This is a genomic window from Sphingomonas baiyangensis, from assembly GCF_005144715.1.
GTDB lineage: Bacteria > Pseudomonadota > Alphaproteobacteria > Sphingomonadales > Sphingomonadaceae > Sphingomonas > Sphingomonas baiyangensis.
In genome coordinates, this window is record NZ_SWKR01000002.1 from 2,055,372 (window position 1) to 2,110,905 (window position 55,534).

General features: G+C 69.9%; 57 protein-coding genes (1 of these 57 running past the window's edge). 11 read left to right on the forward strand and 46 right to left on the reverse strand.

All coding sequences use genetic code 11. The features are described 5' to 3' along the window. The 6 genes from FBR43_RS13260 to FBR43_RS13285 all read right to left on the reverse strand — a co-directional run. Window positions 1–1,750 carry the 5' portion of a xanthine dehydrogenase family protein molybdopterin-binding subunit gene (locus FBR43_RS13260; protein ID WP_136943551.1) on the reverse strand. The gene continues 407 nt to the left of window position 1, outside the view, so the window shows 1,750 of its 2,157 coding nt (coding positions 1–1,750); the start codon lies at window positions 1,748–1,750; its stop codon lies beyond the left edge, outside the window. Next, window positions 1,747–2,766, reverse strand: a complete 1,020-nt coding sequence (locus tag FBR43_RS13265) for an FAD binding domain-containing protein (RefSeq protein WP_136943552.1) — start codon at window positions 2,764–2,766, stop codon at window positions 1,747–1,749. Before FBR43_RS13265 ends, FBR43_RS13260 begins: the two co-directional genes overlap by 4 nt. Beyond that, on the reverse strand, window positions 2,766–3,386 hold the full coding sequence (locus FBR43_RS13270) for a (2Fe-2S)-binding protein (RefSeq protein ID WP_136943553.1): 621 nt from the start codon (window positions 3,384–3,386) through the stop codon (window positions 2,766–2,768). The genes FBR43_RS13265 and FBR43_RS13270 overlap by 1 nt, the downstream gene beginning before the upstream one ends. A gap of 133 nt (window positions 3,387–3,519) precedes the next feature. Then, the gene (locus FBR43_RS13275) at window positions 3,520–4,149 is read right to left on the reverse strand and encodes a glutathione S-transferase (RefSeq protein WP_136943554.1); all 630 of its coding nucleotides are present in this window, start codon (window positions 4,147–4,149) and stop codon (window positions 3,520–3,522) included. A 51-nt stretch (window positions 4,150–4,200) separates the two neighbouring features. Then, window positions 4,201–4,788 (reverse strand): hemerythrin domain-containing protein, encoded by a 588-nt coding sequence (locus FBR43_RS13280; protein ID WP_136943555.1) that lies wholly within the window; start codon window positions 4,786–4,788, stop codon window positions 4,201–4,203. A gap of 66 nt (window positions 4,789–4,854) precedes the next feature. After that, window positions 4,855–5,616 carry an SIMPL domain-containing protein gene (locus FBR43_RS13285; RefSeq protein ID WP_136943556.1) on the reverse strand — a complete coding sequence of 254 codons (762 nt, stop codon included), beginning with the start codon at window positions 5,614–5,616 and terminating at the stop codon, window positions 4,855–4,857. Between the two features lie 139 nt (window positions 5,617–5,755). On the opposite strand from FBR43_RS13285, the gene FBR43_RS13290 reads away from it, so the two are divergent. Next, window positions 5,756–7,132: an FAD/NAD(P)-binding protein gene (locus FBR43_RS13290; protein ID WP_136943557.1), complete on the forward strand. Its 1,377-nt coding sequence runs from the start codon at window positions 5,756–5,758 to the stop codon at window positions 7,130–7,132. A gap of 25 nt (window positions 7,133–7,157) precedes the next feature. Here the strand turns inward: FBR43_RS13290 and FBR43_RS13295 are convergent, their stop codons facing one another. From FBR43_RS13295 to FBR43_RS13325, 6 genes are all read right to left on the reverse strand, one after another. Continuing rightward, on the reverse strand, window positions 7,158–7,355 hold the full coding sequence (locus FBR43_RS13295; protein WP_136943558.1) for a hypothetical protein: 198 nt from the start codon (window positions 7,353–7,355) through the stop codon (window positions 7,158–7,160). An 85-nt stretch (window positions 7,356–7,440) separates the two neighbouring features. Then, the gene (locus tag FBR43_RS13305) at window positions 7,441–8,832 is read right to left on the reverse strand and encodes a TolC family protein (RefSeq protein WP_136943559.1); all 1,392 of its coding nucleotides are present in this window, start codon (window positions 8,830–8,832) and stop codon (window positions 7,441–7,443) included. Then, window positions 8,829–9,887 carry an HlyD family secretion protein gene (locus FBR43_RS13310; RefSeq protein WP_136943560.1) on the reverse strand — a complete coding sequence of 353 codons (1,059 nt, stop codon included), beginning with the start codon at window positions 9,885–9,887 and terminating at the stop codon, window positions 8,829–8,831. Before FBR43_RS13310 ends, FBR43_RS13305 begins: the two co-directional genes overlap by 4 nt. Beyond that, window positions 9,871–11,553, reverse strand: a complete 1,683-nt coding sequence (locus FBR43_RS13315) for an ABC transporter transmembrane domain-containing protein (RefSeq protein WP_136943561.1) — start codon at window positions 11,551–11,553, stop codon at window positions 9,871–9,873. Before FBR43_RS13315 ends, FBR43_RS13310 begins: the two co-directional genes overlap by 17 nt. 85 nt (window positions 11,554–11,638) lie before the next feature. Then, entirely contained in the window at window positions 11,639–12,532 is an 894-nt protein-coding gene (locus FBR43_RS13320) for a hydrogen peroxide-inducible genes activator (RefSeq protein WP_136943562.1), read from the reverse strand. Window positions 12,533–12,579: 47 nt separating this feature from the next. Then, complete coding sequence (locus tag FBR43_RS13325) at window positions 12,580–14,856, reverse strand: DPP IV N-terminal domain-containing protein (protein WP_136943563.1); 2,277 nt, start codon at window positions 14,854–14,856, stop codon at window positions 12,580–12,582. 268 nt (window positions 14,857–15,124) lie between these two features. Here FBR43_RS13325 and FBR43_RS13330 point away from each other — a divergent pair, with 268 nt between their 5' ends. Then, window positions 15,125–16,969, forward strand: coding sequence for a DUF885 domain-containing protein (locus FBR43_RS13330; RefSeq protein WP_136943564.1), 1,845 nt, complete (start codon window positions 15,125–15,127; stop codon window positions 16,967–16,969). Between the two features lie 33 nt (window positions 16,970–17,002). On the opposite strand, the gene grpE is transcribed toward FBR43_RS13330, so the two are convergent. Both grpE and hrcA read right to left on the reverse strand, forming a co-directional pair. Then, window positions 17,003–17,569, reverse strand: a complete 567-nt coding sequence (grpE, locus tag FBR43_RS13335; protein ID WP_136943565.1) for a nucleotide exchange factor GrpE — start codon at window positions 17,567–17,569, stop codon at window positions 17,003–17,005. Window positions 17,570–17,585: 16 nt separating this feature from the next. Further along, on the reverse strand, window positions 17,586–18,626 hold the full coding sequence (gene hrcA, locus FBR43_RS13340) for a heat-inducible transcriptional repressor HrcA (RefSeq protein WP_136943566.1): 1,041 nt from the start codon (window positions 18,624–18,626) through the stop codon (window positions 17,586–17,588). Between the two features lie 134 nt (window positions 18,627–18,760). On the opposite strand from hrcA, the gene rph reads away from it, so the two are divergent. From rph to hemW, 3 genes are read left to right on the forward strand one after another with little or no spacing between them, the layout of a single operon-like run. Next, entirely contained in the window at window positions 18,761–19,477 is a 717-nt protein-coding gene (gene rph, locus FBR43_RS13345; RefSeq protein WP_136943567.1) for a ribonuclease PH, read from the forward strand. Continuing rightward, window positions 19,474–20,103, forward strand: coding sequence for an RdgB/HAM1 family non-canonical purine NTP pyrophosphatase (gene rdgB, locus FBR43_RS13350; RefSeq protein WP_136943568.1), 630 nt, complete (start codon window positions 19,474–19,476; stop codon window positions 20,101–20,103). Before rph ends, rdgB begins: the two co-directional genes overlap by 4 nt. Window positions 20,104–20,112: 9 nt before the next feature. Continuing rightward, a complete protein-coding gene (hemW, locus tag FBR43_RS13355; RefSeq protein WP_136943569.1) occupies window positions 20,113–21,228 on the forward strand; it encodes a radical SAM family heme chaperone HemW in 1,116 nt (371 codons plus the stop codon). Between the two features lie 122 nt (window positions 21,229–21,350). Here the strand turns inward: hemW and FBR43_RS13360 are convergent, their stop codons facing one another. Next, the gene (locus tag FBR43_RS13360; protein WP_136943570.1) at window positions 21,351–22,556 is read right to left on the reverse strand and encodes a penicillin-binding protein activator; all 1,206 of its coding nucleotides are present in this window, start codon (window positions 22,554–22,556) and stop codon (window positions 21,351–21,353) included. Between the two features lie 12 nt (window positions 22,557–22,568). On the opposite strand from FBR43_RS13360, the gene rsmI reads away from it, so the two are divergent. The 4 genes from rsmI to FBR43_RS13380 are packed head-to-tail and all read left to right on the forward strand — an operon-like array spanning window position 22,569 to window position 25,443. After that, the gene (gene rsmI / locus FBR43_RS13365) at window positions 22,569–23,423 is read left to right on the forward strand and encodes a 16S rRNA (cytidine(1402)-2'-O)-methyltransferase (protein ID WP_136943571.1); all 855 of its coding nucleotides are present in this window, start codon (window positions 22,569–22,571) and stop codon (window positions 23,421–23,423) included. Beyond that, window positions 23,420–23,773, forward strand: a complete 354-nt coding sequence (locus tag FBR43_RS13370; RefSeq protein ID WP_136943572.1) for a YraN family protein — start codon at window positions 23,420–23,422, stop codon at window positions 23,771–23,773. The genes rsmI and FBR43_RS13370 overlap by 4 nt, the downstream gene beginning before the upstream one ends. Window positions 23,774–23,825: 52 nt before the next feature. Continuing rightward, window positions 23,826–24,785, forward strand: coding sequence for a glutathione synthase (gene gshB, locus FBR43_RS13375; protein WP_136943573.1), 960 nt, complete (start codon window positions 23,826–23,828; stop codon window positions 24,783–24,785). Between the two features lie 58 nt (window positions 24,786–24,843). Then, window positions 24,844–25,443: a DedA family protein gene (locus FBR43_RS13380; protein ID WP_136943574.1), complete on the forward strand. Its 600-nt coding sequence runs from the start codon at window positions 24,844–24,846 to the stop codon at window positions 25,441–25,443. A 7-nt stretch (window positions 25,444–25,450) separates the two neighbouring features. Here FBR43_RS13380 and FBR43_RS13385 read toward each other — a convergent pair whose 3' ends face one another. Together FBR43_RS13385 and fsa are read right to left on the reverse strand one after the other, a co-directional pair. Next, on the reverse strand, window positions 25,451–26,362 hold the full coding sequence (locus FBR43_RS13385; RefSeq protein WP_136943575.1) for a tyrosine recombinase XerC: 912 nt from the start codon (window positions 26,360–26,362) through the stop codon (window positions 25,451–25,453). A gap of 4 nt (window positions 26,363–26,366) precedes the next feature. Further along, on the reverse strand, window positions 26,367–27,020 hold the full coding sequence (gene fsa / locus FBR43_RS13390; RefSeq protein ID WP_136943576.1) for a fructose-6-phosphate aldolase: 654 nt from the start codon (window positions 27,018–27,020) through the stop codon (window positions 26,367–26,369). A gap of 116 nt (window positions 27,021–27,136) precedes the next feature. Here fsa and FBR43_RS13395 point away from each other — a divergent pair, with 116 nt between their 5' ends. Next, window positions 27,137–27,808, forward strand: a complete 672-nt coding sequence (locus FBR43_RS13395; protein WP_136943577.1) for a DUF2490 domain-containing protein — start codon at window positions 27,137–27,139, stop codon at window positions 27,806–27,808. Between the two features lie 226 nt (window positions 27,809–28,034). Here the strand turns inward: FBR43_RS13395 and FBR43_RS13400 are convergent, their stop codons facing one another. From FBR43_RS13400 to FBR43_RS13535, 28 genes are all read right to left on the reverse strand, one after another. After that, window positions 28,035–29,546, reverse strand: a complete 1,512-nt coding sequence (locus FBR43_RS13400) for a S1C family serine protease (RefSeq protein WP_249276597.1) — start codon at window positions 29,544–29,546, stop codon at window positions 28,035–28,037. A gap of 25 nt (window positions 29,547–29,571) precedes the next feature. Then, complete coding sequence (gene vapC, locus FBR43_RS13405) at window positions 29,572–29,973, reverse strand: type II toxin-antitoxin system VapC family toxin (RefSeq protein WP_136943579.1); 402 nt, start codon at window positions 29,971–29,973, stop codon at window positions 29,572–29,574. Beyond that, the gene (locus FBR43_RS13410) at window positions 29,970–30,167 is read right to left on the reverse strand and encodes a type II toxin-antitoxin system VapB family antitoxin (RefSeq protein WP_136943580.1); all 198 of its coding nucleotides are present in this window, start codon (window positions 30,165–30,167) and stop codon (window positions 29,970–29,972) included. The genes vapC and FBR43_RS13410 overlap by 4 nt, the downstream gene beginning before the upstream one ends. A 43-nt stretch (window positions 30,168–30,210) precedes the next feature. Further along, a complete protein-coding gene (locus FBR43_RS13415) occupies window positions 30,211–32,391 on the reverse strand; it encodes a primosomal protein N' (RefSeq protein ID WP_136943581.1) in 2,181 nt (726 codons plus the stop codon). Window positions 32,392–32,575: 184 nt separating this feature from the next. Then, a complete protein-coding gene (locus FBR43_RS13420; RefSeq protein WP_136943582.1) occupies window positions 32,576–34,069 on the reverse strand; it encodes a PH domain-containing protein in 1,494 nt (497 codons plus the stop codon). After that, a complete protein-coding gene (locus FBR43_RS13425; RefSeq protein ID WP_136943583.1) occupies window positions 34,066–34,545 on the reverse strand; it encodes a PH domain-containing protein in 480 nt (159 codons plus the stop codon). Before FBR43_RS13425 ends, FBR43_RS13420 begins: the two co-directional genes overlap by 4 nt. A 103-nt stretch (window positions 34,546–34,648) precedes the next feature. Beyond that, window positions 34,649–36,799 carry a TonB-dependent receptor gene (locus tag FBR43_RS13430; RefSeq protein WP_136944224.1) on the reverse strand — a complete coding sequence of 717 codons (2,151 nt, stop codon included), beginning with the start codon at window positions 36,797–36,799 and terminating at the stop codon, window positions 34,649–34,651. A 212-nt stretch (window positions 36,800–37,011) separates the two neighbouring features. After that, on the reverse strand, window positions 37,012–38,142 hold the full coding sequence (locus tag FBR43_RS13435) for an OmpA family protein (protein ID WP_136943584.1): 1,131 nt from the start codon (window positions 38,140–38,142) through the stop codon (window positions 37,012–37,014). A gap of 128 nt (window positions 38,143–38,270) precedes the next feature. Beyond that, window positions 38,271–38,780 (reverse strand): DUF2793 domain-containing protein, encoded by a 510-nt coding sequence (locus FBR43_RS13440; protein WP_136943585.1) that lies wholly within the window; start codon window positions 38,778–38,780, stop codon window positions 38,271–38,273. A 10-nt stretch (window positions 38,781–38,790) separates the two neighbouring features. Continuing rightward, window positions 38,791–40,956: a phage tail protein gene (locus FBR43_RS13445; protein WP_136943586.1), complete on the reverse strand. Its 2,166-nt coding sequence runs from the start codon at window positions 40,954–40,956 to the stop codon at window positions 38,791–38,793. A 1-nt stretch (window position 40,957) separates the two neighbouring features. Beyond that, complete coding sequence (locus tag FBR43_RS13450; protein ID WP_136943587.1) at window positions 40,958–41,362, reverse strand: peptidoglycan endopeptidase; 405 nt, start codon at window positions 41,360–41,362, stop codon at window positions 40,958–40,960. Continuing rightward, window positions 41,359–42,183, reverse strand: a complete 825-nt coding sequence (locus FBR43_RS13455) for a DUF2163 domain-containing protein (RefSeq protein WP_136943588.1) — start codon at window positions 42,181–42,183, stop codon at window positions 41,359–41,361. The genes FBR43_RS13450 and FBR43_RS13455 overlap by 4 nt, the downstream gene beginning before the upstream one ends. Then, the gene (locus FBR43_RS13460; RefSeq protein ID WP_136943589.1) at window positions 42,180–44,480 is read right to left on the reverse strand and encodes a DUF2460 domain-containing protein; all 2,301 of its coding nucleotides are present in this window, start codon (window positions 44,478–44,480) and stop codon (window positions 42,180–42,182) included. Before FBR43_RS13460 ends, FBR43_RS13455 begins: the two co-directional genes overlap by 4 nt. Before the next feature lie 78 nt (window positions 44,481–44,558). Next, on the reverse strand, window positions 44,559–45,308 hold the full coding sequence (locus tag FBR43_RS16585) for a tail tape measure protein (RefSeq protein ID WP_136943590.1): 750 nt from the start codon (window positions 45,306–45,308) through the stop codon (window positions 44,559–44,561). Then, window positions 45,301–45,510 (reverse strand): phage tail assembly chaperone, encoded by a 210-nt coding sequence (locus tag FBR43_RS13470; protein WP_136943591.1) that lies wholly within the window; start codon window positions 45,508–45,510, stop codon window positions 45,301–45,303. The genes FBR43_RS16585 and FBR43_RS13470 overlap by 8 nt, the downstream gene beginning before the upstream one ends. Before the next feature lie 14 nt (window positions 45,511–45,524). Further along, window positions 45,525–45,818 (reverse strand): GTA-gp10 family protein, encoded by a 294-nt coding sequence (locus tag FBR43_RS13475; RefSeq protein WP_136943592.1) that lies wholly within the window; start codon window positions 45,816–45,818, stop codon window positions 45,525–45,527. Then, complete coding sequence (locus tag FBR43_RS13480) at window positions 45,815–46,222, reverse strand: phage major tail protein, TP901-1 family (RefSeq protein WP_136943593.1); 408 nt, start codon at window positions 46,220–46,222, stop codon at window positions 45,815–45,817. The genes FBR43_RS13475 and FBR43_RS13480 overlap by 4 nt, the downstream gene beginning before the upstream one ends. A 59-nt stretch (window positions 46,223–46,281) precedes the next feature. Beyond that, window positions 46,282–46,677 carry a tail completion protein gp17 gene (gene gp17, locus FBR43_RS13485; protein WP_136943594.1) on the reverse strand — a complete coding sequence of 132 codons (396 nt, stop codon included), beginning with the start codon at window positions 46,675–46,677 and terminating at the stop codon, window positions 46,282–46,284. After that, a complete protein-coding gene (locus tag FBR43_RS13490; protein ID WP_169542613.1) occupies window positions 46,674–46,883 on the reverse strand; it encodes a hypothetical protein in 210 nt (69 codons plus the stop codon). Before FBR43_RS13490 ends, gp17 begins: the two co-directional genes overlap by 4 nt. Next, entirely contained in the window at window positions 46,880–47,413 is a 534-nt protein-coding gene (locus tag FBR43_RS13495; RefSeq protein ID WP_249276598.1) for a head-tail connector protein, read from the reverse strand. Before FBR43_RS13495 ends, FBR43_RS13490 begins: the two co-directional genes overlap by 4 nt. A 37-nt stretch (window positions 47,414–47,450) precedes the next feature. Continuing rightward, on the reverse strand, window positions 47,451–48,389 hold the full coding sequence (locus tag FBR43_RS13500; RefSeq protein ID WP_136943596.1) for a phage head spike fiber domain-containing protein: 939 nt from the start codon (window positions 48,387–48,389) through the stop codon (window positions 47,451–47,453). Continuing rightward, window positions 48,389–48,655 (reverse strand): spike base protein, RCAP_Rcc01079 family, encoded by a 267-nt coding sequence (locus tag FBR43_RS13505; protein WP_136943597.1) that lies wholly within the window; start codon window positions 48,653–48,655, stop codon window positions 48,389–48,391. The genes FBR43_RS13500 and FBR43_RS13505 overlap by 1 nt, the downstream gene beginning before the upstream one ends. Window positions 48,656–48,716: 61 nt before the next feature. Then, a complete protein-coding gene (locus tag FBR43_RS13510) occupies window positions 48,717–49,739 on the reverse strand; it encodes a phage major capsid protein (RefSeq protein WP_136943598.1) in 1,023 nt (340 codons plus the stop codon). Continuing rightward, a complete protein-coding gene (locus FBR43_RS13515; protein WP_169542614.1) occupies window positions 49,736–50,125 on the reverse strand; it encodes an HK97 family phage prohead protease in 390 nt (129 codons plus the stop codon). The genes FBR43_RS13510 and FBR43_RS13515 overlap by 4 nt, the downstream gene beginning before the upstream one ends. Continuing rightward, window positions 50,113–50,394 carry a DUF6127 family protein gene (locus tag FBR43_RS13520; protein WP_136944227.1) on the reverse strand — a complete coding sequence of 94 codons (282 nt, stop codon included), beginning with the start codon at window positions 50,392–50,394 and terminating at the stop codon, window positions 50,113–50,115. Before FBR43_RS13520 ends, FBR43_RS13515 begins: the two co-directional genes overlap by 13 nt. Window positions 50,395–50,402: 8 nt before the next feature. Then, entirely contained in the window at window positions 50,403–51,533 is a 1,131-nt protein-coding gene (locus FBR43_RS13525; RefSeq protein ID WP_136943599.1) for a phage portal protein, read from the reverse strand. Window positions 51,534–51,561: 28 nt separating this feature from the next. Next, window positions 51,562–52,896 (reverse strand): DNA-packaging protein, encoded by a 1,335-nt coding sequence (locus FBR43_RS13530; RefSeq protein WP_394344037.1) that lies wholly within the window; start codon window positions 52,894–52,896, stop codon window positions 51,562–51,564. Then, the gene (locus FBR43_RS13535) at window positions 52,883–53,422 is read right to left on the reverse strand and encodes a hypothetical protein (protein ID WP_136943600.1); all 540 of its coding nucleotides are present in this window, start codon (window positions 53,420–53,422) and stop codon (window positions 52,883–52,885) included. Before FBR43_RS13535 ends, FBR43_RS13530 begins: the two co-directional genes overlap by 14 nt. Window positions 53,423–53,631: 209 nt before the next feature. On the opposite strand from FBR43_RS13535, the gene FBR43_RS13540 reads away from it, so the two are divergent. Continuing rightward, window positions 53,632–54,393 (forward strand): SDR family NAD(P)-dependent oxidoreductase, encoded by a 762-nt coding sequence (locus tag FBR43_RS13540; RefSeq protein WP_136943601.1) that lies wholly within the window; start codon window positions 53,632–53,634, stop codon window positions 54,391–54,393. Between the two features lie 10 nt (window positions 54,394–54,403). Here FBR43_RS13540 and dinB read toward each other — a convergent pair whose 3' ends face one another. Continuing rightward, window positions 54,404–55,489, reverse strand: coding sequence for a DNA polymerase IV (gene dinB, locus FBR43_RS13545; protein WP_136943602.1), 1,086 nt, complete (start codon window positions 55,487–55,489; stop codon window positions 54,404–54,406). Window positions 55,490–55,534: the final 45 nt, after the last annotated feature.

The following is a 55,534-nucleotide window of genomic DNA, read 5'->3' on the forward strand; positions in this document are numbered from 1 at the left end:
CGAAATGCGCGATGTAGCTGAAGCTGGTGAACTGCGGATAGACCGGGCCGGATACGGCCATCCCGCCCTGCCGCAGCCGTTCGACCTCCTTCGCGCCCTGCCCCGGCCCCGTCGTCGTCACCTCGACCTGGATCGAGGGGCGGCGCACCGTCGCAAGCTGGCGGTGCAGATTGCCCGCTGGCGGCGTGCGACCCGCCAGCAGATCGGCCATCGCCGCCTTGGCGCTGGCGGCTGCGCGCTCGGCGGCGATCACCGCGCTCGCGGTGCCCCAAGAGCCGGCAGTGACATGCTGCGGCGCGACCGAGGTATCACCGATCGCGATCTCGAGCCCCGCCGGATCGATCGCGAGTTCGCGCACCAGCACCTGCTCGATCGTCGAGCGGATGCCCTGCCCCATCTCGTGCCCGGCAGCGGCGAACCGCGTCGTGCCGTCGGCGCCAATGCGCAGCGTCGCGATCGTCGGATGGACGTTGGCGGGATAGGCGCCGCAGCCAACGCCCCAGCCGACTTGCGTACCGTCGGGCCGCACCGTCGCGCCCGCCGCGAGCGGTCGCTTGTCCCAACCGAAACGGCGCGCACCCTCGGTGAGGCACTCGTGGAGGAAATGCGTCGAAAAGGGCTTGTCGTCGATCGGATCGCGCGTCGCGCGATGCTTCAGGCGAAAGGCCAGCGGGTCGATACCCAGCTTCACCGCCATCTCGTCGACCGCGCTGTCGAACGCGAACGACGAGGGGTGCGGCGTCGGCGCGCGCATATAGCCGGGCGCCTGCGTATCGATGCGAAGGTTCGCCGCCGTCCCGTGATAGTCGGCAATGCCGTACATCATCGGCGGCGATTCATGATAGGCGGGCGGGAACTGGCCCTGGCGCGACTGCTGCTGGTCGGCATCGTAGCGCACCGCGATCATGCGGCCTTCGGCGTCGGCGCCGATCTCGATGCGGTGGCGGTTCTTGGGCCGAAAGGTCGCATTGTGGAAGATCTGCCCGCGCGGCACCACGAGCTTGACCGGGCGACCGAGCAGCATCGCCGCGCGCGCGACGATCGCCGTCTGGCGCTGTGCGCCGCCCTTCTGGCCGAAGCCGCCGCCGATCTGCGGGCTCTTTACCACGACCTGATCGGCCGAAAGGCGCAGCGTGCGCATCAGCGCGCCCTTGGCCATGTTGCTGCCCTGCGTACCTTCGTACACCGTCAGCACGCCGCCTTCCCACACCGCCGTGGTCGAGAGCATCTCGATCGGGTTGTGGTGCTGCGCGGGGCTGACATATTCGGCCTCGTGGCGCGTGACGGCGCGCGCCATCGCCGCATCGGCATCGCCGCCCGTCGACGGCTCGACCGGCTGCGGCTCGACACCGTCGCCCTCGATCGTCGCCACGAAGGCCATTGCCGCATAGGTCGGGCGGATCGCCTCGGCGCCCTCGATCGCGGCCTCGAGCGTCTCGGCGACCACGAGCGCGACGGGCTGGCCGCGATAGGCGATCTGGTCGGTGATCGTCGGCGGTGGCGGCGGTCCGCCGGCCCCACCCGCGGGCGGTGGCGGAAAGTCGCTGGCGGTCAGCACGCGCACCACGCCCGCAACGCGCATCGCCGCATCGACCGGCACTGATCGCACGCTGCCCTTGGCGATCGTCGCAGGCACCAGCATCGCGTACAACAGGCCCGGCACCGCCACGTCGGCGGCGTACTGCGCCTGACCGAGCACTTTTTCGCGCGCGTCGACGCGCGGGCGATCGGGGAAAGGCGCGCTGGTCATGCGGTGGTCCTCTTCGCGGCGATCAGCAACGCGTCGGCGACGGTGCGCTGGGCCAGATCGATCTTGAAGCCGTTATGCCTGCCCGGCACCGCGCCGGTAAGCGCCGCGCGGCCGGCGGCTGCGGCGGTATCGGGCGTGAGGCGCTGGCCGGCGAGCGCGGCTTCGGCCGCCGTTGCGCGCCATGGCCGCGTCGCGACCCCACCGAGCGCAATGCGTGCCTGCCGCACGGTATCGTTGTCCATGTCGAGCGCGACCGCCGCCGAGGCGAGCGCGAACGCATAGCTCTCACGGTCGCGGATCTTGTGATAGGCCGATCGGCGCCCCGCGCGCGTCTTGGGCACGACGATCGCGGTCACGATCTCGTCGGGCGCGAGCGTGAATTCGAGGTGCGGCGTGTTGCCGGGCAGGCGGTAGAGTTCGGCAACGGGCAGCGAGCGCGTGCCGGCGGCGCCCAGTATCTCGACATAGGCATCGAGCGCGACCAGCGCGATCGGCCAGTCGCCGGGCGATACCGCGGTGCACGAAGCGCTCTGGCCCAGCACCGCCTGACCCCGATCGAGCCCGCCGATCGCCGCGCAGCCCGATCCCGGCTCGCGCTTGTTGCACGGATAGGTCGTTCCTGCCGACGTGCCGCCAGCACCATTGCGGAAATACAGGCAGCGCGTGCGCTGGAACAGATTGCCACCCACCGTCGCCATGTTGCGCAACTGCTGCGACGCGGCCTTCGCCAGCGATTCGGCCAGCACGGGATAGTCGCGCAGCACCGTTCGGTTGGTCGCGACCTCGCTCATCGGCGCCAGCGCGCCGAAGCGCAGCCGATCGCCGCCGGTCTCGATCGCGTCGAGCCCGCGGATCGCGGTCACGTCGATCAGATGTGCCGGCCGCTCGATGTCGAGCTTCATCAGATCGTAGAGCGTGGTGCCCCCGGCGATATAGCGCGCGCCTTCGCCGGCAGCGGCGAAGGCCGCGACGGCAGCTTGCGCGCTGTCGGGGCGGGTATAGCCGAAGCTGCGCATCAGACCCGCCTTCCCTTCTTCGCCACGTCCTCGATCGCCGCGACGATCCCGGCATAGGCGCCGCAGCGACAGATGTTGCCGCTCATATATTCGCGGATCGTCGGACGATCGGTGGCGTTGCCCTCGCGCACGCAGGCGACCGCCGCCATGATCTGGCCGGGCGTGCAATAGCCGCATTGCAGCGCGTCGTGATCGATGAACGCCTGCTGCATCGGGTGCAGTGCGTCGCCCTCGGCCAATCCCTCGATCGTGGTCACTTCACGACCGTCGGTTTTCGCCGCCAGCGTCAGGCATGAAGCGACGCGCCGCCCGTCTACATGCACCGTACAGGCACCGCACTGGCCATGATCGCAGCCTTTCTTGGCGCCGGTGAGCCCCAGCCGCTCGCGCAGCAGATCGAGCAGCGAGGTGCGCGGATCGATCGTGACCGGCGCCGCACGCCCGTTGACGATCGGCCGGATGGCCAGCGTCGCGCCCGCTCGCGGTGGCGGCGAAGACTGCACGGTGGCTTCGACCCTCTCGGCATCGAGCAGCAACAGCGCCGATCCCACTGCCACTGTCCCGCCGATCGCCGTGCGCCGCGTGACGCCTGCGGGTGCGCCACCTTCTTCTTCGTTCATCGTGCCGGTTCCCGGTCGTCGTGCCGATTCAGAATGGATCGGCTCGTATGCGCTGCAAGTTCGCGTGCGATCATCGTTCCCCATCGCCGGCGCGATAGCAAGGGCGCGGATGCTGCCGCGAAGATCATGCGCGTCATTGCGGGGGAAAGCGGGTTTCGGAATCGCCCATTTGCCAGGGCGGCAGCCGCACCATCGCGGCATCGAAGCGATCGGAGGCCGTCAGCCGGTCGAGCCAGTCGCGCAGATGCGGCAGATGTTGCGCGTCGAACCAGGCGCGGTCGATGGCGGCGAACTGTCTAACGAAGGGCATGATGGCGGCGTCGGGCAGGCGCATCGCGGCGCCGCACAGATAAGGGGCCTGTGCCAGACTGGCGTCGAGCGGGCGCAGCAGGTCGATGCAGGCCGCCCGATCGACGGCAGGGTCGCTGCCGTGGCGATCGGGATATTTGGTCCGGTCGAGGTGATATTTGAACCGCGTGTCGTTGACTTCGATCAGCCGATCGCCGTCATGATCGAGCCAGTGTTCGGGATCGCTCAGCGCAAGCGACCAGCGCACGATGTCGAGGCTCTCGTCGATCACGCGGCCGTCGGGGAGCACCAGCACCGGCACTGTCGCCTTGGGCGATGCCGCAAGCAGTTCGGCGGGTTTCGCCGCAAGCTTTACTTCGCGGATGACGCTGACCGTTCCGCTCGACAGGAGCGCCAGCCGCGCGCGGATCGCATAAGGGCAGCGGCGGAACGAGTAGAGGACGGGAAGGCGCATCGCAGCACGATAGGCCCGCGGGCGAGCCAGTGCCACCGCCGGTCCTGAACCCTAGAGCAGCGGTCGCTCACCATGATGCAGCAGCGCCGGGATGACCAGATCCTCCTCGTCGTCCAGATGGCGCTGGAGCAGATCGATCAGCGTCCCCGCCGCGCCGACATAGCCATCGACCGCGCCGCGACAGTCGACGCCGGGCGCCGCCGTCGCTTCGAGCAGCTTTCGCGCGTGATCGACGGTGGCGACGAGCCGCTCCTGGATCAGCGCATGGTCCGCCTCGAGCAGATCGAAGCCCGCGACGAGCTTCGGGTCGAGCTGCCGGAACTTGGGGAAATAGGCGTGGTCCTCGATGCGGTGATGCTGGTCGAGATGCTGGAGGAACCCGTTGAGCCGTGGGACGAAGGCGCGGCGGAACGCGGCGGCATCGATGCGGCGCTCACGAAACGCATCGACTACTCGCGACACCTCGTCGCCTTCGTGACGAAGGGCGGCGTGTACGCCCAGCCAGAAATCGGCGAGCTGACCGAAGCTCGCATGCGTGCGCCACCCGTCACGCGGATACTGGCGGCGCAGGACGGCGATATCGTCGGAGACGCCCACGCGTTCGCCCAGAAGATCGGATGCCGGCACTGCTTGCTTCATCGGCCACGGTATAACAGGCGGCTCGCGGCGCGCGTATCGCAAATGCAGCCGCTGACCGGCCCGGCGCTATTTGCCGCGAAGCGCGAAATCGACCTGGATATAGACGTCCGAGCGTGACGTGCCGACCATCATGCCCGGCGCGGCCACGGGCGGCGGGGCTGCGACCGGCGCGGCCTGCGCGGTGACACGCGCGTCGCCCCCGCCCTGCTCGATCCTCTCGGCACCGCGCAGATAGGTCTGTCCCTGCATCCCGCCTGCGTCGCGGATATAGAGCACGCGGCCGACCTCCATGCCCGCCGCCTCGGCATAGGCCTCCGCCCGCGCGCGCGCCGCCCTGTAGGCATCGGCATAAGCGAGATTGGCGGTCGCCTCGGGATCGGTCATCGACAGATTGGGCCCGCTGACGATGTTGGCTCCCGCCTCGGTCACGGCGGCGACCGCGTCGCCTGCCTTTGCGGGTTGGCGCATGGTGACCTCGACGACGTTGGCGGCCTGGAACTGGCCGCGCTGCGGCCCATAGTCGATGCGCTGGACGTTCACCGTCCGCGTCTGGATATCGCGCTCGTCGACACCGAGTGTCCGCAGCGCGGCGACGATCTCGGCGATCTTCTCCCCGTTGGCGACGCTCGCCCCGCGCGCCGTGCCGGCGCGGGTTTCGATGCCGGCCTGAAACTGGGCGCGATCGGGCCGCGCTTCGGCCTGGCCGCTCGCGCTCACCGACAGCAACGTCTCGCTCCTGTCGATCCCGCGCGGATCGGCAGCGCCCTCGCCGCACGCGGCAAGCGCGAGCGGAGCCAACAACACTGGCAGGCGATGCAATACAGCCATGAAAGACCTCCTCGAACCGGGTCCGCTCGTGATGACATTTGCGTTGTTTATGCGCAACTTGGCCGCGCCATCCGCCAAACCGCGCTGCTAACCATCCCGGCGCTATCTTTATCGCCGCAAACGCCTATCGGTATTTCCGATGCACAGAAACGCTTCGCTGCCTGCCGAGCATCTCCTCATCGTCGGTGCCGGGTTCTCGGGAACGCTGCTTGCCATCAACCTGCTGCGGCACGGCGGCCCGCGCGTGACGCTGGTCGAGCGGCGGCGTGCGCAGGTTGCCCGCGGCGTTGCGTACAGCGCAGCCGATGACAGCCATCTGCTCAATGTTCGCGCCGGCAACATGAGCGCGTTCCCCGACGACCGCGACCATTTCGTCCGCTGGCTCGCACTGCATGACCTTGGCGATGCGCGCAGCTTCGTCCGGCGCACGACCTATGGCCGCTATCTGCGCGAACTGCTCGAGACGGCGCGACGGTCGGCGGGCGATCGTCTCACGCTGGTCGACGGCGAAGTGGTAGCGCTGGAATACGCCGCCGGCACGATCGAGGCGCGCCTCGCCGACGGTAGCGCCGCCGTCTTCGATCGTGCCGTGCTTGCCCTCGGCAACCTGCCGCCGCACGCGCCGCCGGGCATCGACGTCGACGCATTGCCGGACGACCTCTATTGCGACGACCCCTGGTCCGCCGACATCGCCGAACGGCTGACGGCGGACGACGAGGTGCTCCTCCTCGGCACTGGACTGACCGCGATCGACGCAGCGCTGTTGCTTGAGCGGCGCGGTTTTGCGGGGAGGATCACCGCCATGTCGCGGCGGGGCTTGCGGCCGCGCGCGCATGACGATGCGCAGCCCCCCATCGATCCGCTCTCCGAGAAGCCCGCGCGCCGGCTTTCGCGGCTGGTCGCAGCAGTGCGCGCGCGAACCGAGGCAAGCGGATGGCGCGGCGCGGTCGATGCGTTGCGGCCCGTGACGCAGCTGATGTGGTCGGGCGCCGATATCGCGACGCGCCAGCGCTTCCTGCGGCACCTGCGGCCCTATTGGGACGTCCATCGCCACCGCCTCGCCCCGTCGATCGCGCAACGGCTCGACGCGCTGGTCGCGGAGCGCCGCCTTGCCTTCGTCGCCGGCAAGCTGGTGTCGGCTTCGCCCGAGGGGCGGAGCTTGCGCGTCGCATACCGGCCGCGCGGCGGCAACGCGCTGGTCGAGCGAACCTATCGCCGCGTCGTCAACTGCACCGGGCCGCAGGGCGATCTGCTGCGTTCGCGCGAACCGCTGCTCGGGCAGTTGCTTGCATCAGGCCTCATCCGCCCCGATGCGCTGCGGCTCGGGATCGATGTGGACGCCGCGACGCACGTCATCACGCGCGATGGCGAGCCACATCCCACGATCCACGCGATCGGGCCGATGACGCGCGGCGCGCATTGGGAAGTCGTCGCCGTCCCCGACATCCGCGTGCAATGCTGGTCGCTCGCCCGGCTGCTCGCCAATGCGCACTGGGTGGGCGGCGAGGGCCTTTGACGCCGCCGCCACCCGCTCCGAACGGTCAGAACTTCACCCGCGCACGCACACCATGGGTCTGCGCGTCGTTGAGGAAGCGGATGTTGAGCGACGAGCCCACCAGCGCCTTGAGCGAGGCCTGCTGATCGGTGAAGTTCGCCGCCCACGCCTCAAGCCGGTAGCGTCCTCGACTGCGGGCAAGCGTAAGCGGTCGCGATATCAGGACGCTCGCCGAACCCCTCATAGGCGCTTCCCCAGCGATCGTCGCGCTCCACCGCCAACGCCGGCGCGGAGGTCCGTTTAAGCCCGATCACGGGAATCTCGCGAGCCTAAAGCCCAAGCTGCTCGCGGTCTACGGTGGCCGCAACCAGTTCGGCGCGCGCGGCCGAGCGGCGGAACTCGGCGTCGAGCTGCCGCAGGCGCGCGTCAGCGGCGCTTTCCTCGCGCAGGTTGACGACGATGAAGTCGCTCGCGCCGAGCTCGAAGCGGCGGCGCTCGGCCGCTGCCATGCGGTCGGCAAGCGCGGTTTCGTCGGCGGCGAGCGCCACCAATCGATCGGCGGCCGATGCCTGGATGGCGAGGCCGTTGACCTCGACGAGAATCTGATCTTCGACGAGCTTGCGGCGCAGGCGCAGCCCGTCGGCCTCGGCTGCCGCCTCGACGATGCGCCCGCGCGCCTGGCGCCGTTCGAGCGGCAGCGAGAAGCGCAGGCCGACAATGCCCTCGGCTGGATCGCGCGAGACGCCGCCGAGGCCGATCGGGCCAATATCCTTCGCCGCCTCGGCACGCACGTCGAGCCTCGGGCGCAAATCATTCTCGGCGAGCAGCCGCCGCACTTCGACTTGATCGAGCCGGACGAGGATCGCCTCGAGATCGGGCCGCTCGATCCGTCGCGCGAGATCGGGCCCGAGCGCGGGCAGGCGCAAGGCGGGGAAGCCCGCAGGCAGCCGGCTGGCGGGCGGCTGTACGGGCTCGCCATCGGCACCGCGCAGGAAGAACGACAGCGCGTTCGCCGCGCTCGCGAGTTCCTGCTCGGCACGCACGAGCAGCGTCTGCCGCCGCACGATGTTCTGGCGGTTCTCGACGCCCAGAATCTGCGGGCGCGCGCCAAGCGCAATGAGCCGCTCGATCGACTGCTGCCGTTCGGCAGCCAGCGTCAGCAGGTCACGATAGACGCCGACGCGCATGCCGGCGGCGACCCAGTTCTGATAGGCCTCGATCGCGCGGCGCTGCACGCCGATCGCCACCATCTCGCGGTCGAGCCGCGCGATCGCGATATCGCCGCTGGTCAGCCCCAGCCGCGCGCGCCGCTCGTCGATCAGCCGGTCGCGCATCAGCGCGAAAACGGCGCCGACCTTCACCTCGCCCAGCCGGTTGGTGAACGCCTTGTCCTCGTAGATCGGAAAATCGCCGCGTGACACGCGGTAGCCACCATAGAGGTAGCCGCCATTGGTGGTGAGCGGGCGCGTCGCCCTCCCCTCGACGATCGTACCGTCGTAATAACCGAGCAGCCGCGACTGCGCATCACCCTCGAACAGCAGGTCGAAGGCGCCTTCGGCCGACAGCCGGCGCCCATCGGCCTGGCGTTCGCGCGTGATCGCCTCGAGGATCGCCGGCGCGTGCGTCGCCGACGAACGCAGCACCTCGTCGAGCGACAGCGGCTGTGCTGCGGCAGGCACCGCCACGGCCAGCGCGACAAGCGCGACGAGCAGGCGGATCATTTCTTCACCTTGACGACGGGATCGGGGCCCGGCCCCTTGGCGTCGTCGGCAGGGCGACGGAACTCGAGCGGGAAATCGTTGAGCTGGCGCCACAATTCATAGCCGATGCTGACCGTCTCGCCCTGGATCCAGCCGCGCACCTTGCCGCCCAGACGGACGAAATCGGCGTCGGGCCAGCCGGGCTTGCCGGGCATCGGTTCGACCAGCACGCGAAACAGGCCGGTGGTCTGGGCCGAGGGGTCGATCGAACGGACGCGGCCGTCGAACATGCCCTGCGCGATCGAGGGCCAACCGCTGAACTGGATTGCGGGCCAGCCCTCGAACGCCAGCCGAACCGGCCGGCCGGGGCCGATGATCGCGATATCGCGGCCATCGACCATCAACTCGACCACGCGCACCGGCGTTTCGGGCGCCAGCGTCGCGAGCGGATCGCCCGCCGCGACGAGCGTGGCACCCGCCGCGGCGTTGATCGACTGGATGCGCCCGTCGCGTGGCGCGCGCACGACCTGCGCCGACTGGCGGTTGAGTGCCACGTCGACGCGCGTCAGCTTCGCGCGCGCCTCGGCCACCTTGGCACGCTGATCGGCAACCTTGATCTGCGTGGCTTCGTAATCGCGGCGCGCGGCCAGCCCCTCAGCGAGCAGTTGCGCCGAGCGGCCGACATCAAGCTGCGACACCGCCATCGCCCGCTCGGCGGCGTCGATCTCGGCGACCACCTGCGCGCGCTCGGCGGCGAGGCGCGCGAGCAGATTGGGATCATTGTCGACGATGCGCGCGATCGGCTCGCCGCGCTTCACGAGGTCGCCGTCGCGCACATACCAGCGCTCGACGCGGCCGGGGACGAGCGCGGTCACGTCCTGCACGCGATCCTCGGGGTTGAGCGCCGCCACCTGCCCCGCCCCCGCCGAGGTCTGCACCCAGGGCACGAGGAAGAGGATCGCCGTGACGACCGCAATGCCCGCCACCACGATCCATGCGAACACGCGCGTGGTGCGTGGCGGCCGGATGCTCGCCAGCGTCGGGAAATGGCCGATATGGTCAGGCCGGAAGGGCATCGAGGCCTCCTTGCGCGGCGAGGGTCACGAGCTCGGCGGGGTCGTCGCAGCGTTGCTGTTCGCGCTCGCCGATCCACAGCGCACCGTCGCGCGTGAGCCCTTCGGGCCGGCGCGTGAACTGCAACACCGTCGTCTCGCCACGCAGCATCGCCAGCGCCCCTTCGATCCGTGCGGGCGGCAGCAGGTCGTAGAGCGGTGAAAGCAGCAGCACCTTGGGGCGCGCGAGTAGCGCCGAGGCCAGCTTGAGTGCCATCAGCTCGCCCGCCGAAAGCGGCCAGCCCGAGCTCGACAGCACGGTATCTAGGCCATCGGGCAATCGCCCGACGCGTTCGGCAAGCCCCACCGTCTCGAGCACGTCGACCATGCGCGCACCCTCGCCCGACGCGGCGAGCGACAGATAGTCGCGGATCGTCATCTCGACGAAGCTCGGGCGGTTGAGCGCCATCACCTCGGCGCGCAGGCGATACCGGTCGAACGCGGCGATGTCGCGCCCGCCGATCAGCACAAGCCCGCTCGCGGGTGAATGGTGGCGCTTGAGCAGCATCGTCAGCGCACGCTCGACGGCGGGATCGGCGACGACGGCGAGCTGTTCGCCAGCGGCCACGTCGAAATCGAAGAAATGGTCGAGATGCTCGACGCGGCGCATGCGGATCGCGCCATTGGCCGGGCCTTCGCCGTCGCGGCGCTCGCTTTCCTGCGGCACTGCCCAGAACATCGAGAGCTCCTCGAGGCTCGCGGCAAGATCGTAGAGCGTCTCCAGATAATGCCCGAATTGCGAGATGCCGTAGAACACGCCCGACAGGATGAGCTCGGCAGCGACAAGCTGGCCAATCGAAAGCTGGTTCTGGATGATGAGCCAGCCACCCAGTGCCAGCAGCGCCGCGCTGGCGATGGCGTAGACGAGCAGCAACGCCAGCGTCTGCGCGAAGGTATAGCGGAAATGGCCGCGATGCGCCGCCACGAACGCCGCCGTCACGTCCTCCGAACGATCCATCGCGAAGTTCAGGTGGCGGCTCGACTTGTAGAAGCCGTTCGATCCGCCGAGCGTCTCGAGCCAGTGCGCGGCGGCATGCTTCGCATGGCTCTTGGCCACCGCGCTGCGGATCGCGCCCGAGGCCCATAGCTGCCAGATCAGCAGCAGCACGAGCACGAGCACCGCGTTGAAGGCGAGGAAGAACGGGTGGTAGAAGCTGGTGACGACCAGCCCCACCATGCCTTGCAGCACGATGGTGAAGCCGCCGATGAGCAGGCTGGGCAGCGCCTTTTGCACCGTCACCAGGTCGAAATAGCGGTTGAACAGGTCGGCGCGGCGCGCATCGGCGAAGAACGGGTTCTGCGCCTGCACCGCGCGCAGCGTGATCTCGGCGACGACGCGCGCGAACAGCCGCCGCTCGAACAGCGCCAGCAGATGGATGCGGAATGCCGCGAGGATGCCCGCGAACAGCAGCAGCAGGAACAGGATCGCCGACAGCGTGAACAACGGCGCGGGCAGCGCGGTGTTGGCGACCGAGTTGATAAGCAGCTGCACCGAGATCGGCGTCGCCAGCGACAGCAGCGAGATCGCCACGCCATAGATGACGGCCAGCCACACGAACGCCTTGTCGGGTGCCAGTACCAATCGTGCCCAACCTGCGAATGCCCGCACCCCGGGCCGCGCATCTGCCATCGTCAATCTCCCCGAAGGCGGCCTATCTGCGGCGCCGGTGTGATTGGTACAACCGAGGTTCGTCTATATTCACGATAGGTTTTTCCTATTCTGCGACCTTTCGCAGCAGCGCCGCGAGCGCCGCGAATGCGGGTGCGCGCCCCGCGCCGGTGCGCCATACGAGGCCGATCTCGCGATAATGCCGGCCGCCGGCGAAGGGCCGCACGATTACGTCGTCGCCGCCGCGGACTTCCTGCCGCACATACAGACGCGGCAGCATCGCAAGCCCCATGCCCATCCCCGCCATCTGGCGGATGGCATCGAGGCTGGTGCCCTCATAGTCGCGCAGCACATGCGCGCCGGCTTCCTCGGCGAGCTGCGCCACCTGGTCGCTCATGCGATATTGCGGCTGGAGCGTCAGCAGCCCGCGCCCCGCCAGATCGGCGGACACGATCGTCTCACGCGTGCGCAGTGCGTCGTCGGCGGCCATTGCCAGGTACAGCGGCTCGCGGAACAGCCGCTCGACATGCATGCCCCGGTACTCGATCGGCAGCTGTACGAGGATGACGTCGTGTGCGCCATCCGCAAGCAGTTCGACGAGCATGTTGGGCAGGCCCTCGCGCACATGCACGCGCAGATTAGGGCTGGTCGAGTGCAGCCGTGCGACGAGCTGCGGCAGGATATAGGGGCCAAGCGTGGGTGACACGCCGAGGCGGATGGTGCCCGACAGCGCATCGTCGCGCCGCTCGGCGATCGCCTCGAACGCCGCGACCTCGGCGAGCACGCGCCGCGCGCCCGCCACCGCATCGCGCCCCAGCGGCGTCAGGATCGCCCTGCCGCCGCCGCGCTCGGCGACGCGCCCGCGCAGCAGCGCCTCGACGAGCTGGATCTGCTGCGAGAACGAAGGCTGCGACACGCCGACGGCGGCGGCACCCCGCGTGAAACTGCCATGATCGGCAAGCGCGGTCAGATAGCGAAGCTGGCGAAGCGTGGGCTGCATGGCGCGCGCATGTTCGGACGCAGTGCCACCCTATCGCAAGCGCAAACTCAGCGCGTCGGCTGCGGCGCCCCCAGCGTGCGCGCGAAGAAATCATACTGGCGGCCGAGCACCTCGTCGAACGGCGCTTCGGTGCGCCCCACGCCATGATCGCCGCCGGGCACCACGAGCAGCTCGAAATCCTTGCCCGCCTTGATGAGCCGGTCGGCGACCTGCATCGACACCGCCGGATCGACGTTCATGTCGAGCTCGCCGACGATCAGCAGCAGGTCGCCCTTCAGCCGCCACGCATTGTCGACGTTCGACGAGCGCGAATAGCTCTCGTCGACGGGCCAGCCCATCCACTGTTCGTTCCAGCTGATCTTGTCCATCCGGTTGTCGTGGCAGCCATTATAGGCGACCGCGGCCTTGTAGAAATCGGGGAAGAACAGCAGCCCGCCCAAGGCGTTCTGCCCGCCGAGCGAACCGCCGTAGAGACCGACGCGCGACGCGTCATACTGGCGGTATCGCGCCGCCGCGGCCTTGTGCCACAGGATGCGGTCGGGCGCGCCGCCCTCGCCGACATTCTTCCACGTCACGTCGTGAAACGCCTTCGACCGGTTGAGCGTGCCCATCCCGTCGATCTGCACGACGATATAGCCGAGATCGGCCTGCGCCTGCATGCCCACCACCTCGTCGCCGCCGGCGTGATAGCCGAAGGGCCACCATTTCTTGGGCACGAAATTGTCGAAGCCGGCGCCATAGATGTTCTCGATCACCGGATAGCGTTTGGCGGGATCGAAATCGCGCGGGCGCACGATGACGCCCCAGATGTCGGTCACGCCGTCGCGGCCCTTGGCGATGAAGGTCTCGGGCGTCTGCCAGCCGGCGGCGGTCAGCTGCGAGATATCGGCCTGCTCGAGCGTCGCCACCAGGGCGCCGTCGCTCGTGCGGCGCAGTTCGCTGACGGGCGGCAGGTCGATGCGCGAATAGGTGTCTACATAATGCGCCATGTCGGGCGCGAAGCTCACATCGTGAAACGCCTCCGCTTCGGTCAGCCGAACAAGGCCGCGCCCGTCGAGCCCGATGCGGTAGAAATGCTGGAGATAGGGGTCGCCCTTCTCGCGGCCGTTGGCGGCGAAATAGACCTGCCGGCGCTCGGCATCGACATGCACGATGCGTCGCACCACCCAGTCGCCCTGCGTGATTGGGCGCGTGCGCCCCGTACGTCCGTCGACGAGATACAGATGGTTCCAGCCGCTGCGCTCGGACATCCAGACGATTTCGCGGCCGGTGCCGTCGACATCGCGATGGTCCATGCGCGGCGCGTAGACGAAGGTATCGGAACGCTCGGCCACCACTTCGCGCGGGGTGCCGCTTACGGCATCGACCTCGACCAGCCGGTACACGCCGTGCCCGCGCTGGTTGTAGGTGAAACCGAGGCTCGCCGAATCGCTGCGCCACGCGAGCGGCGAGAGCTGGTAGGGATTGTCGAACAGCGCCGGATCGACATCGACCTGCCTAGCGCCGTCGAGCGTGAACAGCACCGGCCGTTCGAGATCGACGACGTCGCCGGGCTTGGGATAGAGCTGCGTGATGAGCTTGGGCTCGAGCCTGTCGGGCGGCGAACTCGCGACGCGGTAGATCATGCGCTGGTGGCCGGGTCGCACGCGATACAGTGCGAGGCGGCGCGAATCGGGCGACCAGGCGATCGTCTCCGGGTCGTAGAACAGGCCGGGCGAACCGTCGGACGTGCGGATGACCTGACGCCCGCTCGCCACCTCGCGCACCACCAGATTGTCGCCCTCGACCGTGGCCTCGTGCCGGCCGTCGGGCGAGCGGCGCGGCGTCGCATCGGCGGGCACGCGCATGTCGCGCGTCACGCCGAAGGCACGCGGGCGGCCGGGCGGCGGCGCGACGGTGGCGCAAACATAGCTCGCGAGCGAACAGCGCAGCCGGCGATCGGCGACGGTGATGCGCAACGTCCGGTCGTCGCCCTCGAAGGCGAAGCTGTCGAACGGCAGCCGGTCGGCGCGATACTCGCCGCCCGTCACCGCGCCGATCGCGGCGGCGAGCCGGGCATGGTCGAACATGTCGCGACGTTCGCGATCGGCAAGGCGCACGCTGACGAAACGGAAGCCGCCGATCACCGTGCGGCGATAGTGGAAGGCATCGCCCGCCGGCGACCAGACCGCCGGGTCGGCAACCCCATCGGTAAGATACTGCATCCGGTCGCGCAGCGAGAGCGCATCGGCAATGCGGGCGTCCTGCGTGGCCGGCTGTGCGCTCAGGCTACACGATAGGACGCATGCGACCGCGAAGATTGCCGCCCTGACCCATGCGATCATCCAACACCACCCCGATAGATACCGTCTGTGCGAGGATTTTCGCGCCTCGCGACCGGATAGCTACCAGAAAGCGGGTTGACGACAAGTGCGACAAGCGAACACATTACCGCAATACGAACAACGCGGAGCTGTGCAGAGGCTTGCGGGAATGGTCGATGACGTCGGCGCAAACGGCGCCCCCGCCAGCAGCCCTCCCCCCGCCTGAAACGCGCCGGACCGCATGTTCCGCCCAGGCAAACGCGCCGGCTTCTGACGAAACGGAGACCAGATGATGATCGACCGCCGCACGCTGCTGATGACGGGGGCGGCCGCAATCGCCGCCTCGGTGCCCGGCGTCGCCGCACTGGCGCGCCCGCTCCCGCAGTCCGATCCCGCGGCAAAGGCCGCGCTCGATGCACTCTATGCCCGATTGTGGGATGCCGAACTCGCCGGATCGCCACAGCTCGCAACGACGCTCGGCCTCGACGATGCGCCGGTGCTCGCCCCGCTGCGGTCGCGGCTCGACGATCGTTCGGACGAGGCGTTCGCTCGCCACATGCAGACGCTGCGCGATGCGCGCACCACGCTCAAGGGCATCGACGTTGCGCGCCTCGACGGGATCGATCGCGTCAGCCACCGCACGCTCGCCTTCTTCGCCGACATCACGCTCGAAGGCTATGACCGCTTCGCCTATGGCGAGCCGGGCTATCCGCGCGCCTATGCGATCAACCAGCTCGACGGCGTCTACAACAACATCCCCGATTTTCTCGACACCAAGCACGTCATCGAGGAGGCCGCCGATGCCGAGGCCTATTGCGAGAGGCTGGGCGCCTTCGCGCGCGTGCTCGACCAGGAAACCGCGCGCTCGCGGCGCGATGCCGGGCGCGGCGCAGCGGCGCCCGACTTCATCCTCGACACGTGTATCCGCCAGCTCACGCTGCTGCGTGCGCCTGCGCCCGCCGAGGCGATGCTGACGCAATCGGTCGTCCGCCGGGCGGCAGCGGCGGGCATTTCGGGCGACTGGCAGCGCCGCGCCGCCGGACTGGTCGAACGCGAGGTCTATCCCGCGCTCGACCGTCAGATCGCCGAGCTGAAGCGCCAGCGCGCGACCGCCAATCACGATGCCGGCGCGTGGCGGTTGCCCGACGGCGAGGCCTATTACGACTGGGGCATCCGCCTGTTCAACACCAAGCCCTTCACCGGCGACGAGATCCACCGGCTGGGCCTCGAGATGGTGGCCGAGAACCGCGCCGCGATCGAGGCGATCCTGAGGGCCGACGGCAAGACCACGGGCCCGCTTGGCGACCGCATCACCGCCATGGCGCGCGAGCGCGGCGCGATCTATGCCAATTCGGATGCCGGCCGGGCGAAGATGCTCGAGGACGCGACCCGCCAGATTGCCGAGATCACCGCGCTGCTGCCGCGCTATTTCCGCACGATCCCGCGTGCGCCCGTGGTCGCCAAGCGCATTCCTCCGGCGATCGAGGCGGGCAAGGCCGGCGGCTATTACAGCCATGGCAGCATCGACGGGAAGGTGCCCGGCTCATACTATATCAACATGCGCGACATGGCCGACCGCTCGATCGTGGGTCTCGCGACGCTCACGCATCACGAAGCGGTGCCCGGCCATCATATGCAGATTTCATTGAGCCTCGAGAACGAGGCGATCCCCATGTGGCGCCGGAACATGGAATGCAGCGCGTTCGTGGAAGGCTGGGCGCTCTACGCGCAGCTCGTCGCCGACGAGATGGGCATCTTCGCCGACGATCCGCTCGGCAAGCTCGGCTTCCTGCAAAGCGAGCTGTTCCGTGCCGCGCGACTGGTGGTCGACAGCGGCCTCAACCACAAGCGCTGGAGCCGCGAAAAGGCGATCGACTACATGGTCGACGCGACGGGCAGCAGCCGCGATGCGGTGACGTCCGAGGTCGATCGCTACTGCCTGATCCCCGGCCAGGCACCCAGCTACAAGATCGGCCAGCGCGAATGGTCGCGCCTGCGCGGCAAGGCACAGGCGGCGCTGGGCGCACGCTTCGACGTTCGCGACTTCCACGATGCCGGGCTGCTCGCGGGCATCATGCCGCTCGGCGTGCTCGACATGCACATCGAGGACTGGATCGCCGCCCGGCGCGCCTGACGGTGCGCACCCGGCGGCGGCAGGCGCTTCGCGTCAATCCGCCGCCTTGGCGACGCCTACCAGCGCCGGGCGCAGCAGCCGGTCGCGGATCATGTAGCCGGCCTGCACCTCCTGCACGATCGTGCCCGGCGCGTGCTCGGCCGTCGGCACCTCGAACATCGCTTGGTGGCGATTGGGGTCGAGCGTCGCGCCGCCCGTCTCGATGCGGCTGATGCCGTGGCGTGCGAACACGCTGTCGAGCTCGCGGCCGGTCGCCTCGAGCCCCACCACGAGCCCCTTGAACTTGTCGTCGTCGCGCAGCTCCTGCGGGATGGCCGAGAGTGCGCGCGTAAGATTGTCGGCAACGCTCAGCACGTCACGCGCGAAGGCCGTCGCCGCATAGGTGCGCGCATCGGCGGCTTCCTTCTCGGCGCGGCGGCGGACATTCTGCGTCTCGGCCTGCGCGTAGAGCACGGCCTTGCGCGCTTCCTCGAGCTCGGCCTCGAGCGCCGTCGCGCGATCATGCTCGGCGACTTCGGGTGCGGCGTCGGCGGTCGCTTCGCGCAGGTCGCCATCGTCGGTTGCGGGCGCGGAGGCCTCGCCATGCGGTTGTTCGGTCATGCTTCCCTGTTGTTCGTCAGCTCAAGAGCCGCGCCATCGTCGCGGCAGTGAAATCCACCATGGGCACGACGCGCGCATAGTTCAACCGAGTAGGTCCGATCACGCCCACCACGCCGACCACGCGGCCGTCCATCGCACGCACCGGCTTGGCGATGACCGACGAGCCCGAGAGCGCGAACAGCTTGTTCTCCGAACCGATGAAGATGCGCGCGGCATCGCCCTCGCGCGCCGAATCGAGCAGACGGGCGATCTCCTCCTTGCCTTCGAGCTGGTCGAGCAGCTGGCGTACGCGCTCGAGATCCTCGGCGGCGGCGGTGTCGATCAGCCGCGCCTGGCCGCGCACGATGAGCACCGGGCGCTTGTCGCCATCCTCGCTCCACACCGCCAGCCCGCGCGCGATGAGGTCGCGCGCGGCGGCGTCGAGCTGCGCGCGTTCGCGCGCGATCTGGCGCGCGATCCCCTCGCGCGCTTGGCTCAGCGTCTGCCCGGCGAGCGTCGCCGACAGATAGTTCGCCGCCTGTTCGAGCGCCGATGGCGTGATGCCCGGCGGCAGATCGATCACGCGATTCTCGACCGATCCGTCGTCGCCGACGATCACCGCGAGCGCGCGATCGTGGCTGAGCGGCACGAAACCCACCTGCCGCAGCACCGGCTCGCGCTTGGGCACTAGCACCAGCCCCGCGCATGCCGACAGGCCCGAGAGCACCGCAGTGGTATTGGCGATCGCGTCTTCCACCGGCCCGCGCTCGCCCGCCTCGCGCTCGATCGCGGCGCGTTCCTCGGGCGACGGCTCGTGGCTCTGCATCATCCCGTCGACGAACAGCCGGAGGCCGCTTTCGGTCGGCATCCGCCCCGCCGAGGTGTGCGGAGCGGCGAGCAGCCCGAACTCCTCGAGATCCTGCATCACGTTGCGGATCGAGGCGGGCGAGAGGTTGAGCCCCGATATCTTAGAGAGCGTGCGCGACCCCACCGGCAGGCCGGTGTCGAGATAGGATTCGACCACGATACGAAACACGTCGCGCGCGCGATCGGTCATTTCGCGAATGGGTTGCGTCATGGATGCGATGTAGGAAATCGCGCGCTGCTTGGCGAGCATTTCCCCTGCGCCACGGTCAGGCCAACAGGCAGCCCACTGGCGCTCGATACGCCTTGCGACTAGGACGCGCGCCGAACCCTTCCAGGAGAATCCCCATGCGCCCTTCCGGCCGTGCCCCCGACGAAATGCGCGCGATCACCATCGAGCCCAACTTCACCCGCCATGCCGAAGGATCGGTGCTGATCGGCTTTGGCGACACGCGCGTGCTCGTCACCGCCAGCATCGAGGAGCGCGTGCCGCCATTCCTGCGTGGCAAGGGCGAGGGCTGGGTGACGGCCGAATACGGCATGCTGCCGCGCGCGACGCATACGCGCGGCAGCCGCGAGGCGGCGAAGGGCAAGCAATCGGGGCGGACGCAGGAAATCCAGCGGCTGATCGGCCGCTCGCTGCGCGCCGTCACCGACCTCAAGGCGCTGGGCGAACGCCAGATCACGCTCGATTGCGACGTGTTGCAGGCCGATGGCGGCACGCGCACCGCCGCGATCTCGGGCGCGTGGGTGGCGCTGCGCATGGCGGTCGACACGCTGATGGCCAGCGGCAAGCTCGCGACCGATCCGATCCTGCATCAGGTCGGCGCGGTCAGCTGCGGCATCTATCAGGGAACGGCAGTGCTCGACCTCGATTATCCCGAGGATTCGGCGGCCGATGCCGATGCCAATTTCGTGCTGCTGGGCGACGGCCGCATCGCCGAGGCGCAGGCGACCGCCGAGGGTGCCTGCTACGACGAGGAATCGCTGCTGCGCCTGCTGCGCCTCGCGCGCATCGGCTGCGATCAAATTTTCGCCGCGCAGCGCAAGGCGATCGGCCGGTGAGCGGCGAAGGCGGCGGCCCCCAGGCGATCCGCAAGCTGGCGCCCGGCAGGCTGGTGATCGCCAGCCACAATCCGGGCAAGGTGCGCGAGATCCGCGCATTGCTGGCACCCTATGGTATCGAGCCCGTCTCGGCTGCCGATCTCGACCTGCCCGAACCCGACGAGACGGGGACGAGCTTCGTCGCCAATGCCGAGCTGAAGGCGATGCAGGCGGCCGATCTTTCGGGCCTACCTGCGCTTGCCGACGACAGTGGGCTGTGCGTCGAGGCGCTCGGCGGCGAGCCCGGCATCTTCTCGGCGCGCTGGGCGGGACCGGGCAAGGATTTCGGCGTCGCGATGCAGGCGGTCGAGGATCGGCTTGCCGCGCTCCACCCCGCCCCGCCGCGCGACGCGCATTTCATCTGCGCGCTGGCACTCGCCTGGCCCGACGGGCATGTTGAATGGTTCGAGGGTCGCGTCGACGGCACGCTGGTATGGCCGCCGCGCGGCGCCAACGGCTTCGGCTATGACGCGATGTTCCTGCCGTTGGGCGGCAGCGAGACGTTCGGCGAGATGGACCCCGAAGCCAAGCACGCGATGAGCCACCGTGCCGACGCCTTCGCGCAGCTCGTCGCCGCGGTGTTCTGACGCTGCCCGATGCCGCCGCTCGCGCTCTATATACACTGGCCGTTCTGCGTATCGAAATGCCCCTATTGCGACTTCAACAGCCATGTGCGCGAGGCCGTCGACCAGGCGCGCTGGTGCGATGCGCTGCTGGCGGACATGGCGCATGAGGCAGCGCTCACGGCGGGGCGGCAGGTGGGGTCGATCTTCTTCGGCGGCGGCACGCCTTCGCTGATGCCGCCCGCGACCGTCGCCGCGCTGATCGCGGCGGCCGATCGCCACTGGGGGCTGGCGCCCGATTGCGAGATCACGCTCGAGGCCAACCCATCGTCGGTCGAGGCGGCGCGCTTCGCCGATATCGCGGCGGCGGGCGTCAACCGCGTGTCGCTGGGGTTGCAGGCATTGGACGATGCCGCGCTCGCCTTTCTCGGCCGCGCGCATTCGGTGGCCGAAGGGCTGGCCGCGCTCGATACCGCGCAGGCGGCCTTCGCGCGCGTGTCGTTCGACCTCATCTATGCGCTGCCCGGCCAGCCGATCGCGGCGTGGGAAGCCGAGCTTGCCCGCGCGCTCGCCTTCGGCACCGAGCATTTGTCGCTTTACCAGCTCACCATCGAGCCCGGCACGCGGTTCGCGACGCTCGCGGCGAAGGGCGATCTGGTGATCCCCGATGCCGATGCCGCCGCCGACCTGTTCGAGACGACGCGAAGCATGACGCGCGCCGCGGGGCTGCCCGCCTATGAGGTCTCGAACCACGCCCGCCCCGGCGCCGAGAGCCGCCACAACCTGACCTATTGGCGCTATGCCGATTATGCCGGCATCGGACCCGGCGCGCATGGCCGGCGCGGCGGGCTGGCGACGCAGCGCCGCCGCAAGCCCGAGAACTGGCTAGCCGCCGTCGATCGCAACGGCCACGGCATCGAAGCCGAAGACGCGCTCGATCCTGGCACCCGCGCGACCGAGGCGCTGCTGATGGGGCTGCGGCTGGCCGAAGGCGTCGAACTGACGGCGATTGCCGGCGCGGTGGACGAACGCGCGGTGGCGCTGCTGGCGAAGCAGGGCCTGCTCGTGCGCGACGGAACGCACCTTCGCGCCACCGACGCCGGGATGCCCGTGCTCGAAGCCATCCTGCGCGAGATAGCGCTGACGTAAACCTCCCCGGCACGCGGAGGCGGACGGCTGGAGGCTTGCGGCCGAACACGCACCGCCCGTGGCCGAACCCCTCCACCAGCCTGCGGCTGGTCCCCCTCCCCGTAGCGGGAAGGTGTTCGCGCCTATCGCCCGAAGCTCTTGGGCGCGGGACTGACCGTTACGGTGCTGCCGCCGCGCACCTCGTGCACCGCCAGCGCGCGTTCGGCGATGCCGTCGCGGCCGAAGCGGAACGGGCCGTCGAGGCCGGCGAAGCCGTCGCGATCGGTCAGGCGCGATACCGGAAAGGGCGATCCGACCCGCCAGTCGCGCGCGATCCGCACCGTCAGCAGCACCGCGTCATAGCCCATGCTTGAAAGCCGGAACGGCGCGGCGCCGAAGCGCTGGCGGTATTTGCCCGCATATTGGCGATACAGGTCGTTTTCGACGCTGGCATACCAGGCGCCGCCCAGCGCGGCATTGCCGCCGAGCGCCGAATCGGTGTTCCATAATTCGGTGCCGAGCACGCGCGCACCCTTGCCCGCCGGCGTGCGGCGCAGCACCGGCACCGCGCCCGCCGCCGTCTGCGCACCATCGGCGATCAGCACTGCCTGATAGGGCGAGGTCGCCGCCAGCCGCGTGATCGCGGCCGAAATGGCGCTGGCCGAGCGGTCATAGGTCTGGAGACCCACCACCTGCCCGCCGGCATCCTCGACCGCGCGCAGAAAGCTGGTCGAGGCGCGCTGGCCATAGAGTCCGCTCGGCACGAGCCCGGCGAACTGGCTGACGCCCGCCGAGCGCGCATGCGCGACGATGCGCTCGATCGACTGCGCCGGCGTATAGCCCATGATGAACGCACCATCGCCCGCCACGTCGGTATCGTTCGAGAAGCTGAGCACCGGCACCGCCGCGCGCCGTGCGATCGGCGCCACCGCGCGTACGTCCTCGCTGAGCAGCGGCCCCAGAATCAGGCGGTTGCCGTCGCGAATCGCCGCCTGTGCAGCTGCCGCCGCCCCGCGTGCGGTATCGTAGTTGGTGATGCGCACGTCCTCGCTGCGCGTATCGAGCAGCGCGAGCTGCGTCGCGTTGGCCAGGCTCTGCCCGACGCGCGCGTTGGTGCCCGTCAGCGGCACCAGCAGCGCGATGCGGTGGCGCGCCGCATCCTGCGGCAGGCCGGGCGTTACCGGACCGGGCTCGACGGGGCGCGGCCGATCGACGGGCGGGGGGCCTTCGGCGGGGGGTGCGCCGCGCGGCACGAGGCTGGCGCAGCCCGAGACGAGCAGCGCGCCCGCCATCGCGGCCAGCCGGAGGAAGCCCATGCCCCGTTGCGGAACCGATAGTGCCTCTGCCATGTCACTCCCCTGATGAACGCCCAACTCTCGCCCGGTCTCTATATCGTCGCCACGCCGATCGGCAATCTCGGTGACCTGTCGCCGCGCGCCGCGCATATACTCGCCCAAGCCGATGTAATCGCGGTGGAAGACAGCCGGGTGACGGCGACGCTGCTGCGCCATATCGGCGCGAAGCGACCGATGACACCCTATCACGATCACAATGCCGATGCGGTGCGCCCCGGCCTGATCGCGCGCATGGGGCGTGAAGTTGTGGCGCTGGTGTCCGATGCCGGCACGCCGCTCATCTCCGATCCCGGCTTCAAGCTGGTGCGCGATGCGCGCGCGGCGGGCCATGCCGTCGTCACCATCCCCGGCCCCTGTGCGGCGGTGGCGGCGCTGACGCTGGCGGGCCTGCCGACCGATCGCTTCTTCTTCCTCGGCTTCCTGCCGTCGAAGCAGCAGGCGCGCGCCGAGGCGATCGCCGAAGTGGCGAACGTGCGCGCGACGCTGGTGCTCTACGAATCGGGACCGCGCCTCGCCGCCTGTCTCGCCGCGCTGGCCGAAGGGCTGGGCGACCGCGAGGCGGGCGTCGCGCGCGAGATCACCAAGCGGTTCGAGGAATGCGTGACGGACACGCTGTCGTCGCTCGCCGCGCGCTATGCCGATGCGCCGCCCAAGGGCGAGATCGTCATCGCCGTCGCCCCGCCCGGCGAAGCGCCGCCGCCCACCGGGGAGGATGCCGACGCTGCACTTATCGAGGCACTCGAACGGCTGCCGGCCTCGAAGGCGGCGGGCGAAGTGTCGAAGCGGCTGGGGCTCGATCGCAAGGCGCTCTATGCGCGCGCGATGGCGTTGAAGGCGCCCGCGCGCGAAGACGACGCTTGAACGATCGCCGCGCCGCCGACGTGCGCGGCCGTGCGGGCGAGGAGCAGGCCGCCGCCTTTCTCGCGACGCGCGGCTGGACGATCCTAGCCACGCGCGTCCGCACGCCTGCCGGCGAGGTCGATCTCGTCGCGCATCGCCCCGGCCTCGTCGCCTTTGTCGAGGTGAAGGTCCGCGCCACCCGTGCGGCACGCGACATGGCGATCGACGAACGCCGCCTCGCGCGCGTCGCGGCCGCCGCCGAAGTGCTGATGCCGCGCTTCTGCACCGCGGGTGAGGACATGCGCGTCGACGTCGTGCTGCTGTGCCCCGGCACACCGCCGGTCCATATCGAGAATGCGTGGATCGGGTGACTTTCGAGCACGGCGCGCCTAGAGGCCGGTCGAACCCATGGAGCCGAGCCCGATGCCGCTGACCGTCGCCGTACAGATGGACCCGATCGCCGGCATCAACATCGCCGGCGATTCGACCTTCGCGCTGATGCTCGCCGCGCAGGCGCGCGGGCACCGGCTGTTCCATTACACCGCCGACCAGCTCAACTGGTCCGACGGGCAGCTGTGGGTGCATGCCCGCCCCGTCGAGGTGCGCGCGGTCGCGGGCGATCACTTCACGCTCGGCGATCCCGTCCGCCTCGATCTGGGCGACGAGGCCGATGTCGTGCTGATGCGGCAGGATCCGCCCTTCGACCTGGGCTACATCACAGCCACGCACCTGCTCGAACGGATCAGCGACCGGACGCTGGTAGTCAACGATCCGCGCGAAGTGCGCAACGCGCCCGAAAAGGTCTGGGTGCTCGATTATGCGCGCTTCATGCCGCCCACGCTGGTGACGCGCGATCTCGCAGAGGCGCGCGCGTTTCTGGACCAGCACGGCGCGATCGTGGTGAAGCCGCTGCACGGAAACGGCGGCAAGGCGATCTTCAAGGTCGATGCCGGCGGCCAGAACCTGTCGGCGCTGATCGAGGTGTTCAACATGACGTGGCGCGAGCCGCACATGGTACAGGCGTTCCTTCCCGGCGTGGCGAAGGGCGACAAGCGCATCGTGCTGGTCGACGGCGAAGTCGCGGGCGCGATCAACCGCCTCCCCGGCGAAGGCGAAATCCGGTCGAACCTCGCGGTCGGCGGATCGGCCGAAGCCACCGAGCTCACGCCGCGCGAGCGCGAGATCAGCGCCGCGCTCGCGCCCGAACTCAGGCGGCGCGGCCTCATCTTCGTCGGCATCGACGTGATCGGCGGCGAATGGCTGACCGAGATCAACGTGACCAGCCCCACCGGCATCGTCGCGATCGATCGCTTCAACGGCACCGATACGGCCGCGCGCATCTGGGACGCCATCGACGCGCGGCTGGCGGCGCGCGGAGCGTGAACCGCGCCCCTCCCATCCCTTATCCTTCGCCGGCACTTTCAAGGACTGACACCGCCACATGACCGACCGCCTGATCGATCTCGTCGAAGCCTGGGGCTATATCGGCATCGCCATCGCCATGTTCCTCGAGAATGTTTTTCCGCCCATTCCGAGCGAAGTCATCATGGGGCTGACGGGCATGGCGGTGGCCGATGGCCGCCTCGATTTCGGCGGCGCGGTGCTTGCCGGCACGCTGGGCGCGGTGGCGGGCAATTATGTCTGGTACGTCATTGGGCAGGTGGTGGGCTATGCGCGTTTCCGCCCGATCATCGATCGCTGGGGCCGCTGGCTGACGCTCGACTGGGCCGAGGTCGAAAAGATCGTCGGCATCTTCACGCGCTATGATCGCGTCATCGTGTTCTGGGCGCGCTTCCTGCCCACCGTGCGCACGATGATCTCGCTGCCCGCGGGCATGCTGCGCATGAAGCTCTGGAAATTCCTGTTCTGGACGACGCTTGGCACCGCGATCTGGAACTGCGTGCTGATCGGCGCGGGATATATCCTCAAGAACGAGTTCGGCCAGTTCGAACAATATTACGGCCCCGTCGCGCTGGTGCTGATCGGTGCGGTAGTGCTGCTCTATCTCTACCGCGTGTTCACCTGGCGCCCCAAGCAATAGGCAGCAGTCACGCGCGCGGATGCGCGTTGCGATAGACGTCGAGCAGATGCGCGGCATCGACGGCGGTATAGATCTGCGTCGAGCCAAGGCTGGCATGGCCAAGCAGCTCCTGGAGCGAGCGCAGATCGGCGCCGCGCCCCAGCAGATGCGTGGCGAAGCTGTGGCGCAGCGCATGCGGCGTCGTCCGCTCGCCAAGCCCCAGCCGCGCCCGCGCCTTGCGCACGCTCACGCGCACCACGCCGGGCGACAGCGCCCCGCCCTTGGCGCCGCGAAACAACGGCAGGTCGCGCGCCATCGGCCAGGGACATTCGGCGACATAGTGCTCGATCGCGACGCGCACCTGCGGCAGCAATGGCACGATGCGCGTCTTGCCGCGCTTGCCCGTCACCGCCAGCGTCTCGCCGAGCGGCAGCGACGCGCCGGTCAGTGCCAGCGCCTCGCCGATGCGCAGACCCGCGCCGTAGAGCAGCAGCAGTACCGCGAAGTCGCGTAAGCCGATCCACGGCTCGGCGGCGTCCTCGTCGACTTCCTCGGCGAGCGCCACCGCCTCGTCGGGCGCGATCGGGCGCGGCACGCCCTTGCCGACGCGCGGCCCTTTGAGACGCGGCGCTTCGACACCGGCAAAGGCAAGGAAGGCCCGCACCGCCGACAATTCGCGCGCGGTCGAGGCATTGGCCAGCCCCTCGCCGCGCCGTGCGGCGAGATAGGCGCGCACATCGGCAGTGGTGATCGCCGCAAGCGCGCGCGCATCGACCGCGCCGCCCCAATGCCGCGCGAGGAACGCCGTCAGTCGTTCGGCGGTGGCACCATAAGCGCGCACCGTATGCGCCGAGCGCCGCCGGTCGCGCGCAAGATGCCGGGCAAAGGCGAGCGGCAGCGGCGTACTGCCTATAACGGCATCGTCGCCAGCCGCCGCCATCGCCTCAGCCGATCTTCTGGCCGGTCTTGGCCCAGTCGGCGAGGAAGCCCTCGATCCCCTTGTCGGTAAGCGGATGCTTGACGAGCTGGCGGATCACCGCGGGCGGCGCGGTCATCACGTCGGCGCCGATCTTCGCGGCCTCGAGCACATGCACCGGATGGCGCACGCTGGCGACGAGGATTTCGGTATCGAAGGCGTAATTGTCGTAGATCGTGCGGATGTCGGCAATCAGCGCCATGCCGTCGAACCCGATATCGTCGTGCCGGCCGACGAAGGGCGACACGAAGGTCGCGCCCGCCTTGGCCGCCAGCAGCGCCTGATTGGCCGAGAAGCACAGCGTCACGTTCACCATCGTGCCGTCGTCGGTCAGTGCCTTGCAGGTCTTGAGGCCGTCGATCGTCAACGGCACCTTCACCGCGACATTGGGCGCGATCTTGCGCAGGATTTCGGCCTCGCGCATCATTTCGGCGTGGTCGAGCGCCACGACCTCGGCCGACACCGGGCCCGACACCAGCCCGCAGATCTCGCGCGTGACTTCGATGAAGTCGCGGCCCGCCTTGTGGATGAGCGAGGGGTTGGTGGTGACGCCGTCGAGCAGCCCGGCATCGGCCAGGTCGCGGATGTCGTCGACATTGGCGGTATCGGCAAAGAATTTCATCGCGGCTGCATCCCGATCGTCGGTTGAGGTTGGCGGGCAGCGGCGATAGGCGCTGCCGTTCGCCCGCCCATATCGTGGCGGGCCGCAGGCGTACAGCCTGCCCGACGGGATATACCATGCGCCGCCTATTGCCGATCCTGCTGGCGCTGGCCACCGTGCCCGCCGCACATGCGCAGGAACAGGACGCGCAGCTCTGGGTGATGACCTCGGCGCAACTGCCCGTCGCCGAGCGCGTGAAGATCGAGATCGACACGACACTGCGCTTTTCCGACGGCGATGGCGGCCTGTATGAGAGTCTTCAGGCGCTCTACGTCACGCATGCGTTGCCCGGCGATGCGGCGGTGAGCCTGGGCTATCAGCGCAACGAATCCGAAGGCGGCGGCGCCAAGACGGTGGAGAACCGGCTGCGCCAGCGCACCAATTTCCCGATCGCGATGGTGGGCGCGACGCAGCTGCGGTTCCAGATCCAGACCGAACAGCGCTTTCGCAACGATGGCGACGGCATTCAGTGGCGAGCACGCCCGCGCCTGTCAGCCCGCGTGCCGCTGGGCGACGAGAATGCGCCGCAACTGACGCTCAGCCACGAGAGCTTCTTCGCGACGCGCGTCGACTGGAACCGTCAGCAGGGATGGGCGCGGATGCGCAACCAGGCGGGCGTCCGCATCCCCATGGGCGATACGCTGCGGCTCGAGCTTGCCTATCTCAACCAATATGACCCGCCCACCACCGGCCGGCGCGCGGCGATGGATCATGTGGCGTTCGTCCAGCTGTTGTGGACCCCCGATTGAGGCAGAGCCCCGGCGACGATCAGGGCGCTGCGGTTTCCTTCGCCGGGATCGGCGTGCCGGGTTCGGGCGGCCCGGCGCGTACCATTCCCACCGCTGCCCACAGCACCAGCAACACCGCCACTATCCGCATCGAACACGACCCCACCCGCGCGCTTCCGGCGCTTGCCCGAAGCCTTTCTAGCCGGGTCGCGGCCGGGTCGGAACAGCGGCTTGCCGCAGCGCGGCGTCAGCCCGTCGATTTGCAGCGATAGACGATGCGTTCGTTGGGCAGCGGCGGCAGCGCCGAGCGGATCGCCGCCTGCTGCGTCGCGAGGTTCGCACGCGGCGCACTGTCACGCGAGCATTGCTTAAGCTCGACGCCGGCGCGCAGCCGCCGTGCCGCGTCCATCTGCGTCGCCGACAGCAGATAGCGCGTGTTCGAATAGGTCATCGTCGCCGGATCGAAGCGCAGTACCGATACGGTCTGCTCCTCGGCCGGCACCAGCACGCGCTCCCACGCGCCGCCGGCCTCGGCATATTGCGTGCGTCCGTTGACGCAGCCGTCGCCGCCCCATTGCAGCGTCACTTCGTCGCCCGCTGACACGGTGATGCGGCTTCGCGCGGGATCGACGGTGCATTGCAACGTGCCGAGCGCCGCACTGCCCGCGGTCGGCGTCGGCTCGGGAGTACCGGGCGCGGCGATCGCGCCGGCATCGAAATCGGGGCGAAGGAAGAAGGCGATCGCCGCCCCCGCCATCAGCAGCAGGCCCGCGCCTGCCGACCATAAAGCGTGGCGGCGCCGTCCGCGCTGTTCGAGCAGGCCGCCGGCGCCCACCGCCAATGCGCCGAGCACGAGCATGAGAGCCGCCAGCGCCATCACATTCTCGCGCGCGGTCTCGTTGTCGGCGCGCGCCTGCTCGATGCGCAGCGCCCGCGCGGCGGCGGCCCTCGCCTCGGCGTCGCGCCGGCGCGCCTCGACATCGGCCTTGGCCTGCGCGTCGGCATCGCGGTCGCTCGCCAGCCGCTCCTCGATGCTCGTGCACGTCACGCCCACCGTCGCCGCCGCCTGCCCCGCTTCGCGCAGGAATGCGGCGAGCTCGACATTGGCGATGGCGAACGCAAAGCCCGCATCGCCATCATCGGCGCGCGTCAGTGCCGAGTTGACGCCGAGCACGCGCCCGCAGCGATCGAGCAGCGGCCCGCCCGAATTGCCGCGCGCGATGCCGGCGGTGTGCAGCAGCACCTGCGTGCCCGCCAGCACGCGCGCACCGGCGAAATTGCCCTGGCTGCGCACCGGCGACAGCGGCGTGATGAAATCGGCGGCCGAACGCGCCGTCGCGAGATCGACATTGCCCGGATAGCCAAGCGACACCAGCGTCTCACCCTCGGTGACCGGGCCATTGTAGAGCGCAAGCGGCGGCAGGCGCACGCCATCGAACGCGATGAGCGCGAGGTCGCGATTGGGATCGACGGTGACGAGCTGGCCCTGGAACGAGCGATCGCCCTCCGACGGCACCACGCCGATCAGCACGTTGCCGGGGTAGCGCGCCGCGAGCTCGACGACATGCGCGTTGGTGACGACGCGGTTGGGCGCGACCGCGAAGCCCGATCCATGCCCGAAGCCCACCACCTCGTCCTCGACGATCGCGATGGTGACGATCCGCACCACGCCGCGCCCCGCCGCCGAGATATCGTCGGCGCGCGCGGGCATGCCAGCGACGCACAGCAGAACGAGCAGAAAAAACAGTCGCGCCATCATCTTCCCCGCCCATCGATGACGGCGTTCAACCCTCCACCATCGCATCGCGCAAGCCCAGATGCGTGACGAAGGGCTGAAAGTCGCGGTCAGCGTGCAGCAATGGCAGGTCGAGCAGAATGCAGCGGGTCGCCACCAACGTGTCGATGGTCTTGCGGATGGTAACCCCCAGACTGCGCAGCGTGCGATAATGTTCGGCAGCGCGCAGCGCGCTGCGGGTATCGCACACCGGCAGGATGGGGATCGCCATCATCCGCGCGCGCGTCCGCTCGAACCGCGCCGGTTCGGGTACGCCCTGCAACACTTCGGTCAGCATGATGTCGCCGGTACACAGCTGGTCCGCCAGTGCCAGCGAACGGAACCGTTCGGTCTGCGCCGATCGCTCGCCGCGCAGCACAGCGATCCACACACTCGAATCGACGAAGATCACGATCCGGAGCGCATAGCGTCCAGATCGCCTTCCCAGTCGGGAACCGTGCCGAACAGCGCCAGAAGCTCGCGCTGCCGGCCCAGCCGGACATAGACACGCAGCGCCTTGTCGACCGCCTCACGCTTGGTGGCGGCATCGCCGATCGCCATCGCCTGCGCCATCAATTCGTCATCGATCACGATGTTGGTGCGCATAATGTGTATCCTTTGGCCGGATCATACACATTGCCGTGGCCCCTTACAAGAAACTGTACGGGTCGACGTCGACCACCACGCGCACCTTGGCCGGCCATTCGACGCCGCTCAGCCAGTCGCGGATCGCGTCCTGCACGTCGAAGGCGCGGCGCGCGTGGACGAGCAGGCGGAAGCGGTGGCGTCCGCGCAGCATGGCGAGCGGCGCGGGGGCGGGGCCATAGACCTGCATCGCCTCGATCTGCGGTGCCGCCCGCCCGATCGCGCGCGCGGCGTCGAGCGCTGCATCCTTGTCCTCGCTCGACACCACGATCGCAGCGAAGCGGCCGAAGGGCGGCGCATCGGCGTCGCGCCGCGCCTCGGTTTCGGCGGCGTAGAAGCTTTCGGCATCGCCCGAGACGAGCGCCTGCATCACCGGTGCTGCGGGATCGGTGGTCTGGATATAGACATGCCCCGGCTTGGCGCCGCGCCCTGCCCTTCCCGCCACCTGCATGATCTGCTGGAACGTCCGCTCAGCGGCGCGCAGATCGCCGCCCGCAAGGCCCAGATCGGCGTCGATCACCCCCACCAGCGTCAGGTTGGGGAAATGATAGCCCTTGGTGATGAGCTGCGTGCCCACGACGATATCGATCTCGCCGGCTTCCATGCGCGCGACGAACTCGGCGGCGCGCGCGGGCGACCAGATCGTGTCCGAGGTGACGATCGCGACGCTGGCATCGGGCCACAGCGTCCGTGCCTCGTCGGCGATCCGCTCGACGCCGGGACCGCAGGCGACCAGATGCTCCTCCTCGCCGCATTCGGGGCAGGCGCGCGGCGTGGGGATGACGTGGCCGCAATGGTGGCATGCCAATCGCCGGATCAGCCGGTGCTCCACCATCCAGGCGGTGCAGTTGGGGCACTGGAACCGATGCCCGCAATGGCGGCACAGCGTCAGCGGCGCATAGCCGCGGCGATTGAGGAACAGGAGCGTCTGCTCGCCACGCTCGATCGTCGCGTCGATCGCGGTGACGAGGCGCGGCGCGATCCAGCGCCCGCGCTCGGGCGGTTCGCGCAGCAGATCGATCGCCTCGATCGCGGGCATCTGCGCGGCGCCATAGCGGCCGGGCAGCTTGAGTTCGGCATAGCGACCCAGCGCCACCTGCTGACGCGTCTCGATCGCCGGCGTCGCGGTGGCGAGAATCACCGGGCATCGCTCGAAATGCCCGCGCATCACGCCCACGTCGCGCGCGTGATAGTGCACGCCGTCTTCCTGCTTGAAGCTCGTCTCGTGCGCCTCGTCGATCACGATCAGGCCGAGATTGGGATAGGGCAGGAACAACGCCGATCGCGCGCCCACCGTCACCAGCGCTTCGCCGCTCGCGATCGCGCGCCACGCGCGGCGGCGCTGCGACTGCCTGAGGTCCGAATGCCACGCCACCGGCGCGCAGCCGAAGCGCGCCTGGAAACGCTTGAGGAACGGCTCGGTCAGCGCGATCTCGGGCAGCAGCACCAGCGTCTGCCGGCCGGCGGCGATGGCGGCGGCGACCGCCTCGAAATAGACCTCGGTCTTGCCCGATCCGGTGACGCCGTCGAGCAGGAAGGGCTGGAACGCCGCCGCATCCACCGCCTGCCGCAACGTCGCCGCTGCTTCCGCCTGCTCGCCTGCCAGCGTCGGTGGGCCATGATCGGGATCGGGCAGCGCAAAGGGCTGGTCGATATCGACCTCGACGCCTTCGAGCGCGCCTGCCTTCACCAGCCCGCGAATGACGGCATCGGAAACCCCCGCCACCGCCGCCAGCTCGCGCACGATGCCCTGCCGCTCGCCGATGCGCTCGATTGCCTGCGCGCGCTGCGGCGTCAGCCGGTCGGGCACCACGCCCGTCGCGCGATACTCGATCGCGAGCTTCGCGCCCTCGAGCGCCGAGGTCGAGGCCAGCGCCATCCGCAGCACGCTCGCAAGCGGCGCCAGATAATAGCCCGCGGTCCACTCGACCAGCCGGCGCAGCGCCTCGGGGATCGGCGGCGCATCGGCGACGCTGGCCAGGTTGCGCAGGCGGTTGTCGCCGACTTCCTCGGTGGGCAACCGATCCGCTTCCCATGCGACGCCGAGCAGTTGTCGCGGCCCCAGTGGCGCGACGACGATCGAGCCGGGCTCGACCGTCATCCCGTGCGGCACGCGATAATCGAGCGGGCCAAGGGCTGCGTTCAGGACGATGACACGGGCACGCGAGGAAGGCATCGCCCCCATATCGGCGATCGAGCCGGCGGGCGAAAGGGCGCCGTCGCCGCTGCCCGCCTAGAGTCTGTTTCAGCAAAGCTGAAACAGGGCGGCACCGTCCCTCTCCCCCACCCGGCCACCCAGTCAGGCTATCCTCATGGGTGGCCGGGTGGGGGAGAGGGACGGTGCCGACTCAGCGCAGCTGAAAACGACCCTAAGCGCCGCTTCGCGCCGCCGAAGCGGCAAGGCGCGCCTCGCGCAGCGCCGCCGCCAGCGCCCAGGCACGGTCATGCGCCACGTCCTGCACCATAACGCCGCCCAGCATCGGCGCGCCGGCGGTGTCGGCGACGACGGTCGACAGCCCCAGCAGCCGCTGTACGGGGCCGCGCCGGATCGTCACCGCCTGCACGTTGCGCGGCGGCACGATCCACGTCTGCCGCGTGAGCACGCCGCGCTGGACATGGAGGATGCCGTCGATCAGCGCGAAGCGGTGGTAGCGCCGTCGCAGCAGCGCCAGCGCCAGCGCGGGGATTAGGAGCAACCCGAGCAGCAGCGCGGCCGGGGCGAACAGCGCCGCTATCACGATCGCGGCGGCAGGGACGCCCACCTGCCGCAGGATCGCGCGGACGACATGCCCGCTCGACACGCGTTCGAGCAGCGCCGGATGGACGCGCTCAAGCGCGAGCGGCGCCAGCAGCGTATCGACCTCGCCGCCGCGCGCGAACGGCGCGATCTCGGGCATCCGCGCCTTGTCGTCGGTCGCCAGCGTCTGGACGCGCAGCCGCATCCACCCCAGTCGCCGGCGCGGCCAACCGGTGTCGATGCGCGCAAGCTGCACGCGCGGCAGCGCGATCACCGCTTCGCTGTGCGTCAGCAGCCCGCGCGTACGCCGATAGCGGCCGCCCTCGTCGGCAACGGTGAAGCCATAGTCGCGCAGCAGCGTGCGGATCAGCCCCGCCGCGACGCCCAGCAATCCGAGCGCGGCCGCGAGCGCAACCCACGCCGCGCTCGCCACCACATAGCGCGCGCTCCGGTCGCGCAGCATTTCCCAAAGGTCGCGATCGTAAAGGTCGATGCTCGTCCAGTCCTCAACATATTGCAGCGCGCCGAAGATGACCGCGAGCCATATCAACGAGAAGTTGAACAGGCCCCAGCCCAGAACACGCGACAGCGACATGGCGTACAGGACGCGCGATCGAGGCGAGGCGGCCGCTTCGGCAGGTTGCGCCGCACTTTGCATGATGGCTCCGGTCGCACGCGCGCGGACAACCGCGCGCAGCCGCTGCGCTTCTTCGATCCCGACGCTGTCGAGATCGCCCTCGTCGTCGCCCGATCCGCCGGTCTCCAGCGTTACCTTGGCAAGCCCGAACAGCCGGTGCAGCGGCTTGCGCTCGATATCGACGTCCTGCACGCGCGCGAACGGAATGACGCGCCGGTTGCGGCTGAACACCCCGCTTTCGATGACGACGCTGTCGGCGCCGATGGCATAGGTGAAGCGCGACCAGTTGAGCCAGGCGAAGATGCCGGCAACCGCCATGCCCACCGCGGCGATCGCGATCGCGATTAGCAATCCCGTATCGGACATCAGCGCCAGGATCGCCGGCAGCCCCAGCAGCGTCGAGGGTGCCTGGCGCAGCAGCGTGATGCCGATCGTGCCGGGATGCAGCCGGCGCACCGTCGGCGCGTCGGCGGTTTCGTTGGCGCTCACCAGGGTTCGCTGCGGATCTGCGCGCGGATCACGTCGCGCAGTTGCTCGGCGGTATCGCGCGAGATGCCGGGCAGCGTCACCGTCGCGTGCGCGGTGCCGGCGGTATGCACGATCAGTCGCGCCACGCCGTTCGCGCGCTCGACGGGGCCCTGCGCCACGTCGAGATGCTGGACGCGGCTGAGCGGCACGACGGTGTGGACGCGCGACCACAGGCCATGCGCGACATGCAGCTCGTCCTCGGCGAGCGCCCAGCCCCAGGCGCGATAGGCGCGCACCGGCATCACCAGCACAAGAAACAGTACCGCCGGCACCGCGAGCGCGGCGGGCAACCACGGCAGCGGCACGTCCTTCGCGAACAGCGCCGCGCCGATCCCCGCCGAAACGGCGAGCAGCGCAAGTGCCGGAAGCAGCGCCGCCAACTGCATCACGCGACGCTGGCCGGGTTCGAGCGATGTGAGAGTTACGGGCGGGTGCATTACGCCACTATGCCACCCGTGCGCCGCGCCTCAAGCGCAATTCGCGCGATCGCCCGTCCTTGCGCCGCGTGGGACCGGCGCAAGGACGAGCCTTTGCGGCGCGTCAGAGCTGGAAGCGCACTGTCGCGCGGATGTCGCGCCCGGCGAGCGGGGCGAAATCCTTGAGGAAGCTGGCATGGCGCCGCGCCTCGACATCGAAGATGTTGTTCGCCGAGACGATCAGGCTCGTCGCGTTGCCCGCACCGAACGGACGGAACGAGACCGCGGCGTTGACCATCGTGTAGTCGGGCGTCGGCAGTTCGAAGGCGGCGACGCGGTCCTGCTCGAACACATGCTCGACCTCGACGCGCGCGCCGAACTGCGTCGCCTGCGCCTCGAGCCCGCCGAGCAGGCGGAGCGGCGGGATGCGCGGCGCCGGCCCCTCACCCTCGATCGTCTGGCGCGTATAGTCGGCAAGCCCATCGACATTGATCGCCACCTCGCCGAGCTGCGCCAGCCGTGCCGATGCCTCAGCCTCGAAGCCCCAGACGCGCGCAGCCTGCTGCGCATAGAGGAACACGGGCAGCCCGTCTTCCTCCTCGCCCGTGGGGGTCTGGTAGATGAAGTCGTCGAACCAGTTGTAGAAGCCCGCCAGCGCAAAGGTGACGCCGGCGACGCCGCCGCGCAGCGTGCCCTCGACGCCCCAGCTCTTTTCCTTCTCGAAGCCCGGATTGCCGATCTCGAACGCCTGCGTGCCGGCATGCGGACCCGCTGCGAACAGCTCCTCAGCCGAAGGCGCGCGCTCGCTGCGCGACAGGTTCACGCCTGCACGAATGCCCTCGCCCAGCGCCAGCGACGCGCCGACCGAGCCCGAGAATGCATCGAAGTTCCGGCGGATGCGCGGCGTGCCGATATCGCCATCGGCCTGCGCCTTGAGCTGCGTATTCTCGTAGCGCGCGCCCGCCTCGAGCCGCAGCGCGCCCATGTCGAACGACTGGAGCGTAAACAGCCCAGCCTGCTGCGTGGTATTGCGCGGCACGAACTTCTCTTCGCCGATGACGTTGAAGTCGCGGATGAATACCTGCGCGCCCGTGGCGCCGCGCCAGCCGCCGATCGCGCGCTGCACCAGCTCGATGCGGCCCTCATAGCCCTGATTGAAGAAGCTCGTGCCGATCTCCCCCGATTCCTCGATCTCGTCATGGCGATAGTCGGCGGCGGCGAGCCGCACGCGAATGCGGTCGAGCAGCCCGCTGTCGGTCTCGATCTCGCCGCGAATGTCGAAGCGCGTCTGCTTCAGCGCGAGCCTTACATTCTCGTGGCTGTGGCCATGCTCTTCCTCGTCATGTCCATGCTCGTCGCCGTGATCGTCGTCATGGTCGTGGTCGTGATCGTGATCGTGATCCTCGCCTTCCTCGTGCTGGAACTCGATGCGCCCGGGGATGCCGTAATTGCTCTCGTAGCGGCTCACCGAAAAGCCCAGATGGCCGCGATCGGTGACGACCGAGAGTCCGCCCGCCACTTCCCAGGTCTCGGCCGAACTGTTGGGCAGGCGGCCGCGCAGGGCGGCGTTCTCGCGCACCTCCTCCTCGTCGCTCGCCGCCGCGATGCCACGCAACGTCGGCGCCAGCAGGAAGCCGCCGGTGCGCAAATCGTCGGTACGCGTGTAGCTGCCGTCGACATGCGCCACGAGATTGCCGCCGATCCGCGCCTCGAGCTCGCCCGCGATCGACCGCTCCTCGGCCGCCGATCCATAGGTGCCGATCGCATCGATATGGATCGCCTCGTCGGGCAGGTCGCGCGGAATGCGTCCGTCGATGACGTTGACGACACCGCCGATCGCCGACGATCCGAACAGCAGCGCCGAAGGCCCGCGCAGGATCTCGATGCGGTCGGCAAGCAGCGGGTTGATGACCGGCGCATGATCGACCGAGTTGGTCGAGGCGTCGATCGAGCCGATGCCGTCGGTCAGCACGCGGATGCGGTCGCCCTGGAAGCCACGCAGCACCGGCCGCGAGCTGTTGGGGCCGAACGCCGTCGACGATACGCCGGGCTGCCGCGCGAGCGTCTCGCCGATCGTCGGCCGGATCTGCCGAGTCAGTTCGGCGCCGCGCAACACCGTGGTGCCCGACAGCACGTCGATCTGGTCGCGCTGATAGGGTGCGGTGATGATGATGTTCTCGGGCACGTCCTCATGGTCGCGCTGGTCGGCCGCACTTGCGGCCGTGGGCTTGGGCCGCTCGTCCTCCGCGGCAAGTGCGGGAATTCCGACGAGCATCGAGGAAGCGCAAAGCACGGTACGAAAAAGCATTGGGGTCCGCCCTGATGACTGGAATCGCCCCTACATAACGCGACGATATAAAGTCACAATAGCAAATCCGCATTTTCTCATGGATGTTCGCAGAGCGAACACGCGAGCCGCCATGCGCACAAAAAAAGGGGAGGCCGGTTGCCCGACCTCCCCGATTTTCAAAGCCTTGACGGCGGCAATTACATGCCGGCGCCCGGACCATAGGTGACTTCCACGCGACGGTTCTGCAGCTCGCGCACACCATCGGCGGTGTCGACGCGCGGCTGGCTCTCGCCGAACGCTTCGGTCGAGATCACGCCGTCGGGGATGCCGCGACCGCTCAGGTACGAGCGAACCGCATCGGCGCGACGCTGCGACAGACCGACGTTGTAGCTCGCCGCACCCGACTTGTCGGCGTGACCCGCCAGCATGACCTGCGCGTTGCCGCAGCTGCTGTAGGCCGAAACCGCATTGTCGAGAATGCTCGCTGCTTCCGGCGTGATGTCCGAGCGATCCCACTCGAAGAACACGATATACGGTCCCGGCGTGCAGACCACCTCGGGCGGAGGCGGCGGCGGCGGCGGGGGAGGCGGCGGGGGCGGGGGCGGCGGGGGCGGAGGCGGCGGTGCCACTTCCGGTGCGCCGAAGTTGAAGATCAGGCCACCCAGGATGCTGTGCGACCGGAAGCGACCGTCATATTCGCGACCCGAGATGTTCACGAGGCGAACATCGTCGGCGTTGAAGAAGCGGTACTTCAGCGAGACGTCGACATTCTGGCTGAGCGGCGCGCGGACGCCCGCGATCGCCTGCCATGCGAACACCGTGTCCGAATCGTCGAGGAACGGACCGTTGTTGTTGAGCGAATAATCCTCGGCCTTGACGCGGGCCACACCCGCACCGCCGCCCAGGAAGCCCTGCAGGCCCTGGTCGTCGCCGAAGTCCAGCATACCGTTGAGCATGAAGCTCAGCGCCGAGGTACGGCCGCCGGCGCCGTCATACTGACCGGCACCGATGTTCGCGACGGCACCCGTGGGACCGACGACCGGCGTCGTCGCCGTCGAACGCAGCGCATCGACGCCGGCGCGGCGATAGCCGACTTCGGCCTCGAGGCGGAATGCGCCGAAATCATAGCCGACGATGCCGTCGACGTCCCAACCATAATCATGATCGATCGACGTCACGCCACCTGCCGGGGTCGAGAGATCATAATCGATGTCCTCGACGATCATCGCGCCGCCTTCCACGCCCACATACCACGCACCATCGCGGGCAAGGGCGGGAGTGCTGAGCGCGGTGGTCGCGAGCGCCACTGCTACGGCAACTTTCCGCATAGAAATCCCCTTTCTCAGTTGTCACTACGGACAGCGCAAACTCCCTATACTTCGGTTGGTTTCCACGCAAGCGAAACAAAGTTGTCGGTGTTGCCCGAACGCCACACGCAGCGGCGGCAGGCGGCCGCCTAGGCCGCCTCGGGCGCGATCAGTCCGTGGCCGCGCAACGCCGCAAGGATCGCGGCAATGGCCTCGCGCGCCTCGCTGTCCTGCGTGCCGCCGCCCGCGGGCGTCGGGATGGCGTCCTGACGCGGTCCTACCACCTGCGCGCCCTCGATGAACAGTGCGGCGGCGTGCACGGCACCGGCGTGCCACGCCCCGTCGCGAAAGCGCAATTCCATGCCCTCGGCGATCGACCATACGCACATGCCTTCGCGCGGAGCCACGAAGCGCCATCCCCCCGCGGTCCACACCGCCAGCATATTGTCGCGGCCCGCCCAGATGCCGCTCGCGCCGCCGGCCACCACCCAGCACTGGCCGGGTGCGGCCGCGGCGGGCGGGTTCGTTACGTCGCGCGCTTCGACCACGGGCGCGAGCAGCGCGTCGATCAGCACCACCGCCTCGTTGTGCGTGATCTCCTTTTGCGCCTGCCCCGCATGCAGCAGTGGCAGCGCCCAGCGGTCGGTCGTGTCGATCATCCTGCTTTCCTCATCCCGTTGCCCGTTCGATCGCACTTTCGAGCGAGACCGCGTGCGTCCCGAACTGCGCGACGCGCACCGCCCAGTCGCCGGCAGCCTCCTCGGCGGTAAGGAGCGCGCCGGGCGTGGCGCTGGTCCGCATCGCCCCGCCCGCACCCGCGGGCGTGATGGCGATGCGATATCCCTCGATCTCCTCGCCCAGCGGCGCGTCGATCCCGTCGCTCCAGGCCCAGCCCGCGCGGCTGCGTCGCCTCCAGCCGATCCGCACGCACCCGTCGGAAAGCAGCTCCTGGCGGAGATGCACCGGTGATGGAGGGCGTACCGACGCGCCGCGCACCATGATCGGCGGCAGCCTCACCACCACCGGATCGCCGATGCCCTTGGCGCCGACATGCACCACCCCGCCGATCGCCGCCTGCGGCAGCGCGATCGTCACCGTCGCCGCAGGGTCGAGCAGCGCGAAGCCTTCGCCCGCGGCATGCGCCTCGATCGCCCATTCGGTGCCGCGCCGCCCGCGCCAGAGGCCCGAGAGCCGCCATTGCCGCTCGCCCGTCTGGACCGCGCTGGCGAACTGGATGAGCTCCTCGCCAACCAGCGCAAGGTTCGCGCCCGCCGCCAGCGCCGCGGCATCGGCCATCCCCAGCCGCATCGCGCCATGCGCCAGTTCGACGATGATCGTGCTGCGCCGGTCCTCGATGAGGCTCGAAGCCGGTCCGGGCGGAACCGTCGTCACGCCCAGCATCGCCGGCGCGCGCGTCGCGGCGGCGACGGACCAGCCGATGCCGTCGGCGCTGGTCAGGATCGTAGCACCACGCCACCCGGCAAGCGCCCCGGCGGCGAGCACCGTAAGGCGCGGCGACGTCCACAGCGCATCGTCGGTCGCCGGCAGTTCGGCGGCGATCACGCGCGTCGGTCCGTGCACGACGTCGCGCGCACCAGCCACTTCGCCCGGCGCCGCCGCCGCGGTCGCGCGCGGCAGCGCGATCGGCGCCAGATCGAGCGCGACTGCCATATTCTCCAGCGACCAGCCGGCGACGCGCCACTCGCCGCCCTCGCCCGCGATCGTCACGCGGTCGCCCGGCGCGATTCCCATCGCTTCCCAACCCGGCGCCACGCGCCGCCGCTGCCGCCCCGCGTCGAGCCGCGCGAGCATCGCCGTCGCCACGCCCTTCGCCGCACCCGCCCCCAGCACCGCCGGCAGCTCCAGATGCACTTCGCGCACCCCCGCCCCCGGCCGCGTGGCGCGCTGCAACCCGGCCTGATAGTCGCGCGCGGCATCATAATGCCCCACCGTCACGCTGCGCGGCGCGCGATCGGCAGGCGCGATGGTGCGCAGCCGGCGTGGCGCCGGCGCGGGCGATCCGATGCCCGCATCGCGCACGATCCGCGCGTCGCCGCGTCCGCTGCGCATCGCCAGCCGGTCGCCCTGGGGGGCGAACCAAGCGCCGCTCGCCTCGCCCAGCGTCTCGATCGCCGCACGCTGCGATCCGCCATGCGCCGAGAAGCCCTCGAACGCCGGCATCAGCGCCGCCTCGGCAGTCACCAGCCCGCCGCTGATCGCCGCCGCGATCGCCGCCGGATCGACCGTCGCGGCATCGGCCTCGACCTCGAAGGTCAGCGACGGGATGCGGTTGGCATAATCGGCAAGCTCGAACTGCTCGAACACGGCATAGGCCATGCCGCGATGCGCGGGCGTGCGGCTGCTCCCCTGCGCGCTCGCGATCAGCGGATCGGGCGGCTGATCGGCATCGCCGGTGTGCAGCCGGAACAGCGTCGGCGTTTTCAGGTCGCCGGCCTCGCCGCGCAGCAGCTTGCCGTCGGCCCAGATTCGCCGCACCCCCGCGATGCGCCGTGCCGACAGCAGCACCGCGAACGATGCCGAATAGCTGTAGCGCGTCGTGTCGGGCCGGCCCTTGCCGCCCTCGTCGGTCGTCGCCGTCTCGATCAGGTCGGTCGACCAGATCACCGTGCCCGCCACGCGGATCGTGCCGAACAGCCGTGGCACCTGCGTGCCATAGGACGAGGTCTGCACCGCGAGCTCGTTGAGCCGCGGGCCCTGCCGCGTCGCGGGGCGGAACACCGTGCCGTCGATCGCACGCCCGGCGATCGCGCCCAGCGCCGCGCCCACCGGGCCGCCCACCGCCCCGCCGATCGTCGTCAGCAGCAACGTCGCCATCTCAGCCCCCTTCCCCGCCTGCCCGGAACCACGCGATCACCGGCGAGGGCGGCGTGCCCGGCCGCTCGACCACGCGGCGCAGATGCGCATCGGCATGCACCAGCCCGCTTTCGGTCACGATTCCCAGATGCAGCTGCACGCCGCCCGCGCGCATCAGCGCCACGTCGCCGACTTGCGGCGCATCGACGCGTGCCAGCCCTGCACCGGCGATGACCCCGGCGGCATGATCGGCATCGGCGGTCCGCAGCCGATAGCCATTGACATCGGCGACGCCGCACCCCGCGCCGTCGAGCGCCGCCAGCACCACGCCGACGCAATCGAGCCCGGTGGCCGGGTCGCGCCCGTGCAACCGGAAGCTTGCTCCCACCAGCCCGCGCGCCGCCGCCGCGATCGCCGCGCCGCTCACAGCCCCGGATACCGCGTCAGCAGGTCGATGCCCGGCAGGAACGGCTCGCCCTGGAAATTGATGGCGTTGGCGAAGCGGCCGGCGCACGTCTCCAGCCGCTTGTCGCATCCCTCGATCAGCTCGACCAGCGTGCCGGCCTCCGCCACCAGCCGTGGCGGTTCGCGCAACGTCACCGTTGCTCCCGCCGATGCGTCGATCGCGTCCTCCAGCCCGCTATTGGCGCCGCCGAACCAGCGCAGCACGCCGCTGCCCCAGCCGTTCGGCACGGGCTCCTCGACGTCGAGCGTCAGCGTCGCGCCGTCGATCGCGGTGACGCGCGCCAGCGTCCGCCGCGCCGCCATCGGCACGCGGCAGCGCGCATCACCCAGGCTCGCGCGACATTCGGGCGAGGTGACCTCGGCCACCGGCGCGTCGAGCAGCGCCGCGCTGCCGCGAAGCTCGGCTGAGAAGTCGCCGTCGCGCGTCTCGATGCCGCCGATCACCCCGTCGCCCAGCGGCACACGCCGCGATACGTCGCTCCAGTCGACCGCGAACAGCGCCACGCGCGCACCGTCCCAGCGACCCGCAAGCAGGTCGGTTTCGCCGATCGCGCCGTGCGTCAGCGCGCCCGTCACTTCCATGCTGTCGGCGTCGAGGCCGTCGCTGCGCCGGATCGCCGAGGGAACGATGCCGGGTGCCGCGCGATGGACGATGCCGTCGATTACCAGATCGCGGTCATGCGCCGTCAGCCCGATCGCCACGCCGTCGCGCCGCTCGATCCGCCAGCAAAAGGTGAAGCTGGTGCATTCGCCCACCAACCAGGCGGCAGCGTTGGCGCTCATGGCTCGCGCAGTTCGATCAGCGGCACCGAAGGCGCCTCGCCTGCCAGAAACGTCGCGCGGCTCACGCTCAGCCGGTCCTCCGCGAAGCGCACTGGCACGTCGAAGGCGAATCCCGCGCTCACCGTCGCCCCCACCGGCGGCGGCTGGTCGAAGGTCACATGGCCGCCCGGATCGAGCGTGAAAGCCCCCGTCACCACGCCGTTCACCCCAACGCGCACGCTTCCGGCGACGGGCCGCGTGATCCGTCGAGCACTTTCGCCATAATATTTCACCAGCGCGAAGCGGCGGCGCTCGCCATCGCCCGCGCCGAGGATCTGGTCGTCGTGCCGCGGCTCGCCCGAGCCCGATCGCCAGTCGAACGGATCGCGCAGGCGAAAGCCGCGCGCCGCGCCCATCCGCGCCCGGAAGAAGGCGAGCAGCGCCACGATATCTTCCTCCGATCGCATGCCAGGCCCCACATCGTAGCGCGTGCGCGCTTCGGCCCAGTTGGCGTTGCGCTGCTCGTGCCCCGAAGCACTTGTCGCGATCGCGGTGGAAAGCTCGGGCGTAACCTCGCACTCGGCGCCGAGCGCCAGCGGGAACGCCACGTCGTCGAACGCCTGCACATCGTCCTCCTGCTCGTCGAAATGGACATATCCGTCGCGCAGCACCTGTGGCAGCGCCCACACGAACACCTCGGCCACGCCGCGCCCGCGCGCCACATCACCCGCCGCGTCGATCGCCGGCCATTGATGGGCGTCCTCGGGATTGAGCACGAAGCCCGCCAGATAATGCTGCTCGTTCGCCGGATAGCCCAGCCGCGCCTCGGCCAGCGCGACGCCGCGCACGCTGGCGCCGCTATTGCCCGTCGCCGCCCAGTCATAATCCTCGAGCTGGAGGATATCGAAGGCGGGTTTCGCCCAGCCGATCGGCAGGTTGGCGCGCTTGGCCTCGGGCGCCTTGGCGTCGAGCACCGTCGGCAGATAGGCGAGCAGCAGCGTCTCGGTTTCGGGCGCCACCGCGCGCACCGCGTCGCACAGCGCCGCCGTCGAAGCCGCGAGCAGCGCGCCCGCCGCGTCGAGCAGCGCGCGCCGCGCGGCATCCATCGGCTGCGTGATGTCGGTGATGACCGCCGGATCGCCGCCCAGCGCCGCGCGCGCGGCATCGTCGTACAGGCATGGCCGGTTGCCCGCCGGCTGCACCCACCACCACGGCTCGCCCACCTGGAAGCGCATCGGCTGCCCCGCCTCGGCGGCGATCGCGGCGAACGCCTGCGCGACGCTGCGCAGATACCCCATCGCCCCATGATGCGCCGGGCTGAGCAGCGTCGAAGGGGGCTCCCACCCGGTCAACGCCGGGCTGCCGTCATGCGCGCGCTGCTTCCAGTCGCCCCAGCAATGCGCGTCGAACAGTTCGTAGCTGAGCGACCAGATCAGCCCAAATCCCAGCGCCTTCGCCCGCCGCGCGAAGTCGAGGTGCCACGACCGGCACGGTGTGTTGAGCGCGCCGCCGGCGAGGCTCGCATACCAGCCGCCGTCCTGCTCCTCGAGCCGGAAATAATGGCTCATTCCCACATAGTGATTGATCGTGCCACGATAGCCGAGGTGCAGCATGTTGCGCAGCAATCGCGTCGGCGTCAGGTTGTAGTGATCGTCATAGCCCGTCGCCATCCGCAGCCGGTGCTCGGGCACGATCGTCTCGCCGATCGCCAGTACCGATCCCGATCCGGTGCATCGCATGTCGCTCAGTTCGGCCCAGCCTTCCACCGGCCCGATCGGCGCGTCACTCCCCTCGGCATAACCCGGCGCGACGAGCGATATGAACATCCGGTCGATATCGCCCGCCCATACGGGGTCTGCCTGCGCGGGATGCGTATAGCCGCCCGCCACGCTCGCGAAGTCGATCGTGACGACGGCATCCTCGGGGTCGCCCACGGCGTAGTTCCACTGCCGCACATACCAGGCGCGCGCCACGCCGTTGGCGTCGCGTCCCTCGATCGTCAGCGTCGGGCCGTTGATCGCGTCGAGCGCCACCAGCCCGCCCGATCGCCAGCGGAAACGCAGCGTCGTGCGGCGATAATCGCGCTCGGTCGCATAGCGCAGCAGCACATGGTCGTGCGTGTCCGCGCTGTCCCAGATCAGCCCCGCCAGATCGCCCGCGCGGTAGAACACGAAATCGACGCGCAGCGCATCCTGCGCCGTCGTCACCACGCTCGCCATCATCGGTCGCGGGAAATTGACGCTCCAGAAGCGCGGATCGAAGCGCGTCAGCACGCCCTCGGGCTGCACCGTCCGCCGATGCGCCAGCCAATGGCCCATGGTCTATTCCTCTTGGTCATTGCAGGGCAGGCGACGAATGCGCCAAACCGTCGTCCCCAGCAGGCGCGGGCGCCGCCGCTATTCCACCTGCGCCAGCGCGTGCTTCAATTCGCGCGCCACCTGCCGCCCCGATCGCGCGAGCATTGCCGGTGCTGCGCCCGGTGGCGCGTTGATGGTGATCGCCACGCGCACCTCGCGCGGCAGTGGCGCCGGGGATGAGAACATCGGCGTCGCACGTGCTGGCGCAGTCGCCCTCGTGCCGTGCGCCTGCATCGCGCCACGCGCCTCGGACACGCCTGCGCTCGCCTCACGCCCGGCCACTACCATCGCGCGCGACGCCGGTTGCGCCGGCAGCGCCTCGATCCGCCCGCTCGCCGTCGGCACGAACAGCTCGGGGCCGCGCTCGCCTACCCAGTAAGGGCGTTCGGGACTTACCGGCCCGCCAGTCGCGCGGCCCGGCGCGCCCGAGAGCAGCGCGGTAAGCGCCCCCAGCAACCCGCCACCGCCCGACCCCGTCACCGCACCGACTAGGCCGCCGCCCCGCTCGCGCGACGCCCCGCCGCCACCCAGCAGCGCGTCGAGACCTGATCGCACCGCGCTTGCCGCGATCCCGTCGATCACGCGCAGTGCCACCTTGCCCAAATCCTCGAACCCCAATTGCCCGGTGCGCACCGCGCGCAGCAGGCTGCCCTCTAGTACCCGCCCCGCACGGTCGACGCCCGCGGCGAACGGCCCGTCGAGGCTGCGCTGCATCACCGCCATGTCGCGCGCGAAGCTCTGCGTGTCGGCGCGCACCTGCACCACCAGCCGCTCGATTTCCTCATCCATCGGGAAACGCCTCCATCAGCCGTTCAAGCGTGTCGCGGTCGGCGGGCGGCACTGCCGCATCGGGCGCCAGCGCCGTGGCGAGCGCGTCCAGTTCGGCGGGCGTCGCGCGCCAGAAGCCGTCGGGCGTCCAGCCGAACAGCACGCCCGCCATCCCCGCCAGCGCCTGCGCGCGCGCGCGCGCAGCGAAACGCGCGTCGCTCATCGCCCCGCCAGGATCTAGCCGATGAGCAGCCGAAGCGCGGGCGTCGCCGCCGCCAGCCCGCCCGCCGTCACGCCTTCGGCAAAGGCGTCGCGCGGTATCGGCGCGGGGGCTTTCAGGCAATGCCAGAACAGCGCCACCATCTCGCCCAGCGCCAGCCGCCCAGCCGCCGCGCGCTCGACCAGCGCGAACAGCGGCCCCAGCTCGCCTTCGGCCGCCACCAGCGCGGTGAAGCTCGGGCGCAGCACCAGCGTCTCGCCGCACACGCGGATCGCCGCCTCGCCGCGCGCCTCGTTGGCCGCCTCGCTCATGCGCTCGCCACCGGCCCCGAGCTTTCGAGGCTCAGCGTGTAGCTGCGCTCGCCGTTGAAATCGCCCGCATAGTCGAGCCGCGTGACGAGGAAGTCGCCCGTCATCGTCTCGCCGCTCTCGAAGCTCAGCTGGTAGCGGTCGAGCAGCCCCGCCAGCGCATTACCCTTCACGCGCGTCTCGGCGGCCGATCCGGTGAAGATGCCCGCCGCCGACACGCTGACCGATCGCACGCCCGCACCCGACAGCAGTTCGCGCCACCCGCCCGAATCCTTGCTGGTGATCGCCACCGCCTCGCCATTGATCGAAAGCTGCGTCGTGCGCAGCCCCGATACCGTGGTGAACGCTGTCGGGTTTGCCCCGTCGCCCACCTTCAACAGAAACGCGCTTCCCTTCTCTGCCGGCATCTCGCCTCTCCTCTTGGTTGATGAAGGGGTCCGCCTCGCACGCGACACCCCGGTTCCGCTCAATTGCTGCGCAGCATCCGCACGCGGAATTCGGCAACGGCGATCCAGCCATCTCCCCTGGCGCGCACGATGCGTCGGCGCAGCGGCACCAGCGTCACGATGCGCCACCCGCCACCGATCGTCGCGGGCATCGCCGCCAGCGCGGGCGCCATCTCGTCGATCAGCGCGCGCAGCCGTGCCGGGCTTTCGCCGCCATCGTGCAGCTCGATCGCGCAGCGCGCCTCGCATCCCGCAATGTCCTTGGCGCCCCAATCGGTCACGATCGCCTCGGCGATCAGCGCATAGGGGCGCGCGGCACGGACCGGCGGCGCCTCGAATGTCGCGGTGAGCGCGTCGCCGAGCGGCGCATGGCCGCGCACCGCCGCGGCCAGCGCGGCATGCAGCAGCGCCGTCATCGCCCCACCTCCGCAATTGCGCGCAGCGCCGGTTCGGTCGCGCGCCGCCGCGCCGCCCCGCGCATCGTGGCCGTCACCTGCTCACCCTCGATCGTGACGCTCGCATCGGGTGCGGCATCCGCGAGTGCCGCCGCTATCACCGCCCGCCGCGCCGCCGCCCGCGCCTCCACGACGTGACCGATGCGCGCCATCGCCCGGCCGTTCATGGCGCCGGCGCCGATGCGGCGATGCGCATCCGCCGCCACGGCCGCCACAAGGCCGCAACCGCCGCCGGCGGCACCTGATCGTCGTCGCGCGCGTCGAAGCGATGCGCCGCCAGCCGCGCGATGCCGCCGCGGAGTCCCGCCGGCAGCTCGGCCCAGCTGGTCGCCAGCCCCGCCTGGTACGAAACCGCGAGCGGTGCCGCGCCACGCGCCAGCTTCACCCAGCCGTCGCCCGCCGCATCGATGTCGATCGCGTTGCCCGGCGTCGTCGCCAGCGCGATCGATCGTACCGGCGTTGCCATCAGCCGGTGCCAGTCGCCATCGGCGCGCACCCGTTCGGTCACGTCGCGCACGATCAGCGCCTGGCCGGTGAAGTGCTCGGCCATCGCCAGCGCCTCGTCGGCGAGCCGGCCGAGCAGCGCAGGCTCCTGCTCGGTGCCGATGCGCAGCAGCGCCGCGATTTCGCCGATCGCGATCGCCTTGTCCTCGGCGTCCAGCCGGACGTCGCCCGGCCCGCCCGTTGCCCAACTCATCGCCTCGTCTCCGCTTTTCGGTGGGGAAGCCGGCGCATCACGCCAGTTCGGCTGACATCAGGTGGCGGCGCGCCAGTGTCGCCGGAACCTCGGCCACGCCGCCCGTCACCGTCGCGCCGACCAGCTGCGTGCTGCCGTCGTCAAAGCGATAGCGCACCGTGATCCCGCCATCGGCGATGCCGTGCATCCCCCACTGCAGTCGCAGCACATCGGCCGCGCGCGTCACGGCGGCGGCGCCCGTCGCCATCGGGCTGCTCGGCACGCCGCCGGCCTCCATCTGCGCGCCCCACAAGGTTGCCGATCCGGTCGCCGCCGCGCTCAGCGTCGTGCCGGTCGCGCCGGCGGGGAGCACGCCGAACAGGCCCGATCCGCCGGCACCCGTCAGGGTGATCCACACACGCCAGAAGCCGCCATGATCGGCGATGCCGCCTTCCATGCCGCTTGCAGCCGCGACGATCTGGCCCGATTGCGTGTCGATCAGCATCCAGGGCGCGCCGAAGCGGAACTGCACCGCGCGCGTCGCCGCCGGCACGCCGTCCTTGGCGATGAAGATCGATCCCACTGCCTGCGCGCTGATGGTGACGCTTTGCGAAAGCTGGCCATAGGCCGCCGTCGCGGCGTCGCTCACCTGCGTCGCGCCCGTGCCGCCGTCGGGCGAAGGCGCCGCAGCCCCAAGCGTCGCATTGCTGACCGACCAGGGTGAAAGCTGGAATGCGCTGCTGCGCGCCAGCTGGTTGGTCGCCGCAGCTTCGATCAGCAGCCCGCGCGGCGCCAGCGTAACCGGGTCGTGGTCGAAGCGCGGCGTATCGGCGGCATGCGTCACGATCCGGCCGCCTGCGTCGACGCATGTCGCAGCCGATGCGCGCGTCAGCGTCGCGCCCGACGGCAGCGCCGGCCCCGCGAATGCGAAGCCGGCATGGCGCCGCCCCGCTGCCGGCGCGATCCCCAGCCCGCGCGCAAAGCCCAGCGCCGCCATCAGTACAGCGCCACGATGCCGGTGGCGGTCGTCCCCGTCGCCAGCACATGGCTGGCGCGCAGAGGCAGGATGCTGCCCGCCGCGAGGCCAGCGAACGCCACCGCGTCCCCCCCGCCGGCGCCACGCGCCACGATGGTGCCGCCGCCGCCCACGAACAGCGCCTTGGGAATGTCGGCCAGCGGTGTCGTGTCGTGCGGCACGATCGCCACCGCGCGCGTGGCGGGGGCGGAAACCTGATCGGCATGGTTGCCGAAAGCATCGGCCATCATTCTCTCCTTCGGTCTCGAACATCAGGGGTCGGGGCGGGACACGCCCGCCCCGCCGGCCTCACGAAGCCGCGAACTTCATCAGCTTGATCGCTTCCGAATTGCTCACCGCGCCGCCCACGCGCTTGGTCGCGTAGAAATGGACGAACGGCTTGTTGCTGTACGGATCGCGCAGGATCACCGTTTCGCCGCGCTCGGCGATCAGATAGCCGCTGCGGAAGTCGCCGAACGCGATAGCCAGGCTGTTGGCGGCGATGTCGGGCATGTCCTCGGCCTCGACCACCGTATAGCCGAGCAGGCTGTCGGGCTGCCCCGCCGCGAGGCCGGGCTGCCACAGAAACGCGCCGTCGGCGGTCTTCATCTTGCGGATGCGCGCCAGCGTGGTCGCGTTCATCACCCAGGTCGCGTTCTGGCGATAGGGCGCGCGCAGCGCGTGCACCAGGTCGATCAGCCGCTCCTGCGGATTGGCGGCAAAGTCGCCCGCCGCCCCGCTCGCCACATATTGCAGCGTGCCGAAGGCGCGCGTCGCGTCGCTAGTCGCCGCGTTGGGCACCGCCAGAAAGCCGCGCGGCCGCCCCGTCCCGTTGCCGTTGACGAAGGCGCTGCCTTCGGCCTTGGCGAATTCGCGCGCGATCTCGTCGGCGAGCCACGCTTCGACGTCGAATGCCGCATCGTCGAGCATCGCCTGGCTCGCGGCCGGATTGGCGTACAGCTCGCCCATCGGCGGCGCGATCTCGTGGAAGGTCGGCGTCGCGGTCTCGGGCCGCGCGGCGGTCTCGGCCGCCCAGCCCGAAGGCGTGCCGCCTGCCGCCACCAGCTTGCGATAGCCGGCACTGCCCACCTGCACCACATTGGCGATCGCGCGGATGGGGCTCGCGCTCTTCAGTGTCGCGCCGATCATTGCGTCGATCTCGCGCGGCACGGCATAGCCGCCTTCGGCACCCGTCACGCCTGTGAACGCCTTGGTTTCCACGCCGCCGCCGCCGGCGCGCAGAAAGCCCTCGAACGCCGCATCGCCCGCCGGCGCCGCGCCACCCAGCATCGGCCGCATCGACAGCGCGGCCACACCATTCACTCCGCTCATTCGCTCGTCTCCTCCAGCGTTTCCAAAATGCGCGCCGCCCGCTGCATCGGCTGCGCGACCAGGCTGACCTCGATCAGGTCGAGCTCGATAAGTTCACGATATGTTCCTTGGCGCACGCGCCGTGGTCGGTAGCCGATCGACAGGCCGGTAAGCGCGCCCGCGCGGACCAGCCCGGCAAGCTCGAGTGCCGTGATCGTCCCACGCACGCGCAACCCGCAAGCATCCTCGCCGATCGCCGCGATCTCGCCCACGGGAACACCGCGATGCTGCCACAGCAGCGGCACGCGCCCGGCCGCCGCGAAGGCGCCGCGCCGCACCACGTCGCCGGCGCGATCGGGCACGTCGAAGATCGCGGCATAGCCCGCAAAACCGATCACTTGACCCATCCGCCGAACCCCAGCTTCACCAGCACCAGCGCCAGCACCATGCGCACACACCAGCCGAGCGCCGCGCGCAGCGCCGATCGCTTCGCATCGCGCCACGCCGCCAGCAGTTCGCGCAGCTCGGCCATGTCCTGCGCCGCGCCGGCATCGCTCAGCCCCAGCCGCGCCAGTGCGCGCGCCGCCGCCAGTTCGCCCGCTTCCTCGGCGATGCCGCGCAGCGTGGCGAGGTCGGCGCCGTCGCTTTCAGCCTGCCACATCAGCTCGGCCAGCATCGCCGCACTCACGCCGCAGCCCCTTGGGGCGCGGCGGGTTCGATGCCCAGCATCGCACGCTTCTCGGCATCGCTCAGGAAGTCGGCGGCGCTCACCCGCTCCCACAGCCGCCCGCGATCCTCGCCGAGCGCGGGCACGCGATCGACGTCGACGGCAAGCGACGCATTGGCGAACCACGGCCGCAACCCTTCGGCGATCGCCCCCAGGATGCGCTCGGCCGCCGGCACGATCGACTGGCGCCACAGCGCCTTGTTGGCCTCGCGATAATTGGCATAGGCATTATCGCCCGGCAGCCCCATCAGCATCGGCGGTACGCCGAACGCCAGCGCGATCTCGCGCGCCGCCGCTGCCTTCAGCGCCATGAAGTCCATGTCGGCGGGCGTCATGCTCATCGCCTGCCATTTGAGCCCGCCTTCGAGCAGCATCGGCCGCCCGGCATTGTCCGCGCCCTGGAACGCCCCCTCCATCTCGGCGCGCAGCCGCTCGAATTGCTCGGGCGCGAGCACGCTGCCGTCGCCGGCATCATAGACGAGCGCGCCCGATGGCCGCGCCGCATTGTCGAGCAGCGCCTTGTTCCAGCGCGTCGCGGCATTGTGGATCGCCACCGCCCCCGCCGCCGCGCCCAGGCACCCCAGCCCGTAATGATCGTCGAGCGGGTGGAAGCCGCGGATGTGGATCACCGCCGGCCGCCCGGCCATGTCCTCGCACGCCATGCGCTCGGTCCGCTCACCCACGCGGTAGCGATAGGCCGCCGGCCAGCCCAGCGCATCGGGCTCGACGGTCACGCGCTCGGGCCTGAGCGCGAACAGCTCGTGCACGCGTACCCCATCGCCCAGCACGCGGGCATAGGCATTGCCGTGCAGCAGCAAGTGACTGGCGAGCGTCTCCATCAGCGGCTGCCCCGCCGATCGCTCGGCCACCAGCGCCGCCAGCGCGGGGTCCGACGCGGCGACGGGCGCCCCCGCCGCGCCTTCCGCCACCAGCCGAACCGCGCGCTGCGCCACCGGATTGCCGGCATAGCCCTCGCGCACCTGCGCCTCGTAGCTCGCGGGCCACTCGCCGATCCGCGCGACCGACTGCACGCGCGCCAACACCGGCCGCGACACCTCGCGCCCGGCCTTCCTGCCGAACCATCTCATTTGTGATCTCCCAAATCGGCGTTGCCGCCTAGAGCCGCCGCACCGCCGCTACCTTGCGCGCGCGCAGCAGCAGCTCGGTCAGCGCCCAGATGCAGGCGTCGGCGCGGTCGGGCGATCGGCCGGGACCCTGATAGCCGCCGCCGGGCACCAGCCCGCACAATTCGTCCTCGAGCAGCCCGAATGCGCCGGCATGGCGCACCCGCCCGCTTTCATACAATGCCGCCACTGGCTCGGCGCGCGCCACCTTGCCGCGCGTCGCGCGCACCAGCTTCACCGGCAGCGTCGCCTCGGCACCCTTGAGCACGCCCGCCACCATGTCGCCGCCCTGATTGGCCTCGGCGATCACGCGGTCGGCGCCGTGCCGCTCGGCACAGGCCGCAACCGCGCGCGCCCAGGTCGCCGGCGACGCGCCGGCCACGCTCGCATCGTCGATCACATAGCCGATGTCGTCGACGCCTAGCCCCACCGCGACGATGCCGCAGGCATCGCCCGTCGCGCTCGCCGGCGGGTCGACGCCCACCACCACGCGCACCAGCAGCGGCACCTCGACCACGCGTACGCGCTCGATCAGCGCGCGCGACCACAAGGCCCCCGCCACATCCTCGATCAGCTCGCCGTCGAGCTCCTGCCGGCCGAGCGCCGTATCGCCATAATCGGCAAGCATCGCCGCCACGAAGCTTGGCGGCAACGCCGGATTGTCGCGCGTTTTGCCACGCGTCTCGACCATGTCGGGCAGCGCCATCACGCGCTTGAGCAACGTGGTCGCGCGCGGCGTCGTCGTCACCAGCGTGCGCGGCCGCTCGCCCCGCCGCATCCCCATCATCAGATTGTCCCAGGTGGCAGTGCCGCCGCGCCCCCACTTCCCAAGTTCGTCGCACCACGCGAAGTCGTGTTCGGGGCCGCGCAACCCCTCGGGCGCCTCGGCCGAATAGACGAACGCCCGCGCGCCCGACTTGAAGCGCAGCGTGCCCGCATCGCGCCGCCATTGCAGCGGCTGATCGTCCCACGCCACGTCGATCAGGCCGCTCGGCCCGTCGATCATCACGCGCGCCACGTCGTCGATCGTGCCGCCCACCAGCGCGATCCGGGCGTCGCGGTGCGTGCGCGCCATCTCCGATATCCATTCAGCCCCCGCGCGCGTCTTGCCGAAGCCGCGGCCCGCGCGGATCAGCCACACGCGCCAGTCACCGGGCGGTGCCAGCTGGCCCGGATGCGCCCATGCCCACCAGCGCACCTCGAGCTCGCGCAGCTGCTTTCGCGTCAGGCCATTGAGCAACGTGGCGCGCTGCGCCGGCGGCAGCACCGCCAGTTCGGCGAGCGGCAGCCGCAGCGCCGCCCCAGCCGCCGCCTCAGCCTTCGCCACGTTCGCGCTTCAGTCGCTTGGCCAGCAGGTCGAGCTTCTTGATGATCGCGGCATCGGTCTCCTCGGGCGTCGCGCGCGCGGTCGATCGGTTGACGCCGTGCCCCGCCTGCACCGAAGCGCGATGCTGCGCCAGCACCTTCAGCGCCACCGCGATATCGACCCGCTCGACCGCCACGGCATCGGCGGTCGCGTCGACCGGCAGTGCTCCCGCTACCACCTCGACGTCGACCAGCCCCTCGATCTCGATCGCATTGACGCCGATCAGCGCGCGTTCGAGCACGGCATGCTCCAGCCGGTCGTACCCGGCCTCGAGCGCTTCCTGCCACAGCGCCGCGAACACCTCGTCGCGCTGGCGCAGCGCATAGGCACCGCTGGGCGCAACGCCCGCCGCCGCCGCCGCGCGGCGCACGTTGCACGTCGCCGCCAGCATTTCGAGGAAGCGCTTGCGCCGCCGCATCGTCCAGCCGGGTCGTGCCGCCCGCCGCTGGACCGTACGGTTCGCACCGCCTGAAAGAACATCGTCCATCGCGCCCCCGCACAACAAGGACCGGAAAGCGTCACGGCCCCAGCCCGACTCGCAATTCTTCAGCGTTCCCGTTATGTGCCATATCAGCGTCGCGCTGTCAATATGTTTTATCCTATATGGTTCGTCGTATCCACGAGAACGCGTTCCGGTTTGCAACCGCTCGTGCGTCGCGTACCTCGATGCCAACGACGAACAAGGAGGGATGCCACATGAACATCGAAGGATTGACCGCGATCGTAACGGGCGGCGCATCGGGCTTAGGCCGCGCCACCGCGACGATGCTCGCCGAGCGCGGCGCTAAGGTCGCGCTGTTCGATCTGAACGAAGATAGCGGCCGCGAGACGGCGTCGGCGATCGGCGCCAGCTTCGTGCGCACCAATGTCGCCGACGAGGCCAATGTCACCGCCTCGCTCGATGCCGTCGAGGCCGAGCTCGGCACGCCGCGCATCCTCGTCAACTGCGCCGGCGTCGGCTCGGCGATCAAGACGGTGACGCGCGATGGCGATCCGCATCCGCTCGCCACCTTCCGCAAGGTCATCGACATCAATCTCATCGGCACCTTCTCGATGATCTCGCAGTTCGCCGCCCGCGCCGCGCGGCTCGACGATGTCGGCGAGGAGCGCGGCGTCATCGTCAACACCGCCAGCGTCGCCGCGTTCGACGGCCAGATCGGCCAGGCCGCCTATGCCGCCTCGAAGGCCGGCGTCGCGGGCATGACGCTGCCGATCGCGCGCGACCTGTCGCAGCTCCACATCCGCGTGATGACGATCGCGCCCGGCCTGTTCCTCACGCCGCTGCTCATGGGCTTGCCGCAGCCCGCGCTCGATTCGCTCGGCCAGCAGGTTCCGCACCCCGCGCGCCTCGGCAAGCCCGAGGAATATGCCCGGCTGGTCGAGGCGATCGTCACCAACCCGATGCTCAACGGCGAGGTCATCCGCCTCGACGGCGCAATCCGCATGGCCCCGCGCTGAGGGCACGACTCTAACCCGCGGCCGCCTCGCCGAACATCGGCAGCTCGGTCGCGGCGGCGGGCTGGAAGTTCGATACCGTGACGCCCACCAGCCTGATGCCCTTGGCCGGCGGCAGCACCAGCCGCACCAGCTCGGTCGCCGCCTGCCGCAGTCCCGCCTGCGTCGTCACCGGCGCTGGCTGGCTGCGGCTGCGCGTGATCTGCCGGAAGTCGCCATATTTGATCTTCACCGTCACCGTCCGGCCATAGCTGTCGCGGCTTGCGCACCAGCGCCACACATCGTCGGCCATGCGCAGCACGCCCGCCTCGATCTCGGCCGGGTCGGTCAGGTCGCGGTCGAACGTCGTCTCCGATCCCGACGACTTGCGCACGCGATCGGGGTTCACCGCGCGATGATCCTCGCCACGCGCGATCGCGTGATACCAGGCCGCCGCGCTGCCAAAATGCCGCTCGAGAAACGCCATCGACTGCGCGCGCAGATCGGCGCCCGTCTCGATCCCCAGCCGTTTCATCTTTGCTGCCGTCACCGGCCCCACGCCGTGAAACCGGCTGACGGGCAGCGTCTCGACCCAGGCAGCACCCATTTCGGGCGTCACCGCGAACTGGCCGTTGGGCTTGCGATGGTCCGAGGCCAGCTTGGCGAGGAACTTGTTGTACGAAATGCCCGCCGAGGCCGTCAGCCCCGTCTCGGCCAGGATCGCCGCGCGGATTTCCTTCGCGGTCCGCCACGCCGTCTCGATGCCGCGCCTGTTCGCGGTCACGTCCAGATACGCCTCGTCGAGCGACAGCGGCTGGATAAGCTCGGTATAGCGCGCGAAGATCGCGTGGATCTGTTGCGATACCGCGCGATACACCTCGAAGCGCGGCGGCACGAACACCAGTTCGGGGCAGCGCCGGATCGCCGTGACCGAAGGCAGCGCCGATCGCACGCCAAAGGCTCGGGCTTCATAGCTCGCCGCCGCCACCACGCCGCGCGCCGCGGCATGCCCCACCGCCACCGGACGCCCGCGCAACGCCGGATCGTCGCGCTGCTCGACCGACGCGAAGAAGGCGTCCATGTCGACATGGATGATCTTGCGAATATCCGCCGCAACCATCGCGCGGCTTTAGCAGGCCCGGAACGAAATCGGAACAGCGCAAGG

Bases quoted from the DNA above. Each gene is read 5' to 3' on its own strand.
- FBR43_RS13265 (WP_136943552.1), bottom strand. From the start codon at position 2,766: ATGCGCAGCTTCGGCTATACCCGCCCCGACAGCGCGCAAGCTGCCGTC.
- FBR43_RS13270 (WP_136943553.1), bottom strand. From the start codon at position 3,386: ATGAACGAAGAAGAAGGTGGCGCACCCGCAGGCGTCACGCGGCGCACG.
- FBR43_RS13275 (WP_136943554.1), bottom strand. From the start codon at position 4,149: ATGCGCCTTCCCGTCCTCTACTCGTTCCGCCGCTGCCCTTATGCGATC.
- FBR43_RS13280 (WP_136943555.1), bottom strand. From the start codon at position 4,788: ATGAAGCAAGCAGTGCCGGCATCCGATCTTCTGGGCGAACGCGTGGGC.
- FBR43_RS13285 (WP_136943556.1), bottom strand. From the start codon at position 5,616: ATGGCTGTATTGCATCGCCTGCCAGTGTTGTTGGCTCCGCTCGCGCTT.
- FBR43_RS13290 (WP_136943557.1), top strand. From the start codon at position 5,756: ATGCACAGAAACGCTTCGCTGCCTGCCGAGCATCTCCTCATCGTCGGT.
- FBR43_RS13295 (WP_136943558.1), bottom strand. From the start codon at position 7,355: ATGAGGGGTTCGGCGAGCGTCCTGATATCGCGACCGCTTACGCTTGCC.
- FBR43_RS13305 (WP_136943559.1), bottom strand. From the start codon at position 8,832: ATGATCCGCCTGCTCGTCGCGCTTGTCGCGCTGGCCGTGGCGGTGCCT.
- FBR43_RS13310 (WP_136943560.1), bottom strand. From the start codon at position 9,887: ATGCCCTTCCGGCCTGACCATATCGGCCATTTCCCGACGCTGGCGAGC.
- FBR43_RS13315 (WP_136943561.1), bottom strand. From the start codon at position 11,553: ATGGCAGATGCGCGGCCCGGGGTGCGGGCATTCGCAGGTTGGGCACGA.
- FBR43_RS13320 (WP_136943562.1), bottom strand. From the start codon at position 12,532: ATGCAGCCCACGCTTCGCCAGCTTCGCTATCTGACCGCGCTTGCCGAT.
- FBR43_RS13325 (WP_136943563.1), bottom strand. From the start codon at position 14,856: ATGATCGCATGGGTCAGGGCGGCAATCTTCGCGGTCGCATGCGTCCTA.
- FBR43_RS13330 (WP_136943564.1), top strand. From the start codon at position 15,125: ATGATGATCGACCGCCGCACGCTGCTGATGACGGGGGCGGCCGCAATC.
- grpE (WP_136943565.1), bottom strand. From the start codon at position 17,569: ATGACCGAACAACCGCATGGCGAGGCCTCCGCGCCCGCAACCGACGAT.
- hrcA (WP_136943566.1), bottom strand. From the start codon at position 18,626: ATGACGCAACCCATTCGCGAAATGACCGATCGCGCGCGCGACGTGTTT.
- rph (WP_136943567.1), top strand. From the start codon at position 18,761: ATGCGCCCTTCCGGCCGTGCCCCCGACGAAATGCGCGCGATCACCATC.
- hemW (WP_136943569.1), top strand. From the start codon at position 20,113: ATGCCGCCGCTCGCGCTCTATATACACTGGCCGTTCTGCGTATCGAAA.
- FBR43_RS13360 (WP_136943570.1), bottom strand. From the start codon at position 22,556: ATGGCAGAGGCACTATCGGTTCCGCAACGGGGCATGGGCTTCCTCCGG.
- rsmI (WP_136943571.1), top strand. From the start codon at position 22,569: ATGAACGCCCAACTCTCGCCCGGTCTCTATATCGTCGCCACGCCGATC.
- gshB (WP_136943573.1), top strand. From the start codon at position 23,826: ATGCCGCTGACCGTCGCCGTACAGATGGACCCGATCGCCGGCATCAAC.
- FBR43_RS13380 (WP_136943574.1), top strand. From the start codon at position 24,844: ATGACCGACCGCCTGATCGATCTCGTCGAAGCCTGGGGCTATATCGGC.
- FBR43_RS13385 (WP_136943575.1), bottom strand. From the start codon at position 26,362: ATGGCGGCGGCTGGCGACGATGCCGTTATAGGCAGTACGCCGCTGCCG.
- fsa (WP_136943576.1), bottom strand. From the start codon at position 27,020: ATGAAATTCTTTGCCGATACCGCCAATGTCGACGACATCCGCGACCTG.
- FBR43_RS13395 (WP_136943577.1), top strand. From the start codon at position 27,137: ATGCGCCGCCTATTGCCGATCCTGCTGGCGCTGGCCACCGTGCCCGCC.
- FBR43_RS13400 (WP_249276597.1), bottom strand. From the start codon at position 29,546: ATGATGGCGCGACTGTTTTTTCTGCTCGTTCTGCTGTGCGTCGCTGGC.
- FBR43_RS13410 (WP_136943580.1), bottom strand. From the start codon at position 30,167: ATGCGCACCAACATCGTGATCGATGACGAATTGATGGCGCAGGCGATG.
- FBR43_RS13415 (WP_136943581.1), bottom strand. From the start codon at position 32,391: ATGGGGGCGATGCCTTCCTCGCGTGCCCGTGTCATCGTCCTGAACGCA.
- FBR43_RS13425 (WP_136943583.1), bottom strand. From the start codon at position 34,545: ATGCACCCGCCCGTAACTCTCACATCGCTCGAACCCGGCCAGCGTCGC.
- FBR43_RS13430 (WP_136944224.1), bottom strand. From the start codon at position 36,799: ATGCTCGTCGGAATTCCCGCACTTGCCGCGGAGGACGAGCGGCCCAAG.
- FBR43_RS13435 (WP_136943584.1), bottom strand. From the start codon at position 38,142: ATGCGGAAAGTTGCCGTAGCAGTGGCGCTCGCGACCACCGCGCTCAGC.
- FBR43_RS13440 (WP_136943585.1), bottom strand. From the start codon at position 38,780: ATGATCGACACGACCGACCGCTGGGCGCTGCCACTGCTGCATGCGGGG.
- FBR43_RS13445 (WP_136943586.1), bottom strand. From the start codon at position 40,956: ATGGCGACGTTGCTGCTGACGACGATCGGCGGGGCGGTGGGCGGCCCG.
- FBR43_RS13455 (WP_136943588.1), bottom strand. From the start codon at position 42,183: ATGAGCGCCAACGCTGCCGCCTGGTTGGTGGGCGAATGCACCAGCTTC.
- FBR43_RS13460 (WP_136943589.1), bottom strand. From the start codon at position 44,480: ATGGGCCATTGGCTGGCGCATCGGCGGACGGTGCAGCCCGAGGGCGTG.
- FBR43_RS16585 (WP_136943590.1), bottom strand. From the start codon at position 45,308: ATGGATGAGGAAATCGAGCGGCTGGTGGTGCAGGTGCGCGCCGACACG.
- FBR43_RS13470 (WP_136943591.1), bottom strand. From the start codon at position 45,510: ATGAGCGACGCGCGTTTCGCTGCGCGCGCGCGCGCGCAGGCGCTGGCG.
- FBR43_RS13475 (WP_136943592.1), bottom strand. From the start codon at position 45,818: ATGAGCGAGGCGGCCAACGAGGCGCGCGGCGAGGCGGCGATCCGCGTG.
- FBR43_RS13480 (WP_136943593.1), bottom strand. From the start codon at position 46,222: ATGCCGGCAGAGAAGGGAAGCGCGTTTCTGTTGAAGGTGGGCGACGGG.
- gp17 (WP_136943594.1), bottom strand. From the start codon at position 46,677: ATGACGGCGCTGCTGCATGCCGCGCTGGCCGCGGCGGTGCGCGGCCAT.
- FBR43_RS13490 (WP_169542613.1), bottom strand. From the start codon at position 46,883: ATGAACGGCCGGGCGATGGCGCGCATCGGTCACGTCGTGGAGGCGCGG.
- FBR43_RS13495 (WP_249276598.1), bottom strand. From the start codon at position 47,413: ATGAGTTGGGCAACGGGCGGGCCGGGCGACGTCCGGCTGGACGCCGAG.
- FBR43_RS13500 (WP_136943596.1), bottom strand. From the start codon at position 48,389: ATGGCGGCGCTGGGCTTTGCGCGCGGGCTGGGGATCGCGCCGGCAGCG.
- FBR43_RS13505 (WP_136943597.1), bottom strand. From the start codon at position 48,655: ATGGCCGATGCTTTCGGCAACCATGCCGATCAGGTTTCCGCCCCCGCC.
- FBR43_RS13510 (WP_136943598.1), bottom strand. From the start codon at position 49,739: ATGAGCGGAGTGAATGGTGTGGCCGCGCTGTCGATGCGGCCGATGCTG.
- FBR43_RS13515 (WP_169542614.1), bottom strand. From the start codon at position 50,125: ATGGGTCAAGTGATCGGTTTTGCGGGCTATGCCGCGATCTTCGACGTG.
- FBR43_RS13520 (WP_136944227.1), bottom strand. From the start codon at position 50,394: ATGCTGGCCGAGCTGATGTGGCAGGCTGAAAGCGACGGCGCCGACCTC.
- FBR43_RS13525 (WP_136943599.1), bottom strand. From the start codon at position 51,533: ATGAGATGGTTCGGCAGGAAGGCCGGGCGCGAGGTGTCGCGGCCGGTG.
- FBR43_RS13535 (WP_136943600.1), bottom strand. From the start codon at position 53,422: ATGGACGATGTTCTTTCAGGCGGTGCGAACCGTACGGTCCAGCGGCGG.
- FBR43_RS13540 (WP_136943601.1), top strand. From the start codon at position 53,632: ATGAACATCGAAGGATTGACCGCGATCGTAACGGGCGGCGCATCGGGC.
- dinB (WP_136943602.1), bottom strand. From the start codon at position 55,489: ATGGTTGCGGCGGATATTCGCAAGATCATCCATGTCGACATGGACGCC.